This window comes from Methylocaldum sp. 14B, assembly GCF_002005105.1.
In the GTDB taxonomy this organism is placed as follows: domain Bacteria; phylum Pseudomonadota; class Gammaproteobacteria; order Methylococcales; family Methylococcaceae; genus Methylocaldum.
The window spans coordinates 1-45801 of record NZ_MSCV01000045.1; the positions used below are offsets into that span (position 1 = coordinate 1).

Genomic DNA, 45801 nt, shown 5'->3' on the forward strand with positions numbered 1-45801 from the left:
TTAAGTTAAGCCGTCATTCCCTGCCGGGGTGATCTTAGTCATCTTCACTAACCGGCATCGCGTGGTATCGGCCGCCTGCGCCGAACCCAGTCGAGGTCACGGCTCAAGTGGGACGAGTACGTTTCTCCGCCGATCCGATATCGCGTCGCCCGGATTGCCGGGCAACGCCGCTTTTCATCCTTCGCCGATAAAAGACCTATGGCACGACCATAGAGGGTCCGGCATGCAACGACTCTTACCGCACTTGGTCAAATCAATGAAAAAACTCGGACCAACTGTCGCCGAGCAAGCCGAAAACGGCTGGGATTTCGCCCAAGGATATCGGCAAACCGATTGTTATTGGCGATTTAGTGTAATATTCCCTTCGATTTCTGCTGAGAAATTAAATATTTCGGTTCCGATCCGGCACTTTTAGATCTTTTTAGGTCTAAGGCGCTTTGCTTTATGCGAGAAAAGACTTTGGCCATTGCACCGCAACAGCTAAATCCGCCGGCAACCTACGCGGAATCCATTGAGGAACACCCGTACGAGCGTTTTGCCGATGAACTCGTCAGGCGCGGGAAGGTGCGCGAGGCGGAGATCCACCGCGCAAAACGCTTGGCGGCGCAAGCCGACGAGCAGAAGCTGCCCGCGCTTCTGGCCAGGCTCGGCATCGTGTCCGAGCGCGATACCGCGGAAATATTGGCCGAGGTCGGGTCATTGCCCCTGGTGTCGCCCGCGGACTATCCCGATACCTCGCCGCTTCCCGATACCGTAGCCATCCGTTTTCTCAAGGAAAATCACGTAGTCGGCATAGCCGCCCAAGATAATGAATTCATCGTTGCGGTGGCGGATCCGTTCGATCGCGATCTATTGGCCGCCCTCGCCCTGGCCTGCGAAAAACCCGTGCGGCCGTATGTGGGACTGCCGTCCGAAATCGACCGAGCGCTCGAACAGCAACTCGGTTCCGGAAAGACCCTGATGGGCCAGATTGTCGAGGACCTCGGCAGCGACGAGGAAATCGACGAGGCCGATGTGGAGCACCTCAAGGACCTGGCCTCCGAAGCGCCGGTAATCCGCATGGTCAATCTGATCATGCAGCGGGCGGTGGAGTCGCGCGCCTCCGATATTCACGTCGAACCGTTCGAACAGCGGCTCAAGGTCCGCTTCCGGGTCGACGGCGTGCTGCGCGAGGTGGAAGCTCCGCCGGTCAGATCCACCGCGGCCGTAATTTCGCGCATCAAGATCATGGCCAAACTCAACATCGCCGAGCGCCGCCTGCCCCAGGACGGACGCATCAAGCTCCAGGTGCAGGGCAAGGAGCTGGATTTGCGCGTCTCCACCGTACCGACCATGTACGGTGAAAGCGTCGTCATTCGTCTCCTGCACAAGGAAAGCATCGTCTTCGATTTTTCGTCCCTCGGCTTCGAGGGAGCCATGCTCGAGCGATTCCTGAACGTGCTGGCGCTTCCCCACGGCATCATCCTGATAACGGGCCCCACCGGCAGCGGCAAAAGCACCACGCTGTACACGGCGCTGCACAAGCTCAATACGCCCGAGCGCAAGATCATCACGGTCGAAGATCCGGTGGAGTATCAGCTGGAGGGCGTCAACCAAATCCAGACCAAGCCCCAGATCGGACTGACTTTCGCCAACGCCCTGCGCTCGATCGTCCGGCAAGACCCGGATGTCATCATGATCGGCGAAATGCGCGATTTGGAAACGGCTCGCATCGCCGTGCAATCGGCGCTTACCGGCCATTTGGTGTTGTCGACGCTGCATACCAACGACGCCGCGGGCGGCGTAACCCGCCTCATGGACATGGGCTTGGAGGACTATCTCATCACCTCCACCGTGAACGGCATCCTGGGTCAACGCCTGGTGCGCCGCCTCTGCCCGAATTGTCGCGAGCCCTATCCCGCCATGGCCGAGATGGTGGAAGAAATGAGGCTGGCGAGGTTCGCCGATGGTCCGGTGGTCCTCCATCACCCCAAAGGCTGCGAGCAGTGCGACGGAACCGGCTATCGCGGACGCCTTGCAATCCAGGAATTCTTGGTCATGAGCGACGGTATCCGCCGTCTGGTGATGAGCCATGCCCAGTCGCGGCAGATCGAGGAACTTGCCCTGCAGGAGGGTATGTACACCATGTACGAAGACGGCTTGCGCAAGGCCGTCATGGGCCTGACCACGATCGAGGAAGTTTTGCGCGTCACTTCGGATAGCTGAGGATTATGGCTCTTTACGTCTACAAGGCCGTGGATCGGGATGGAGAAACGGTGGAAGCGGAGCGCGAAGCCGCCGACGAAGCCACCTTGATCCTGGCCCTGCAAAACGAAGGATTCTTGCCGATTCGGGTAGCGCCGGCGAAATCGCGGCCGTTCGCCTGGTTGAGCCTCAAGCGCAGCAAGAACCGGATTTCCCAGAAACAGATCGCCTTGTTCACGCGCGAACTGCTGACCCTGCTGCACGCCGGGCTGCCGCTCGATCGTGCGCTGACCGTGCTGCTCGAACTGACCGCGAACGAACCGGCCTTGAACGGTCTGATCGCCAAAGTGCTGGATTCGGTCAAGGGCGGCGCGCAGCTGTCCGACGCTCTGGAAGCACAGGGCGGCGTTTTCTCGCGGTTCTATATCAATTTGATCCGTGCCGGCGAAGCGGGCGGCGCGCTGGAACTGGTGTTGGAGCGCTTGTCGGATTATCTGGAACGATCCAAGGAGCTCCGCGATACGGTCACCACCGCGCTGATTTATCCCGCCATCCTGGTCACCATGGCGGTTTTGTCGTTGTTGCTCCTGTTGACCTTCGTGGTTCCGCAGTTCACCGAAATGTTCGAATCCGCCGGCAAGGAACTTCCGGTGCCGACTCAAATCGTAATCGGCGTGGCAGAGGGACTGCAATCCTACTGGTGGGTGCTTCTGATGCTGATCGCGGGCATCGCCAGCTATTTTCGGTATCAGTTCGCGGACCAGGAGCGTCGCCAGGTGTGGGATGCCCGGTTGTTGAACCTGCCTTTGGTAGGAGACCTGATCCGCAAACTGGAAGTCGCCAGTTTCAGCCGCACTTTGGCGACCTTGCTCGCCAACGGTGTCTCCATGCTGGCGGCCCTGACCATCGTCAGGGAGACGCTCGGAAATCGAGTGATCGTCGACGGAGTCGGAGTAGCCGTGGAAAGCCTCAAAAGAGGCGGAAGCCTGTCGGCGCCCCTGATCGAGAGCGGTCTGTTTCCGACCTTGGCCATGCAGATGATCAAGCTGGGCGAGGAATCCGGCCATTTGGCCGAGATGCTGGAACGGGTCGCGGTCACTTACGACAAGGAGATCAAGATTTCCGTACAGCGTATGCTGGCTCTGCTGGAACCCGTGTTAATCGTTGGCCTAGGTCTCATGATCGCCGGAATCATCATCTCGATTTTGATGGCGATCCTGAGCGTCAATGACCTCGCTTTTTAACACGGTTTTTATACCATCCACCCGTTTACCTGATTCCGTTTTACTTATGATTCGTACTCTTATGCAAAAACATCGACATCATCATGGCCGCGCTCAGCGCGGTTTTACCCTGATCGAACTCTTGGTCGTACTGGCCATCATCGGCATGCTGGCCGGCTTGGTCGGGCCTCAGGTCGTCAAGCACCTGGGAGAATCCAAGACCAAAACCGCCAAGCTGCAAATCGAGGAACTCTCTTCCGCGCTCGACATGTACCGGTTGGATGTGGGCCGCTACCCGGCCACCGACGAGGGACTCGCAGCGCTCATCGAGCAACCGAGCAACGCCAAAATCTGGAACGGCCCTTACCTCCGCAAGAAAAGGGTCCCGGTCGATCCCTGGAACAATCCTTATCATTACGCTTCGCCCGGCCAGCACGGAAAATTCGATCTTTTCACCCTGGGGGCCGACAACGCCGAGGGCGGCGAAGGCGAGGACCAGGATATCGTAAGCTGGGAATAGAAAGGCGTGTTCTTCGAATGCCTCGGGCTTGAAAAAAAGACGCTGCAGCAGGCGAGAAATCCATTTGCGCACCGAAAACTCGATAGCCTGAGGTACCCCGTTCGCGCGGTCAAACACAAGGTTCGGCGTCCGCACGCAAGGTTCCGAGCCGAAGCCCGCGGCCCCTCACGGTCGGGCGGATTCACGTTGCTGGAGATGCTGTTGGCGCTGGCTATAGCCGCCGCACTGACGGCGGTGGCGGTACCGAACGTCACGCCGCTTCTGAACCGTGCCCAGCTGACGGCTGCCACGCGGGATATCGCGTCCGGCCTGCGCTATGCACGCGGACAGGCGCTCAGCGGAGCGCGCGAGGCAACATTCGAGCTCGACGTGAACCGCAAAGCCTACCGGGTCAGCGGTCGCCGAAAACATTTTTCACTGCCCGACAGCGTCCGCCTCAGCCTTTACACCGCCGAGAGGGAAGCCGGAGACGAAGGAATCGGCAATATCCGTTTCTTCCCGGACGGCTCCTCGACCGGCGGGCGGGTGACCTTGGAGGCGGCCGGGAAAAAGCGCCTGGTGGACGTGAATTGGCTCACCGGGGAGGTCGTAATCCGTGAAGACTAAACAACGCGGATTCTCCTTGCTCGAAATCCTGGTCGCTTTCGCCATCCTGGCTCTGGCTTTGGGCGTGCTGCTCCGTATTTTCGGCGGCGCCGGACGAATCTCGGGACTCGCCGACAAGTACGCTCGCGCGGTCGTGATCTCCGAATCGCTGCTTGCGGCTGCCGACTTGGAGACCCCTTTGCAGCCGGGCGAAACGAGCGGCGAAATCGACGCGATTTTTCGTTGGACTATGCGCGTAACCCCCTATCAAGGGGAGGAACAGATCCCGTTTGCCGAGAACTTGCCTGTCGCGCCCTATCAGGTGGATCTCAGCATAGAATGGGAGGAAGGCGATGAACCCCGCTTCTTCGAGCTTACGACACTCAGGCTGCTGCCTAACAAAGCAGCAGGAATCAGCAGTTTTTGATGATGACCGCGCATAAGCACCGGACCAGCGCCGGCTTCACTCTGATCGAGGTACTCATCGCCACGACTCTGCTCGGCGTCATGATGCTTTTGTTATTCGGCAGTTTGCGTATCGGGGTAACCAGTTGGGACAGCGGCGAGGACAAAATGGCGCGGGCAAGCCGGCTTTTCCTCGTGGAGAATTTTTTGCGCAACCACATCGGAAGCGCTTTGCCTCTGGTCGAGATGGAAGAGTCCGAAGGCGTCGCCATTTCCTTGAGAGGCGGAGAGGATTGGCTCGAATATGTTTCGACAATGCCGCCGCAGGTCAAGGCCGGCGGTCTATATCGATTCAGATTGTATGTCGCTAGGGACGGGCAACATAACGATCTGAAGGTCGCCATGCGGCCGTACGTCTCGAACCCGAATTCGCGCGAAGCCACCGTAGCGGCCGAGCCGATCGAAGATGTATTGCTGCTGGAAAATCTGGATCAAATCAAATTGTCCTACCTGCCGGAAAATCTCCAGACCGCTCAAACAAGCAATTCGACTTGGCTGCCGGAATGGCAGCAGTCTCAGTTGCCGATGCTGATTCAAGTGCAAATCGAACCGGAGCATGAAGAACCCTGGCCTCCTTTAGTGATCGCGCTGCGAACTCACCGATAATGCCTATGGCGTTTCACGCACGAACGGGACAGCAAGGCGTAGCCCTGATTTTGGTGCTCTGGATACTGGCTTTGATGACCATCATGGCGGGCAGTTTCGCGCTGTCGACCCAGCGGGAAACCTCATTGGTGACCAATTCCCGGGAACGCGCCAAGGCGGTTGCCTTATCCGACGGCGGCATACATTACGCCATGTTCATGCTGAGTTTGCCGAATGCGGCGCAGCGATGGCGCGCGGACGGCACTCCTTATCGACTGGCATTGGGCGGCGTTCCCATCGAAGTACGCATTTACGACGAGGCAGGAAAAATCGATCTCAACGCCGCCCGAGAATCGACACTACGGACTATATTGACCAAAGTGACCCAAGACGAAGATCAGGCGGTAAAATTGGCCGATGCCATTTTCGACTGGCGCGACAGCGATGACCTAAAGCGTCTCAGTGGGGCCGAGTCCGCCGAATACCGCGCCGCCGGGCTGGATCAGATGCCGCAAAACCGTAATTTTCTCGTACTGGAAGAACTCCGCGGCGTTTTGGGAATTACACCGTCGCTATACCAAAAATTGGAGCCCTTTTTCACAGTCTACAATAACGTCGATGGCGTCAACCCGGCAAAGGCCTCGATAACTGTTTTACTGGCCCTGACCGACGGAAACAGCCAGGCGGTGGACAGCTTTCTCGCCGCCCGTGAGAGCGGAACCGGGAATACACCACCTCCTCCGCTTCCCGCCATTCCCGGAATTCGGTTCCACTCGACCGGGGATTCGGTTTACACGATTCTCGCCCGCCCGATATCGCGAAACCATTCCGATCCGCCGGCTATGGCCGTCATCCGACGGGAAGCGAGACGCCCTGGGGGAAGCCCTTTCGTTTTCCTGAGATGGAAACCGCAGACAGTCGGCGTAGCGCTCGACCAATAGCACACATGCAGTACACATGCTGAAACTCGATACGCCGATCAATCTCGATGCCGCAAGATTCTTCCGCTGGTGGAGCGGCGAATTGTCCTTTCTCGTGCCGGCGAAATTGAGAAAACTTCTCGGTGCATCCAGTGAATATCTGATATTGACCAAGGATGACGATGGCGTGAATGCGGTCTACCACAACGATGAAGAAGACCGCCCGCTCGGCTATTTCAGCTTGGACGAGAGCGGCAGCCAAAAACGGGAACGCCTCATAGAAAGCATGCCGACGCTGGCCGAGGCAAAAACAATCCTGCGCTTGACGCCAGGCCAGTGCTTGCGGAAATCGTTAAAGCTTCCGTTGGCGGCCGAAGAAAACCTGAATCAGGTGGCGGCATTTGAAATGGATCGCCTGACGCCATTCAAGAGCGATCAAGTTTATTACTCGGCGCGCCTGCTGGAGCGGTCGCCGACGAATCGGCAGATCAAGGCGGAACTGGTATTGGCGCCCCGCAACAAATTGGATGCCTTGCTGGAAGAATTGGCGGTTTGGGGATGGCGACCGGACGTCGTCGATGCGGCGGGCGACTCCCCGATCGGGGCGTACGATTTATTGCCCGAGCAGTACCGGCCGCCACGCAATCCTTGGCCATACAGAATCAATTTGGCACTTGCCGCTTTGATCGCATCGCTCTTGATCACGCTGGGAGTTCTGCCGATCTGGACCAATCGATCGATCGCACTGGACCTGGAACAGGAAGTGAAAAAGGCCAGCAAGACCGCCAAGGAAGTCGAATCCTTGCGCCAACAAGTAGAGGATTTGGTGCACCAGACGAGATTTCTTCAGCAGAAGAAGCGTACCGAGCCGGCCATGGTGGACATGCTCAAGGAGCTGACCGACGTCATGCCCGATCAAACCTGGCTCAACGGCTTGCAGTACCGGGATCACCGGCTGGTCGTACAAGGACAGTCACCATCCGCTTCGGCCTTGATCGGGCTGATAGAAGCATCGCCGTTCTTTCAAAATACCAGTTTTGTGTCGCCGGTGACAAAAGACATGGCCAGTGGATTGGAACGTTTTCAAATCGCCAGCGAAGTCGTCAACGGGAGGTTTTCTGAAAAACCGGCTGCAACTGAGTAAACCGCAGCTCCTGGCCCTAGGAATCCTAGTCGGTGCCATCGCCCTGCTTTATGTGGTGGCGATTGCCCCGCTGGTCGATCTTGCCCGGGAGTACGGCGAAACCGTCGACGATTTACGGTTTCGTCTGCAACGCTATCAAAAAGTCGCCGCGGAAAAGGACGAGCTGCTCGCCAAGCTGGAACAGATCAAAGCCGCGGGACAGCAGGACGAGCGCTTTATTGCGCGCGATACTGCGGCCTTGGCTTCCGCCGATTTGCAGTCGATGGTCAAAGAGATCGTAAGCCAAGCCGGCGGCGAGCTGACCAGCACCCAGGTGATCCCCGAGCGGAAGGAAGAAAATTTCACGCGAATCGCCGTCAAGATACGTGTCAACGGCAGCACTGACGTATTGCGGGATGTTCTGCACAGCATCGAGACCTCGAAGCCCATGCTGTTCGTGGAGAACATCAATATCCGGCCGATTCGGATGCCGCGCAATCCGGCGACCAAGCAGTCCCAGCCGGTCGATAAGCTGAGCGTGGACTTTGACGTTATCGGTTACATGCAGGGCAATTAAGCCATGACCAAGTGGGCCCGCGACAATTTACTCAGTTTGATTTTGGCCGGCATTGCAAGTGTGCTGCTCATCGGCGTCGCCGTCGAATCGGCGGTGTTGAAAAACAAGCGATCGATCGCGGCGACACCTTCGGAAAAAGCCGCGAGTCAGGAAGCAACCGAGCCGGTCGACGCCGAAGATTTCGAACTGCCCGACATTCAGGAATACGAAACGATCGTCGAGCGCCCGTTATTCATGGAAGGCCGCCGCCCCGGAGCGGAAGGAGGGGAAACAACGGCTACGGCGACACCGGATATGCCTCTGACCGTGAAGCTGATGGGGATCGCTTTCACTCCGACCGACAAGACTGCCCTCCTGGTAGACGCCAAAGGCAAGTACAAACGCTTGAAGAAAAACGGTTCGATCGAAGGTTGGACATTGGTCGAGTTCGCCCCGGATAAAGTAACGCTGCAACGTGACGACGAACAACGAGAGCTGATGCTGCTCAAACCCAAACCCAAGACTGCACCCGCTCAGGCGACACCAGGACAGCCTCAGCAAGTCCCGCAGCAGCCATCACCTCCGAGGCCGGCGACACGTCCGCCTGCGCCTCCGCCTCCTCCGGCGGTTGAAGAAACAGAGGAAGAACCCGAAGTCATAGAGGAAGAGGAAACGGCTGAGGAAGAAGCCGAAGGCGTAGAGTAGTAACAATATCTTCAGCGATTAGGAATACCGAGTCTCATGAGGGCGTGAAAAATCCACTCATGAGGCTTTTTTGATGCAAAGAGGAAAGCTTCCCGTTCCGGTGTCACCAATGGCTGTAGCCATGATCAGATGGCGGTTCTTTCCTGGAGCGCATCCGGTATGCTCTGCTTCAGCTGCCTTCATGGAGGGCGGAGTCGTTGCAAGTGGTCGACGTGCTGCGTCTTATCCGGGGAGAGAAAGAAACCTTTGCTTTCACTTTTCTGCTCGAAAGATGCCGGAATGGCGATTTTTCGAGATTTTACCGAGTAGTCATTCGTGTTGAATCATGGTGATAAATCGTAGAATGCGGTTCGGGTATTCACCGCATCCTGCAAAACAATGCTTTAGATAGACTGACGACCAGACATCAAAAACGAAAAGAGTCCATGCGCAAAACAACAAATCGATTCATAGTTGCACCGCTGGTGGTTGCCTTGGGGTTCTCCGGATGCGAATACATGGGACCTGCTGCGACAAAGCCTGAATTGCCGGCAAATCTCGCCATCGATACCGAAAAGACCGAAGCGGAGATTACGCCTATCCAAACCGAACCCCTGGAGGCGCAGCCCGTCAGGCCTCCCGAGTACTACCCTGCCACCGGCGGTTTGATCGGCCCCGGAGCGCCTGCCGAAAGGCGGCCCGCTAAAGAGGGAAAATACACGCTTAATTTCGACGATGCCGACTTGGGCGAGGTGGCCAAGGTCATACTGGGCGATATGCTGAGAGTCAATTACGTGCTTAGCCCCAAGGTAGCAGGCAAAGTAAGCCTCCAGACAGCGCGTCCCCTTACCGATGCGGAGCTGATCCCCACGCTGGAAATGCTGCTCAAAATGAACGGCGCAGTACTGATTCGCGACCAAAACCTGTACCGCATCGAACCGGACGCCACGGCGACGATCAACGCTCCCGGTGCCCGGCTCGGCGTACCCAGCCAGGCGCTCCCCTCCGGCTATCAGTTGCGGGTCGTACCATTGCGCTACGTGGGCGTGCAGGAAATGCAAAAGGTCATCGAACCGATGATGCCGCCCAAGTCCATCATCCGCGCCGATGAGACCCGAAATATCCTGGTACTCGCCGGCACCGGAGAGGAATTGGAAGGCGTGCTCGATACGATCCGCCTCTTCGACGTGGATTTCATGCGCGGCATGTCGGTCGGCTTTTATCCGCTTCGAAACGTCGAACCTTCGACGATAGCGCAAGAGCTGGACAAAGTGTTGGGCGACACGGCCAAAGGACCTCTGGCCGGTGTAGTCCGCTTATTGCCCATCGAACGGCTCAACGCCATCTTGGCGGTGACTCCCCAACCGCATTATTTGGACGAAGTGGAAACCTGGGTGGAAAGACTCGACCGCTATAGCACCACGCGAGTGGGTGGAATTCACGTTTATCGGGTGCAGAACGTGGATGCCGTGGAATTGGCCGAAACCCTCAGCGGTATTTTCGGCGAGGGAGTTGCGCAGCGGAGAGCGCCCAGACCTTCTATAAGCCCGGGAATGACAGGTACGGAAATCGGTGCGTTCGGCGCCGGTGCGGCGGGCGGCATTGGCGATCAGGACGGATCTTCGTTCGGTACTACCGGGACATCGCAACCTACCCGTGGCTTCGGCTCCACGACCGGAAGCGATACGATCGGCGGCACAACGACGGGCGGTACTCGCCGAACCGGCGGATTGGGAACAGGCACCGGTATCGGCACGGGCACGGGAATAAGCGGGGTCACCGGCAGGCGAGGCGCCAACGGCACCCGACAAGCACGCCGCTCCGCCGTCGCCGAGTTCGGCGAAATGCGCATCGTTGCCGATCCCTCGAACAATGCCCTGATCATCATCGCCAAAGCCCAGGAATACCAGGAGATCGAGGCAGTCATCAAAGCTTTGGACGTGACTCCTTTGCAGGTTCTGATCGATGCGTCTATCGTCGAGGTGACTCTGGATGACGAGTTACGGTACGGACTCAGATGGTTCATCCAGCACGGCTCGGGAGCGGCCGTACTCCGCAATCCACTCGCCGAAGTGCTGCAGGAGGCGGCATTGGCAGGGGGATTTACTTATTCCTTGGTAGCCGCCTCCAGAGATATCCGGGTCATGCTCGATCTCTTGGCGAGAGATCGCAAACTGAACGTCCTGTCCTCGCCTTCGTTGATGGTTCTCAACAATCAAGAAGCAACCATCAAGGTGGGCACCCAGGTACCGATCCTGACCGCCTCATCCGTCCCGACTACTGCCGGCGCCGCGACCAACCCCATCGTCACGAGCCAAATTCAGTATCGCGACACGGGCGTCAACTTGAACATCAGGCCTCGGGTCAACGCGGGCGGACTGGTCACTCTGGACGTCGAGCAGAGTGTGGATGACGTAGGTGAAGCCTCATTCGGAGACACCCGATCGCCCTCGTTCTTCCAAAGGCAGATCAAGAGCAGCATCGCAGTCAGGAGCGAAGACACCATCGCGTTGGGAGGATTGATCAGCGAAAATGCGGAGCAGAATAGAACCGGCATCCCGATACTGTACAAGCTTCCCTGGATTGGCCCCTTATTCGGGTCGACCAGCAAAACGAAGCGGCGCACCGAACTCGTGATACTGCTCACCCCGCGCGTCGTCGAAAACCGGGACAAGATCAGGAACATCACCAACGAGTTTCGCCGCAAACTGACCGGCTTGTACGAGGCCAAGCCTGCACCGGCAGAACCTCCTCGTCCCGCGCGCTGATCGGAGTAATCGGCGGCGGTAAACGCTCCGGCGCGGTTACGCCGCCTTACTCTGCAAAAAGAGCATCCACAAATTTCCGCGCATCGAAATCCTGCAAATCATTGATGCCCTCGCCGATCCCGATGAACCGGATGGGCAGCCCGAACTGCTTGGCCAAGGCGAAAATAACGCCGCCTTTGGCGGTACCGTCGAGCTTGGTGAGCGCGATGCCCGTCAGCCCGACCGCTTCGTTGAACAGCTTGGCTTGGGAAATCGCATTCTGGCCGGTGCTCGCATCGAGCACCAAGAGCACCTCATGCGGCGCGGTCTCGTCCAGCCTGCCCATGATGCGCTTGATCTTGCTGAGTTCCTCCATGAGATTCGATTTCGTGTGGAGACGTCCCGCGGTATCGGCGATGAGCACGTCGACGCCCCGCGCCTGGGCCGCCTGCACCGCGTCGTAGATGACCGAAGCCGAATCGGCCCCGGTATGTTGGGCGATCACCTGGACGTTGTTCCGCTCGCCCCAGGTCTGCAACTGCTCTACCGCCGCAGCACGGAAAGTATCGCCGGCCGCCAGCATGACGCTGTGGCCTTGGTTTTGAAGACGTTTGGCGAGTTTGCCGATGGTCGTGGTCTTGCCCACGCCGTTCACGCCCACGACCAGGATCACGAACGGCCGAGTCTCGGCCGGAATGTTGAGCGGAACGCTGACGGGCCGCAGGACATCGTATAAATATTCGCGGAGGCTGGCCGCCAAGGTGCCGACATCGGCTAGCTGATCCCGCTCCAGACTTTCCGTCAGATGGCGAATAATGTCCTGAGTCGCCGTCACGCCGACGTCGGCCATGAGCAATTGGGACTCGATGTCTTCCAAGACGTCGCGATCGATGGCCTTCTTGCCGAGCGCCAGCGTACCCAGAAATCCGGTCAGACCGCTGCGGGTTTTCCCGAGCTGGCTTTTGAGCCGAACGAACATGCCCTCCGGCGTGGGCCGCGCAGGCACCTTTTCGACGGGAACCGGCGGGACGACCGGCGGCAAGACCTCGGCAGGCGGCGCGACACCGATGCGCTCGACGGCTTCCTCGCGCGCGGGCTCTTCGGCTTCGACTCGGCGCGGCAGGCGGAGATAAAGATAGGCATGGAGCACATTCAGCCAAAGCAGCGCGGCCACGGCATGGTGCGCGACCGCCACGGCGACCGGCAGGCGCAGCAGCACCGCTGCGATCCCCAAGCTGATCTCCGCCAGCAGCAAAAAGCTGAGGAGCACACCGGCCTTGCTCAGGTGGGGCACCTTACGATTCGAGGTAATGCCCATGGCCAACAGGCTGAGGACCAGAAATACTGCGACGGCTCCGATACGGTGCGCCCAATGGATGGCGATGCGGGCGTCCAGCGGCAATCCGCCTCTCTGATACTCGGGACCGGTACCCCGCCAAAGCGTAAAGCCGTCGACGTAATCGGCATCCGGCCACAGCGAACCCATGCACGTGGGGAAATCGGGGCAGGACAGCGCAGCGTAATTGGACGATGTCCATCCGCCCAGAAAAATCTGCGCGAACAACAACAGCAAAGAAAAACCGCTCAAGCGGCGCAGCCAACGGGTGTCCCCGACCGGCAGAATCTGCGGACTCACCGTGCGGTATAACCAATACAACAGGGCAAGCGTCACGAACCCCGCCATCAGATGGGCCGTGACGATCGCTGGCATGACCAGGAATTTCACCGTCCACATGCCGAGTAGCGCTTGTCCGACCACCAGGGCAAGGCTTGCGTAAGTCAATGCGATCGCCTTGCCCCGGTTTTCCCGCACCCGGAATACGAGTCCCGCCAGTATCAAAACCGAAACGCCCAAGGCTCCGGCAAGATAGCGATGAATCATTTCTTTCCAGGCTTTGGCCGCGTCGAACGGCGTCTGCCGCAACGCCTCGGCGATTTGCGGCTCTTCGACGATCATCTTTCCGTAGCAGCCGGGCCAATCCGGACACCCTAGCCCGGCATCCGAAATGCGGACATAGGCTCCCATCGCCATGACAAAGAAGGCGAGAACCAGGGAAAAAAGCGTTAGATTTCTGAACATAGTCCCACTTTGTTATTGTCGTTTCGAGGTTCCAGCACGACGATCCGGAACGATTAAAGGTTCTGCTTTAGAGCATTTTTCACCACCGTAGGTCGGCAATCCCTTGCCGACGAAAACGGTTTGTCAACCCGCGGCGTCGGAAAAGGATTCCCGACCTACCAGGGCGCTAAACCGCATCGGAGAATGTTTCGAAGGCTTGGGCATCCGATTCAGCCGATCTGGGATGCGCGAAGCAAATGCTTTAAATCCTTGAGCATGCCGTAAGGATCGAACCCGGAGTCGTACCATAGCGCGGCATTCCCGAACGGATCGATCAGAATCACCATGTCCTCGGTCAAAGGCTTTCCGACGACGGCGGCCAATTTCTGCGATAACGCCCCGCTCGTCACCGCCACCAGCAAGGTTTCATCGTCATTGAGCACGGGAGCGAGATCGGCGGCGGCGGAATCGTTTCCGAGCAGCAGCAAACGGCGCACCCTCGGAATTTCCTTGTTCAGCATGAGCCGGATCTGCTTGGTCTTATGAATCGTTTCCGCGCAAGGGTCGCCGCACCTATCCGGAATCACGTGGAGCATCACCCAGCGACCTTTGATCTCCGACAATAGCTCGCTTCCACGGACGGGGTGCGCGAGCAATTCGCCGTAATCGATAGGGCTCGGCGGCTGGATCAGGCTGCCGTAGTTGCTGCGCTTGGTGATCAGCTGCGGATTCTTGGCGTAGTACCAAGCCAGCCCGAAAGGAATAATGGATATTAGGGCGATAAAAATGATCAGGGCGCGATTTCGCCACAGAGAGTTCTTTGCGGTAGACATGGGAAGAATGGGTGAAAAATTAGGGAAATTATTGCCTTCGAGGCTGTAATTTGACGCCGTGGCGAACATATAACACCAGGCCGATTAACGCGAACAGAAACCATTGAAGCGCGTATCCCAGGTTCTTTCCGGGATCGAGGTGGGTTTCCTTCCAAGCCCGGATGTAAGCTTCGTCCACCGTTTCATCCGCCAGAACCTGATAGGGAAGGACCGTGTAGCCCAACCGCTCGCCGATGCGTTCAGGATCGACGACCTGGACCACGGCCGGCCAGCCAGCCGCGGGTATTTCAGCGCCTTCGAGCCTTAAACCAACGCCCGGAAAGCGGTCCACCGAGCCGGCGATTTGTACGCTAGCCTGACGAATATCCACATCGGGCAGTTCGGCTCGGCTTGCACCCATGGGTATCCAGCCGCGGTTCACCAAGACCGCCGAGTCCGTTCCGGCAATGCGCAGAGGAGTCAATACGTGATATCCGGGGCTCTGCTGGTGGACCTGGTTATCCAATAGGAATTGATGTTCCACGTCGTACTCCCCGGAAACGATGACTCGCCGGTATCGAACATCCTCCAAGTTCGGTTCTTCGGCACCCAAGGTCAGCGGTTCATCTTGCATCCGCTGCTGATGCAATGCGATCAAGCTTTTTTTTTCGTCGGCTCGATGCAACTGCCAAACGCCTAAGGAAATGAACAGGGGAAGGACCATGATCGCTATCAGCGAAGCAGTCAGCCCCGGTTTGAAGCTATAATCGCGCAATCGCCACCTCCGGGTGAAAACATCCGGTGCCCGCACCACCTCAAACTAAAAGACAATCTAGTTGTGAAAGTTCTCATCATTCTGCTCCTCCTGGTCATCGTCGGAAGCCTAGGCACGGCCCTGGTTTATCTCGTCAAGGACCGCACCCGTTCTCCCCGAACGGTCAAAGCCTTGACGGTGCGCATCGGCTTATCCATCGGCCTGTTCATCTTATTGCTATTGGCTTACCGCTTCGGCCTTCTGCATCCCCACGGCCTTCCTAAAGTCCAGCAGGGAAACCAAGGGCAAACCGAAGGTTTGCGGCAGCCTTAATCGCCGGAGCGGATGCGCAACGCGTGTTCGCCGCGCGCATTCTCGCATCGTCTCAACAACACTATGATACCCGGCGCAGGCATGAATTAGGGATTTCGCAGTCTATGGATTTTGGCTGGCCGTAGACTGTAGGGTGGATTAGCGGAGCGTAACCCACCGATTCGAGGTCGCTCGGTGGGTTACGGCCTCGCGGCCTAACCCACCCTACGCCAGAAACATGAATCGGAACCTTGTTTCTGCCACGTCCCAGAGGGAGAGATGAATGCCTACCGATAGATTACAGGTGATAAGACACCACCCGCTCGACTTCCGCTTTTGATCCCAAAATCACGGGGACGCGCTGATGGATGCCGGCAGGCTCGATGTCCATGATCCGCTGGCGCCCGGTCGAACTGGCCCCTCCCGCCTGCTCGACGATGAAGCTCATCGGATTGGCCTCGTACATCAAGCGCAGCCTGCCCGGCTTGCTGGCGTCGCGGGTGTCGTAGGGATACATGAAGATGCCGCCCCGGGTCAAAATGCGGTAAACCTCCGCGACCATAGACGCCACCCAGCGCATGTTGAAATTCTTCTCCCGGCCACCGTCCTTGCCTTTGAGACATTCCTCGATATAACGCCTGACCGGTTCTTCCCAATAGCGCTGATTGGACATGTTGATGGCAAACTCGGAGGTTTCCTCGGGAATCCGCATCTTGGGATGCGTCAAAACGAATTCCCCCACATCCCGGTCCAAGGTAAAGCCGTTCACGCCGTTGCCGGTCGTCAGCACCATCAGGGTGGTCGGGCCGTAGGTACAGAAACCTGCGGCGACTTGCTTGGTCCCCGGCTGGAGGAAATCCGCCTCGGTTGGGTTGTCCCGGCCTTCGGGCGCCCGAAGGATGGAAAAGATCGTACCGACCGTCAGGTTGATATCGATATTGGATGACCCATCCAGAGGATCGAAGCAAATCAGATATTTGCCCCTCGAATAACTCGGCGGAATCGGGATGATTTCGTCGTTTTCCTCCGACGCCATCGCCGCGAGATGGCCGGTCCACTCCAGCGATCGGATAAAAAGCTCGTTGGAGATCACGTCCAGTTTCTTCTGCGCTTCGCCCTGGATGTTTTCCGAACCCGCGATACCGAGATTGCCGGCCAGACCACCGCGATTCACCTCGTGCGCAATCGCTTTGCAGGCGGTCGCGATATCGCTGAGCAGCATGGTGAACTCGCCCGTGGCGTTCGGATTTTTGCGCTGCTCGTGGATGAGAAATCGCGTCAAATAGTCGCCGTTCATGTTTTCTCCCTCATGACGAAAAAAGCAGGAGTCGACAGCCCCGAACGGCGGCCCGCACGCTATACGGCGCCGACTCGGGCAATCTTCAAGGCGTTGGTACCGCCGCGCACGCCGGTAAGATCACCTTTGGTCAGGATGACCAGGTCTCCCGGCTTGACCAGATCGCGGCTCAGGAATTCGTTGATGATCTCCCGGTTCAGCACCGCATGGTCGGATGTCGTGCTGTAAAAGCTGATGGGATAAACGCCGCGATAGAGAGTCACTTTGCGGCAGGTCTTTTCGTGCTGGGTCAATGCGTAAATCGGGATGCCGGAACTGATGCGCGACATCCACAGCGGCGTCGATCCCGATTCCGTCTGCGCGCCGATCGCCTTAACCGGCAAGTGATTGGCGATATACATGGACGCCATCGCGATGGCTTCGTCGATGTAGTCGAACGTCTCGTCGATACGATGGGTGGACTGCCGAACCCGCGGGTGCAGTTCGGCCTCCTTGCATATCCGGACCATCGCCGCGATCGCCTTGTCCGGATATTTGCCGCTGGCCGTTTCGGCGGAAAGCATGACCGCATCGGTGCCATCGATCACCGCATTGGCCACATCGAACACCTCCGCACGAGTCGGCATCGGGCTGTGGATCATGGATTCCATCATTTGCGTGGCCGTAATGACCGCACGGTCCCGGCTTCGCGCCAGCTTGATCAGATCTTTCTGGACCCACGGCAACTGGGCATCGCCGATTTCCACCCCGAGATCGCCGCGCGCCACCATGATGGCGTCGGATGCATCGACGATGGACTCGATCACGCCCGGCTCCAGGGCCTCGGCGCGCTCGATCTTGGCCACGATCCCCGCCTCTCCCCCGGCGGCGCGCAGCAAGTCCCGCGCTTCACGGATATCCGAGGCGGATCGCGGAAAGGATACGGCGAGGTAATCGGCATCGATTTCGGCGGCCGTGTTGATGTCTTCCCTGTCCTTGTCGGTCAGCGCGGCGGCGGACAAGCCGCCGCCCTGTTTGTTGATGCCCTTGTGGTTGGACAACTCGCCCCCGACGACCACCCGGCAGACGATCCGCGAGCCTTCTATCCTGTCGATGCCCAATTCGATGCGGCCGTCGTCCAGCAACAGAACGTCGCCAGGCTTCACGTCCTTGGGAAGATCGGAATACAGGCACCCGACCTGACGTTCGTCGCCTTGGTCCGGGGGGAGAGCCGTGTCGAGATCGAAGCGCGCGCCTTCCCGAAGATGAACCTTGCCGTCCCCTTGGAAACGCGCGATCCGGATTTTGGGTCCCTGCAAATCGACCAAAATGCCGACATGCCGATTCAGCTTGCGGCTGATCGCCTTCACCGCTTCGGCGCGCTTCTTGTGAGTTTCGGCGTCGCCATGGGAAAAATTGAGCCGGACGACATCAATGCCCGCTCTTATGGCCCGTTCCAAAATGGCCGGATCGTCGGTCGCCGGTCCCAAAGTCGCTACGATCTTGGTTCGTCTCATTTAATTAATCGTTCGTGTCTAGCTAGCTTCCATCAAAGCCACCGTGGCATCCAACATACGGTTGGAGAAGCCCCACTCGTTGTCGTACCAGGCCAGTACTTTGACCATGTTGCCCTGCATGACCTTGGTGAGGGTCGCCTCGTAAATCGAGGAGCGGGCATCGTGATTGAAATCCATGGATACCAAGGGCAGGTCGTTGTAACCGAGAATCCCCTTCAACGAGCCTTCCGAGGCCTTGCGCATGATCTCGTGGACCTCGTCCTTGCTGGTCTTGCGCGACGCGACGAAAGTGAGATCGACCAGCGAAACGTTGATGGTCGGGACTCGAATCGCGAAACCGTCCAGCCGGCCGGCCAATTCGGGCAGTACCAATCCGACCGCCGCCGCGGCGCCGGTCTTGGTGGGAATCATCGATTGCGTGGCGGCCCGGGCGCGACGCAGATCCTTGTGGTAAACGTCAGTCAGCACCTGATCGTTGGTGTAGGAATGGATCGTAGTCATTAGACCGTGCTGAACACCGATCGCCTCGTGCAAAGGCTTGACCAGCGGCGCCAGGCAGTTGGTCGTGCAGGAGGCGTTTGAAATCACCGTATCGGTTGCCTTCAGAGTCTGATGGTTGACGCCGTAAACGACGGTAGCGTCCACGTCTTCTCCCCCCGGTGCCGAGATGATCACTTTCTTCGCCCCCGCTTCGAGATGGACCGATGCCTTGGCCTTGGAGGTGAATATGCCGGTGCACTCGTGGACGACATCGATGCCCAGATCGCGCCAGGGCAACTTGGCCGGATCCCGCTCGGCAAACACGCGTATCCGGTCGCCGTTGACGATCATGTAGTCGCCATCTACCGAAACTTCTCCCGGAAAGCGTCCGTGTACCGTATCGTATTTGGTCAAGTGCGCGTTGGTATTGGCGTCGCCCAGATCGTTAATCGCTACGATTTGAATTTCCCCGGTCCGTCGCGACTCGTACAACGCCCGCAGGATATTTCGCCCAATACGGCCATATCCGTTGATAGCAACTTTTATCGTCATAGTTTTTCTCCAAACTCAAAGGGTAACGGTGCTGATGAGATGGTCTTTTATGATTCTTGAATTGGACTGACCTCGTCCGGACGCGTTCACGCTGGCACTTGGAACGGAGAGTGAGAACTGACTCGACATGCCGGGGCTTTCCACTAAATCCATACCAGAAGTGGGACGCCAGCAGTGCTTACATCCCGGCTTTCTTGACAAGTCTGGCCTTCGAATATAGCAAACTCACACTTTGTATTCCAGATGATTGAAACTGGCCGGGCTAAGCGTTAGCGTAAGCTGGAACCTATTGCGAGGGCGGCGAGATGTACACGAAAGAAATCTTTTATCGTACCCGAGAGCTCAAGCGGGAAAGGCGCAATCTGGCCGCCGTCGTTTACAACCGGTCGAGAACCCTGCTTTATCGAAGCGGCGAAAAGGCTTTGTTCGTCCCTATCCGCAGCATGCAGTATCTGGCCGTGATCGATCCGGAGGAAACCGTCTTTCTGGATGGCGCCGTTTCCCGCAGCAATATCGTGCTCGCCTGGCAGAATTTTCGATCTTCGGAGCGCAGCGCCCTGGACCAGCCGGTCCCTTACGACGCGGTTTATTACACCGAAGACTCACTGAAGATCATGCCGCGCATCCAAAGCGAATTTCCGCGCGCACTACAGCAGATGGACCGGAAAATGCGGAGTGCTTCCACATCGGAAGCCAAGATCGTTCCGTTGAAATAGCTTTCCGACCGCCAAAAAATACCGCTGCCAGCATATCCCCGATGACGAACTCTTACGGAATGTCCGGGCTTCCTCCCGCAGCTCTCAAAGCTCGCATTCGACCGGAGGAACTGCCCTTCGCCACAACCGAGGACCTGGAATCCTTTCGCGGCATGCTGGGACAGAGCCGGGCGCAGACCGCCATCGCCTTCGGCGTCGCCATGCAAAGACCGGGCTACGACATCTACGTGATGGGCGAAGCCGGAACCGGACGGCTTTCGCTGGTGACCCATTACCTCAAAGCGCGAGCCAAGGAGCGGCCGTCTTCGAGCGACTGGGCCTATATCAACAATTTCGACGACCCGCGCAAGCCTTTCGCCCTGCAACTTCCGCCGGGCCAGGGAAAATCCTTGCTCGCCGATATCGAAATGCTGGTCGACAATCTGCTCGCAACCTTTCCGGCTGCCTTCGAGAATCCGGCTTATCAAAGGCGCAAAACGGCCATAGATCGGGAGGTCAAGCAACGTTACAACCAAGCGGTCGACAAAGTCGAACGGCGCGCGAAAGACCTTAAGATCGCCCTTTTCCGCGACGGCGACACCGTAGTGTTCAGTCCCTTGGTTAACGGCAAGCCCGCCGACGAAGACGACTTCGCCGCCTTGCCGGATACCGAAAAGTCCAGCTTTCACAGCCACGTCCGGGATTTGGAGGACTATCTCAACGAACTCCTCTCGGAAATGCCGCAATGGAAGCGCGAAAGCATCAACCGGCAGCGACAGCTCGATGCCTCCACCATCGACGAAGCCATAGAGCCCCTATTGGCCGGCCTGCATCAAAAGTATGCCGACCTGCCGGCGATACTCCAGTATCTGGCCGACATACGCCGCAACCTGCCTCGCGTGGTCGCGGAACACTTGGCCGAAGACCGAGGCCATGAGGCGCATGAAGAATCAACACGACGAGCCGTTCTGATCACCCAATACGCCCCGCGGCTGCTGGTCAGCCACGGCCCCGATATCGGGGCGCCCGTGATCTACGAGGCAAATCCCAATCACCCCAACCTGTTCGGACGCCTCGAATACATCAGCGAGCAAGGCACCCTGACCACGCATTACCGCCTGATTTATCCGGGCGCGATGCACCAGGCCAACGGAGGCTATTTGATCATCGAGGCCGAAAAGTTGCTCGCCGAGCCCCACGTCTGGCCGACCTTGAAGCGAACGCTCAAGACCCGGCAAATCAAGATCGAGCTTCCCGCCGAAGAGCAACCCTCCGTCGCTCCGACACTCGATCCGGACGTGATCCCGCTGTCCGTCAAGCTCGTTCTGGTCGGCTCTCGCGAACTTTACTACCTGCTCCAGTCCATGGACCCGGAGTTCAACGAACTGTTCCGGGTTCTCGCGGAGTTCGACGACGATATCCCGCTGACGTCCGCATCGGTTCTGGATTTTGCGCGGCTCATCAAAACCCATGCCGAAGCCGACGGGTTCAAGCCCATAACGGCCGATGCCGTCGCCCGGCTGATCGAGTTCAGCGCACGGGAGGCGGAACACCAGGAGCGCTTTTCCGCGCGCGTGCACGATGTGTTCGAACTGGTCGCCGAGGCGGAGCAATTCCGTGGGCAGGAAGGCGCAGAGACAATCGCCGAACGGCATATCCAAAAAGCCTTGGCCGCCAAGGAAGAACGGCTCGGACGCATCAGCCGGATTCTGCTGGAAGACATGATGAACGACACCATTCTGATCAACACCGACGGCGACTCGGTCGGCAGGATCAACGGCCTGACCATACTGGAAATCGGGGACGTGCGGTTCGGCATGCCGGCGCGCATCACCGCCACCATTTATCCCGGCAGCCGCGGCGTAGTGGACATCGAACGCGAAGCCGAACTGGGGCAGGCCATACATTCCAAAGGCATCATGATTCTTTCCGGGTATCTGGGCCACAAATATGCCACGGAATTCCCCCTGGCCATCTCCGCCAACATCGCCCTGGAACAATCCTATGGCTATGTCGACGGCGACAGCGCGGCCCTCGCCGAAGTTTGCGCCTTGATTTCCGCTCTCACCGGGATACCGCTCGCACAGGCCTTCGCCGTCACCGGCTCCATCAACCAATACGGCGAGGTACAAACGGTAGGCGGCATCAACGAAAAAATCGAGGGCTTCTTTCGCCTGTGTGAAGCGCGGGGGCTTACCGGCAGACAAGGCGTCGTCATCCCGAAAGTCAACATCCGCAACTTGATGCTGAAGGATGACGTCGTCGACGCCGTCCGCCGCCGCGAGTTCGCGGTTCATGCGGTGAACTCGGTGGATCAGGCCCTGGAACTGCTGACCGGGCAAAAGGCCGAGGACATCAATCGACTCGCCGTGGCCAAGCTGCGGCAGATGGCCAGGCACGCGGAGCGGAAATTCTAAAGAGTTTCAAGTCGAGAGCCGACGACGGCTGCCGCCCCTTCGACACGACTCAGTGTAGCGGGCACATTCGTCGGCAAAGGATTGCCGACCTACGCTAAGTCTGATGTGGACCGGGATAAGCCGCTAGTGCATTTTTCACCGCGGTTTAGTGATGCGGATCGGGAGAGTCGTAGGTCGGCAATCCTTTGCCGACAAAGACATCGAAAGGGGTTCCAGACCAACTCAATTTTGGAACAACGGTCGGCCTTATCCGGACCTGCATCGCTTCGTGTAGCGCCTTACCCCTTGGTCAAAGCCAAATATTTTTCGTATAGGGAATCGCGGTCTTCCGAGTAATCCGGATCCTTTTGAATGCAGTCCACGGGGCACACTTCCATGCATTGCGGCTTATCGAAATGCCCGACGCACTCGGTACAGAGCGCCGGATTGATTTCATAAATTTCTTCGCCCTGCGAAATGGCGCCGTTCGGGCACTCCGGCTCGCACACATCGCAGTTGATACATTCGTCGGTAATAATCAGAGCCATAACAATCTCACTAAAAACGTGTTCCAAAAGCGTCGCGAGCGGTCCGAAGGCAGGCCCCGTTCGGGGCGGCTCCCACTGATGGGAGCCGCAACACAAGGCCCGGAGTGTGCATTGAGTACATGACGAGTGCTCGCCGCTTCCTGCCGGCTCGGGCTACGCCTTGTGCTCCGCACGTCCCAATCCGCTCCCGGCGGATTTGGTCCCACACCTTCGCAACGCCGCTCTCGAACCGCGTAGTAGCTTTTAAGGCGCGTCTGGGAAACTAGCGTACTTTGCGACTAACGCTTCCCGCACCAGTTCCGGCACGAAACTCGACACGTCCCCGCCTAGCTTCGCGATTTCGCGAATCACCGAAGACGAAATGAACGCGTACTTTTCGCTGGGCGTCAAAAACATCGTCTCCAATTCCGCGCAAAGATGGCGGTTCATGCCGGCCAATTGAAATTCGAACTCGAAGTCCGACACTGCACGTAATCCGCGCAGAATCACGGTGGCGCCACACTTTTTCGCGCAGTTCACCAGCAGGGTATCGAAGCCCAGAACTTCGACGTTTCCCACCGCCTGCAACGAAGCTCGCGCCAATTCCACTCGCTCGTCCAGGTTGAACAACGGCGTCTTGTTCTTATTCTCCGCCACGGCGACGACCACTCGATCGAAGATGCGGGCGGCGCGCGTCACCAGGTCGACATGGCCATTGGTGATGGGATCGAATGTTCCGGGATAGATCGCGGTAATGATCATGGGAAGTGACCGGAAGAGATGCGTTCGCACAAATGGTAGCCGACTTCTCCCGCCCTGCCGTCGCGCAAAGTCCGCCAGTTTTCCGGAAGACTCTCGAGCCGAAAACTGCTCTCGGTTTCCACATAGATTTTAGCGTGGGATGAGAGCCAACCGTTCCCTTCCAGCGCCCGGCAGCACGGAATGACCAAGCCCTGGTGGAAAGGCGGGTCGAGAAAAACCACATCGAACGGCTGCCCCGCACCCTCTAAGAAACGCCCGACTTCCGCTTGGACGATTTCCACCGCCTCGGCGTTCAATAGCGCACGATTCCGTTCGAGAGCTCCGCACACTAACGCATCCCGTTCCACTTGCACGACCTTGGCGGCGCCGCGCGAAGCGGCTTCGAATCCCAGCGCGCCGCTACCCGCGTATAGATCGAGACAGCGAGCGCCTTCGATGTCGTTCCGCAACCAATTGAACAGCGTTTCCCGGACCCGGTCCGGCGTCGGCCGGAGTCCGGGAGCATCGGGAAACTTGAGCTTGCGGCTGCGGAAACGGCCGGCGATGATGCGGAGCTCATTCTTCACTTCGCCCCGCCGCCGACCAGCACGGTCCGCATCTTGCCCGGATCGATCCGGGACCGGAAAGCGCGCTTGATATCCTCACGGGTCACCGCCTCCACCTTCTCGGTAAACGTGGCGAGGTAATCAAGAGGACGGTTGTAAAACGCGACGTTGGCCACCTGCAGGGTGAGTTTCTGATTGCTGTCCAGGCGCAAAACGAAACCGCCGATGATATTTTTCTTGGCGGCTTCCAGTTCCTTATCGGTCGGTCCGTTCGCGGCGAAATCCTTGATGGTGTCGAGAGCGACGCGCAAGGCTTCCTCGGCCTTATCGTTGCGGGTCTGGAGCCCCATCTGGAAAGGCCCGAGTTCCCGAAGCGGCATGAAATAGCTGTAGGCGCTGTAGGAAAGCCCTCGTTTTTCGCGGACTTCCGTGCTAACGCGGGAAACCAGGCCGCTGCCGCCCAGAATGTGGTTACCCACGTAAAGCGGAAAATAGTCGGGATCGGTCGCTGTCATCCCTAGAACTCCGGCACGCACATGAGTCTGCTCCGACGGGAACTGCTGTTTGATGATTTCGGCCGACTGCAGCGGCGCGGGCGCAGGCAACGCTGGCGGAGCCGAGCCTTTTTCGAGGCCCGACAGCAGTTTTTCGGCGACAGCTTCAGCCTCGGCCCGTTTCACATCGCCCACGATCACGACGATGGCATTGCTCGCCACATAGTGGCGTTTATGGAAATCGACCAGATCCTCGCGGGTCAATGGCGCCACTGTTTCGGCAAAACCCTCCTGCGGATGGGCATAAGGATGGTTACCGTACAGTACTTGGAAAAACGCGATCTCGACGAGTTCGTCCGGTTCCTCGCCGCGCTGCTTGATCGCGAGCAGCGTCCGGTTTTTCTCCCGGTCGAAGTCTTTCTGCTCGAAACGGGGGTGAGCCAAGACTTCCCGGGCCGTATCCAAGGCGACACCGAGCTTCTCGGGATGGGTCAGGCTGCGCAGCGACAAATAGGCCGAATCGCGCGAAACACCGGTTCCCATTGATGCTCCGACGCTCTCGAGCCGCTGGGCGATGGCATCGGCATCCCATTCTCCCGCGCCGGTGTCGAGCATGCCGGACGTGAGAGCGGCAAGGCCGAATTTTTCACCGTCGCGGGCACTGCCCGCGTCGAACACGACCTGAACGTCGAGCAGCGGCAAACCTTCGGTCGGCACGAAATAGATCCGGCCGCCCTGCGGCGAGACCCAATGCTGGATTTCCGGCACGGCGTAAACCGGCGCGCTGATCAACAAGAACAGAAACACGATCCATCGGGACATGCGCTTAACGAACATGATCACCTCCCATCGGTGCGGCTTCTTCCGGCGCCTTCGCGCCTTCGGGCATGGGCAACGGCTCCAGATAGGCCACGCTCAGCCGATCGTCGATCAGGTATTTCCGGGCAACCTTTTGAACCTGCTCGGCCGTCACGGCGTTGACCTTGTCCACATACTCCTGGACGGTTTTCCAACCGAGCCCGACGGTTTCGGTCATGCCAAGCTGCATCGCCTGATAAAACATGGAATCCCTCTGATAAATATGATGGGCCAGAACCTGCGCCTTGACCCGCGCCAGTTCCGCGGCGGAAACCGGTTCGTCCTGAAGGCGACGGATTTCCTCGCCCAATGCTTTCTCCAGTGCCTGCAAGGTCTTGCCTTGGGCGGGCGTCCCCTCCAGGGTAAACAGATTGGACAAGCGCGAATAAAGGTTATAGCCGGCTCCGGCGGATGCCGCCACCTGCTGCCCGCGCACCAAGCGGCTGGACAGCCGCGCGCTGTTGCCGCCATCCAGAATCCCGGCGGCGACTTCGAGCGCGTAAGCCTCCCAATCCTCTTCGCCTATCGTTCGCAAGGCGGGGGTCTTGTAGCCCATCACGAGATACGGCAGCTTGGCCGGCAGACGAACCGTCATACGCCGCGCCCCGAGTTGCTCGACTTCGCCTCGCGGCTTGATTTCCGGCAGTTTGCTGGGTTTCAACGGACCGAAGTATTTCTTGGCGAGTGCGTAAACCTCCTGCGGATTCACGTCGCCGACGATGACGAGGATGGCGTTGTTCGGCGCGTACCAAAGTCCGTACCAATGATTGAGATCGCCCACCGTCAATCTGCTGACGTCGTCCGGCCAGCCGATGACCGGATTCTTGTAAGGGCTGTTGGTGTAGGCAACCGCCTGAAAATGCTCCTCCATTTTGGCGCGCGGCTGATCGTCGGTGCGCAGCCGCCGCTCCTCCAGGACGACTTGTTGTTCCTTCTTGAATTCCTTGTCGGACAGGAGCAGATTCCGCATGCGGTCCGCTTCCAGTTCGAAGCTCACGGGCAGCCTGGTTTTTTCCAGGGTCTGAAAATAGGCCGTGTAATCTTGCCCGGTGAAGGCGTTTTCTCGACCTCCGTTTGCTGCGATAATACGGGAGAATTCGCCCGGCGGGTGTTTCTCGGTACCCTTGAACATCATATGCTCGAGCATGTGCGAGATGCCGGTGATACCGCCGTATTCATAGCTTGCGCCCACTTTGTACCAAACCTGCGTAACGACTGCCGGCGCACGGTGGTCTTCCTGGACCAAAAGCTTCAACCCGTTATCCAGCCGGAACTCGTGAACCGCAGGCTCAGCAGCGTGAAGCGACAACGGTAATACCAGCAAGGCCAGACGGAGTCCGCGAAACTGCATTTGACGCTCTCCTGAATGTGTTGAGGATTGAACGGCAGGTTGCCGAACCAGCCGGTATTGTAAACGAAGACCGTAGCGAAACGATGAACTCGACGACTGATATCGAATCCACGAATGCCGTTTCCTGGCGAACCTATCTCGCCCTGTGCAAACTCAAGGTAGTCGGCCACATCGTGTTCACCGCCGTGATCGGCATGTTTTTGGCCGTTCCGGAACTCCCTCCTCTGGCGGTTTCGTTGTGGGCAAGCCTCGGCATCGGTCTCGCCGCCGCGTCCGCAGCCGCTCTCAACCACTTCCTGGACCGCCGTGCGGACGCCGAAATGGCGCGCACCCAGAACCGCCCCCTGCCCTCGGGGCACGTTCAGCCGAACCAGGTGGTGATCTTCGCCGCCACTCTGGGCACGCTCTCGATGGCGATTCTGATCCTGTTCGTAAACGCGCTAACCGCGTTTTTGACCTTTCTTTCGCTGATCGGCTACGCCTTCATCTACACCGTCTATCTGAAGCGCGCGACTCCGCAGAACATCGTGATCGGCGGCGCGGCCGGCGCGGCTCCGCCGGTGCTCGGCTGGTGCGCCGTGACCGGCGGGGTGCACCCTTACGCCCTGCTGCTGTTCCTGCTGATCTTCACCTGGACCCCGCCCCATTTTTGGGCCTATGCCATCGCGAAGCGCGACGATTACGCCAAGGTGAACATCCCCATGCTGCCCGTGACCCACGGCGTGGAGGTAACGCAGCTGCACATCCTGCTCTACACCATATTGCTGGTGATCGTAAGCCTGTTCCCGTATCTCACCGGCATGAGCGGCTTTCTTTATCTGGGAGCGGCCGTGGGGCTCGGAATCGGATTTTTATACTACGCGATTCGCCTCAAGAAAGAGGCAGACAACAAGCTGGCCATGAAAACTTTCGGCTATTCGCTGGTCTATCTGGTCGGGATATTTTCGGCCTTGTTGATCGATCATTACGTTCCGCTCATTGCGGGCTTGACTCGGTAGTATTGTGTAGGTCGGCAATCCTTTGCCGACGGCGTGTCGGAAAGGGATTTCCGACCTACGACAGCTCTCCACAGACCCATTTGCCGCCCAATGCCTTACTACCCGGTTAAAAAGAAAATCGTCCCCCGCGGATCGGATCAACTTCCCGCTCGAGCCTTTTCCCATCTCCCGCCGCTGCTGCAACGCATTTACACCGCGCGCCGGCTGATCGTCGCCGAGGAACTGGACCGCTCGCTGGCAAAACTCCCCTCGCCCTGGCTGTTGAGCGGCATGGAAGCCATGGCCGATCAACTGGCGGAGGCAATCCGGAAGAATCAGCGCATTCTCGTCATCGCCGATTACGACACCGACGGCGCCACCGGCTGCGCGGTGGCCGTCCGGGGACTGAGGTTGCTCGGCGCGGAGCGAGTCTCTTATCTCGTACCCAACCGTTTCGAATACGGCTACGGTCTGACGCCGGAGATCGTCGCGATGACCGCCCAAAGTACTCCGGACGTTCTCCTGACCGTCGACAACGGCATCTCCAGCCTGGAAGGCACGGCGGCGGCGAAAGCCCGCGGCATGCGGGTCTTCATCACCGATCATCACCTGCCGGGGTCGGAGCTTCCCGGCGCGGACGCCATCGTCAACCCGAATCTGGCCGGCGATCCTTTCCCGAGCAAATATCTGGCCGGCGTCGGCGTGATGTTTTATGTTCTTTCCGCGGTGCGAATCCGACTTCGAGCCGCCGGCCATTTCGCTCGAACCGGTGCCGAAGAGCCGAATCTCGCGCAACTGCTGGACTTGGTGGCTCTGGGCACGGTCGCCGACGTGGTGACGCTGGATCACGTCAACCGCATCCTGGTTCATCAGGGACTTCAGCGCATCCGCTCGGGACAAGCCCACGCAGGATTGCTGGCGCTGCTGGAGGTTTCCGGGCGCAATTCACGCATCATCACGGCAGCCGACCTCGGCTTCGCCGTCGCGCCCCGGCTCAACGCCGCCGGCCGGCTCGAAGACATGACTCTCGGCATCGAGTGCCTGCTGACCGACGATGCCGATGCCGCCCGCGCCATGGCCGTCCGGCTCGACCAGCTGAACCGGGATCGGCGCGAGATCGAGGAACAGATGAAGCTCGACGCGCTCGCTCATCTCGAAGACCTCGATACCTCCTTGGCGACTAAGCCGGGACTTTGCTTGTTCGACGATTCCTGGCATCAGGGCGTGGTCGGCATACTGGCATCCCGGATCAAGGACCGCGTGAATCGGCCGGTGATTGCTTTCGCCCGTACCGACGGCGACGAGATCAAAGGCTCCGCGCGCTCGATTCCGGGCGTGCACATCCGCGACGTCCTGAGCGATATCGCGACGCGCTGCCCGAACCTGCTGCGGAAATTCGGCGGACACGCGATGGCCGCGGGCCTGAGTCTCCACCGGGACGACCTGGCGCACTTCACCGAGTTGTTCGAGGAAGAAGTGGCTCGCCATTTGGCCGACCTGGACCTCGACCACGCGATACACAGCGACGGGCCGCTCGAAGCCCACGAAATGGCGCTGGAAGTTGCCGAACTGCTGCGCCAAGCGGGCCCCTGGGGCCAAGGCTTTCCCGAACCCTTGTTCGACGGCGAATTCGACGTGGCGCAAAGCCGCATCGTCGGAGACCGCCATCTCAAATTTCTCCTCAAGATCCCGAACTCGGACAAGCTGATCGACGGTATTGCCTTTTTCGTCGACGAACCAGCCGATTGGCTGGCCTGCCGACGCCTTCGAGCCGTCTATCGGCTCGATATCAATGAATTTCGCGACGGCCGAAACGTCCAATTACGTATGGAGTACATGGAAGGTCGCGACTAAAGCGACGTTTGCGATTGGGAAGCGGCGAAACCTGAGTACGGCACAGCCTCTCCCACGGGTTCACCGAAACGGGAGTCTTTCAAGGGAGTTCATGAGTCGGATACGGATATCCGCGGCCGAATTCTCGGCTTCGCGTCGGCTTTCGCCATGTACGGCTTCAAGCCCGCTTTTGCGAGATTATTGTCATGTCGCACGGTCCGACAACCTGGATGTGGGCGCAAGCCTGCGAACTGCTGGAACAGGCGGAGCGGCTCCATCGGCGCTTCTTTCAAGTCCATAGACTTATCGCCTCCCGGCCGACGTGGGAACCGCCCGTCGACATCATCGAAACCCGCGATGCGATCACCATCACGGTCGTATTGCCGGGTGTGCCTCCGGAAGCCATCGATGTCGCCGTAACCGAGGACCTAGTCGTCATATCCGGCGAAAGGTCCTTGAAGATCGCCCCGGATAGCGCCGTCATCCATCGCCTGGAAATACCTTACGGCCGCTTCGAGCGGCGCATCCAATTGCCGCCTTGGCGATTGCGTCCCGGTGACCCGATTTACGCAAACGGCTGTCTGACCATTCCTCTTTTTAAGACGGATTGATTGCCGCCATGAAAACCGAACAACGATCAGACAAACACTCCGAGTCCGCTGTAATCCTACCTCCGGATACCATCGCGATCATTCCGGTGCGGAATATCGTGCTTTTCCCGGGCGTCATCGTTCCCATCAGCGTCGGGCGGGAACCCTCCATTGCCGCGGCCCAGTATGCGCTTCGCCGGGACACCTCGGTCGGAATCCTGCTGCAGCGGGACCCCAAAGTAGACGTACCCGAGCCGGACGAACTTTATACGGTCGGCACCCAGGCCGCCATCCTGCGCTACGTGACCGGGCCGGAAGGCTCGCACAACATCGTCTGCCAGGGAGAGCAACGCTTTCGTATCCTCGAATTCCTGGACGGGTATCCGTTTCTCGCAGCCCGCATCGAGCCGATCAAGGAACAAGAGATCGAAACGCCCGCCATCGAGGCCCGTCTGCTGCAATTGAAGAACCAAGTGGCCGAAGTACTGGCGCTGCTCCCTCAGGCCCCGCCGGAATTGTTGAACGCCGTTCAACAGGTATCCTCGGCACACACGCTGGCCGACCTGGTGGCTTCGTTCATGGATTTGGCGATCGCCGAAAAGCAGGAAATCCTTGAGACGATGGACGCTCAGACACGGCTCGACAAAATCTCGAACCTTCTTCGCCATCGCATTCAGGTCCTCCGCATCTCCAAGGAAATCAGCGACCAGACCAAACAAACCATGGATGAGCGCCAGCGCGAATTCCTGCTTCGCGAACAGCTCAAGACGATTCAAAAGCAACTGGGCGAAACCGACGAACGCACCGAGGAAATCGGCGAACTGTACGAAGCCATTGCCAAGGCGAAAATGCCCGAAGAGGCCGAAAATCAGGCGATGAAGGAGCTGAAGCGGCTGGAACGGATGCCCGAGGCGAGCGCCGAGCACTCCATGGTGCGCAGCTATCTGGAATGGCTGGTCGAACTGCCCTGGTCGGTGGAGACCGAGGACCGCCTGGATGTCGCCGAGGCGCGGCAGGTCCTGGATGAAGATCACTACGGCCTCGAAAAGATCAAAAAGCGGATTCTCGAATATCTCGCGGTACGCAAACTGAATCCTGCGGGAAAAAGCCCGATCCTCTGTTTCGTCGGGCCGCCGGGCGTCGGCAAGACCTCACTGGGGCAAAGCATCGCCCGGGCCACCGGCCGCAAATTCGTACGGGTCAGCCTGGGCGGGGTTCACGACGAGGCCGAAATCCGGGGACACAGGCGAACCTATATCGGCGCCTTGCCCGGCAACATCATCCAGGCCATCCGTAAGGCCGGCGCGCGCAATTGCATCATGATGCTGGACGAAATCGACAAGCTCGGCGCCAGCTTCCACGGAGATCCCTCCGCGGCCCTGCTGGAAGTGCTCGATCCCGAGCAGAACAGCACCTTCCGCGACAACTATCTCGCGGTTCCGTTCGACCTCAGCCACGTCATGTTCATCAGCACGGCGAACATGCTCGACACGATTCCCGGTCCCTTGCGCGACCGCATGGAAGTGATCCACCTGCCCGGCTACACGACCGAAGAAAAGCTTCAGATCGCCCGGCGTTATCTCGTTTCCAAGCAGGCCGAAGCTTGCGGCCTGGACCCCGATCAATGCGAGATCACCGACGAGGCGCTCACCGCCATCATCCGCGACTATACCCGCGAAGCCGGCGTAAGAAACCTGGAACGGGAAATCGGCGCCGTGTTCCGCCATGCCGCCGTCCGCATCGCCGAAGGCGAAATCGAGCGCCTGACGGTGACCCCCGAGCTTCTGCCGACCATTCTGGGCCCGCGGCGCTTCGAAAGCGAAGTCGCGATGCGCACCAGCGTGCCCGGCGTCGCCACCGGCCTCGCCTGGACCCCGGTGGGCGGCGACATTCTCTTCATCGAAGCCAGCCGCGCTCCCGGCACCGGCAAACTGACGCTGACCGGACAACTGGGCGATGTCATGAAGGAAAGCGCCCAGGCCGCCCTGAGTCTTGCCAAGGCCCGCTGCGCCGATCTCGGCATCCAGCCCGAAGTATTCGAAAAAAGCGACATCCACATCCACGTCCCCGCGGGAGCCACGCCCAAAGACGGCCCCAGCGCCGGGGTCGCCATCTTCGTCGCCCTGGTCTCCCTGCTCACCCAAAAGGCGGTCCGCAACGACACCGCCATGACCGGCGAAATCAGCCTGCGCGGCCTGGTCCTGCCGGTCGGCGGCATCAAAGAAAAGGTGCTCGCCGCCCTCGCCGCCGGCATCACCCGTGTCCTCCTGCCGGCCCGCAATCAAAAGGAACTGGAGGAAATCCCCGCCGAAGCAAAGGAGAAACTGCAATTCATCTGGCTGGAACAGGTGGAGGACGCGCTGAAGGAAACACTGGGCGGGTTTAATGGCTGAGCATACCGATCCATGCGATCGCCCAAGTAAAGGAAGCTATGAACAAGTGGATTCCGTTCATGGTTCGACAAGCTCACCACGAACGGAATCAATACGTTACCGTTCGTCCTGAGCCTGTCGAAGGACTTAATCAGAGCTTCCTAAAGTTACTGAGCGTAGACAACGTTGGCAGCTCGTAGGATGTGCTGAACGCAGTGACAAATCGGCAGGATTGATGAAAAACATCCTTGTTTTTCACCCTCGCGGGTGCTCCGCGTCCCAATCCTCTCCCGGAGGATTGGTGCCGATTTGCACGGTAGTCCGCCCGAGGGGTGCCGAACAGGGATTGTCCGGCATGAGCCGCATCATTCGCGATGCCGAGACGACGATTTGTGTAGAAACCCTCTTCCCTCCGGGAGAGGGTGCCGGCAGACCAGGCGAGGACAACTCGCCCGATAACTCAATCGAATGAGCGGACCGACATCCCATCGATATTTCAAACGCCCACCTCCCACCCCCCCCCCGCTCCAGCGTCTCGTTCCGATACATAACGTAAGCATCCACTTACAACAATTTCAGCCTTTTCTGACATAAAGCGACTCTTACAGCATCATCTGCTGAGCCACTACCCGTGCTATAACGTTCGCGTTACACATGGGAGATGAGCGATGTCTGCTGATCGCGTTTATTGGAAATATTGGGGAAAAGCGCGCAAAGAAGGCGAAACCGGAACACCTTATCACCTGTTGCCGTATCACTGTTTGGATGTTGCAGCAGTGGCCTGCGCCTGGTGGGATGCGGACACGGCGATACGGCGCACCTTCACCGCATCCTTTAGTTATCCCGGATCAAATCAAAGCCAACTTCGCGCCTGGGTAATGTTTTTCGTTGCGCTGCATGACCTCGGCAAGTTCGACCTGCGATTTCAACTAAAAGCGCCCGAAGCACTTGCCGCCGCATGGCGGCCTCTTGGCACAGAAGACCATGGATTGGCAGCAAGAGATATTGTCGGATTCGATCACGGATGGGCTGGACTGGCATGGGCGAATCGGGAATACCGCGGCTGGCTTAACTGCGAAGATGCCGACCGGGAAACCTGGCGTCAGTGGCAGCCTTGGCTCGCTGCCGTGACCGGACATCATGGTGACTTCTTCGTGCCCGAGATGCCCGGTTTGGTGCTCGATACGGATGAAGCGCTCGTCGAGCACGACCAGAACGCGCGCAGGACCTTTGTGTCCTTATTGGCCCACCTATTTCTGGAGCCGGCGGGTTTGAGCCTGCAACAGCTTCCGCCGAATTGCTCGCCCGCTACGCAAGCATGGCTGGCCGGTTTCTGTTCGGTGTGCGACTGGATCGGTTCCAATGAGGTTTTCGAATACCGATCCGATCCCCATGCGGACTTAGCCGAGTACCTAGCGGCACGCATCCACAAAATTCAGGACGAAAACCTGTTACATCGCTTCGGCTTACTGGGAAAAAGCGCTGATTACCGCGGGCTGGGCGCCTTGCTCCAGATGGGCGAATCCCCGCGCGGGGTACAGGTCGAGGTGGACAAGCTGCCGACCACCCCCGGATTGACCTTGATCGAAGCGCCGACTGGCAGCGGCAAAACCGAAGCCGCTCTCGCTTACGCTTGGCGGCTGTTGGATCAAGGCGTAGTGGATTCCATCGTCTTCGCACTTCCGACCCAAGCCACTGCGAACGCCATGCTGGCAAGGGCCGAAGCCTTCGCGGACCGGATATTCGGTACGGCAAACCTGGTCCTGGCTCACGGCAAGCGCGAGTTCAACAAAACCTTCCGGCGACTCGCGGAGAGCGGTCGGCGTACGTCGGCGCAAGGCAAAACCGAGGCCGCCGTGCAATGCGCCGCGTGGCTGGCCAGCAGCCGTAAGCGCGTGTTTCTCGGACAACTCGGCGTTTGCACGGTGGATCAGGTGCTGCTGTCCGTGCTTCCTGTGCGGCACAAATTCGTGCGCGGCTTCGGGTTGAACAAATCCGTGCTTATCGTGGACGAGGTCCATGCCTACGACGCCTACATGCATGGACTGCTGGGGGAGGCGCTGCGCCGCCAGAAAGCCACCGGCGGCAGTGCTGTCTTGTTGTCCGCCACGTTACCTGCCGGCGTTCGCGCCAAGTTGTTGGAAGCTTGGGATTCCGATTGTGCAGAAGCCGCGCCGTATCCGGCCCTGTGGCATGTCGCCGAGGACGCCCCCATTTGTCTGACCGTACCGGACGATCAGCGTCCCGCTGAACGTGAAGTCGCCTTCGAATGCTTGAAGCTGCCCGGCGCCTTTCCAAACGAGGCACTGCTCGACCGTATCGTGGCTGCGGCTGAAGCAGGGGCACGAGTGGTGATAGTCATGAATCTGGTGGACGACGCCCAAAGGCTTGCCCGCCAGCTACGCGACAAGACCGAGTTGGAGGTGGATGTCTTCCATGCCCGCTACCGTTTCACCGACCGGCAACAAAAGGAGCAAGCCGTACTCCGGCACTATGGCCGCAACGCAGCGTGCGGAAAAGGACGCATCCTCGTCGCCACGCAGGTGGTGGAACAAAGCCTCGATCTGGATTTCGACTGGATGCTGACACAGATTTGCCCGGTGGATTTGCTGTTCCAGCGCTTGGGCCGTCTGCACCGCCACCAGCGCGATGATCGCCCTGCGGGATTCGAATCGCCGCGCTGCACGGTGATTTCGGTTGAAGGCGAGGACTACGGATTACACAAGCTGATTTATGGAAATGCGCGGGTTCTGTGGCGAACCGAGCAGCTATTGTCGGGAACCGACCGAATCGTCTTTCCCGAAGCTTATCGGCGTTGGATAAGAGAGGTCTATTCGGCCAACGTTTGGGACGATGAACCCGATCTTGTCTATGCTGATTATTTGGGCTGGAAGGACGACCAAGCCAGACGCGAAGCAGAGGCCAAGCGATTGACTACCATGACCGTCAGCGCCTTCCGAGATGAAGACAACATCGTCACCGGGCTTACCCGCGACGGCGAAACGAGCCTGACCGTGCTGCCTCTCCAATCGGATGGCCGCCTGCTGGATGGTCAAGCATTGAACACTCTGAACGAATGGGACCTCGCCGAAACGCTCAACCTCAACGCCGTTCCCGTACCCGCCAGTTGGGAGAAACGGCTAAAGGACTGCCGGATGGAGCAGGACGGGGACTTGGCGGGCTATCGGCAACTGGAGATGACCGCCGACAGGCAAGGCGGCTGGACGGCGATGGGTGGGAAATTCCGTTATACGGAGGATTTTGGATTGGAAAGGTGCACCGATGAATCTGCTTGAAGACCCTTGGATTCCCGTGCGTGCCGATGGCGGTACGGGCGCTTTCCAACTGCTGACCTATCGGCAGCTACTTTGCGAACCCGGCAACTGGCAGGTGAGCTTGCCGCGTGACGATCTGGAGCTGGCCTGTGTGCAATTGCTGGTGTGCATGACTCAGGTGATGTTCTTGCCGGAAAACGACGCTGTTTGGCGGAAGCGGTTGACTGAAGCTTTGACGCGTGAAGAGTTCACCGCCGGCACAGAACCGTGCCTGGATTGGTTCGATCTCGACCACCCGACCCAGCCTTTCATGCAATCACGAGGAGTGAGGGCCGCCGAGGACACGCCCATTCAGAAGCTGCTGATTGGCCTGCCGGAAGGAAACAACCACGCTTTCTTCAACGAGGCGGGCGAAGTGCGCCACCTATCGGTAACAGTGGCAGCAATTGCCCTGTTCAATCAGGCTACTAATTGCCCCAGTTTCGGCGGCGGCTTCAAGGGCAGCCTACGTGGAGGCGCGCCAATCACCACACTGGTGAATGGCGAGAATTTGCGCGAAACCGTCTGGTGTAATGTACTCACACGCTCCCGTTTGGCTGCGCGCCAGATCGCCATGCCCGGATTGGATCGGGACCGTCCAACCTGGGTCGAGCCTATCCAGGAAAAAGCCACCATTCCCTGGAACACCATCGGTTTGGCGCGAGGCTTGTTTTGGCAGCCGGCGCGGGTGGAACTGGTGAGGTCCATGGCCGCTGCACCTTGCGATGTGATGGGCGGCGCGCCCACATTGGGATACGTGGGATTTCGCAAGGAGAAATTCAACTTTACCGTGGAGGGAGTGTGGCCCCACCCTCATGGCGCAATAACCATGACCTTGAAAAAAGGCGCGCTTGAACAAAAGTTCGCCAGCTTCACGACCACCGCGCCGGCATGGACCCAGCTCTCCGAATTCGTCGTGCCCAAAGGCGTCAATGATCCCGGAGCCAAAGAGGGCTCCATTCCCGCAGGACCGGTTACACAAGCCAGCGAGCTAGGCGAAAGCGGTTTACACCTGCTCGTTGGCGGCTATCGCACCAATCAAGCTTCCGTGTTGGAACGGCGCCACGAAATGATGAGCCTGGCCCGAGGCTGGCGGGATGACAAAAGCCGCCTGCCCAAATTGGTCGAAATGGGCAAAGAGGCAAAAAAAGCCTTGCGCGGCAAGCTCTATTTCGCCGTTCAGGGCAATAAAGACAAAGGGCTTAAAGGTATTGGCGCGGCCATCCACGAAACCGCCGAGAAACTGTTTTACGCCCGAACCGAAAGTCTGATCCACGAAACCTTTTCCAATGAACTCACGTTCAAGCAGTGGGCCACCGCCCGCAAGGCTTTTGTCCAGGAATTGGCCGGCCATTGCCGCGCAATTTTTGAGGAGCTGACTGCACCTTATGCGATGAAACCGGAGTTGATTCCGGTTATCGCCTGGGCGCGGCGCAGCCTGAATTTCGATCTTACCAAGCTGATGGAGGATGCATGACTGCCGAATTGCCGGATTTTGTCGCGCTGAAAATGCACTACGACGACGAGAGCTTTCCGACCGGCGCACGTGCCGAGCTGCGCCGTGCTGCCGAACCGGATGATGTGGCGTTGACCCCGGCGCTCTACCGCTTATTCCCCGGCGAGCGGCCGAGCGACCGCCACTTACGTGTCGCCTATCTCCTGCCCTATGCCAAACACGCGGCTAAAGCCAAGTCGTTGGGTGCGCAACTGGCGGAAGCCAAGGTGGCGGAAGCACGGGTTCTGCAAGTGGCCCGCGCTCATGAACCGCTCGATGTGGTCCAGTTACGTCGCCTCTTGATGCAGGTTGAAGCCGCAGTGGACTGGTCGGCGTTCGGCCCGATGGTGTGGTTTTGGAACGAACGAGCCAAACGTCAGCTCATCGAGGATTTCTATATCGCCCGTTTTTCCCCCGTCACAGGAGCTAAATAATGACCAAGAAGAACTTCATCAACTTCCATGTACTCATTTCCCACAGCCCCTCCTGTCTCAACCGGGACGATATGAACATGCAGAAAACCGCCGTATTTGGTGGCGTCAACCGGGTGCGGATTTCCAGCCAATCTCTGAAGCGGGCGATACGCAAGAGCGATTACTACCAAGCCAATTTGGGCGCACCATCGGTGCGCACCCGCGATTTGAACAAACTCAAAGCGCGTTTCACCGAACTGCTCAAAGACCGCTTTGACGCCGAATTGATTAACCGCGCGCTGGAGTGGATTTCCGGCAAGGAAGGTATCGCCGAAGGCGTAACGGCCGACGCCGTTGCGCCCTGGTCGGTGGATGAAGTAACGCACTTCTGCGAAATCATTAGCGCCGACGACCAGCAAGATATCAAGAAACTGGAAAAGCAGATTGAAAAAGAGGCGCGTCCTTTCCGGGCGGCTATGAGCAACACCGTGGACATCGCCTTGTCCGGTCGTATGGCGACCAGTGGATTGATGAGCAACCTGCCCGTGGATGGCGCGCTCGCCGTCGCTCACGCCATTACCACCCATGCCGTCGAGCCGCAGGACGTGGACTGGTTCACCGCCGTCGACGATTTGACCCAGGACGCGGGCGATACGGGAGCGGGACATCTGGATACCCAGCAGTTTTCCTCCGGCGTGTTCTACCGTTACGCCAGTCTCAACCTGAGACAACTGCAAGTGAACCTGGGATTGATCGACCACATCAAGGCGGAGGAAACCGCCGAGTCCCGCCAACGTGCGCTGGACATCGCCCATCATGTATTCCATTTACTGGCGACGGTGGTGCCTTCGGCCAAGCAACAGTCTTTCGCCGCTCACAACTTGGCGGACTTCGCCATCGTCAGCTTCGCCGACCAGCCGATTTCGTTAGCCAATGCATTCGAAGAACCGGTCAGACGCGATTACAAACTGGCGGGATTCCTCAAACCATCCATTCAGTGTTTGGCCAATTACTGGGGACGCATGAATCGCGCCTACGGTCTGGACGAACAGGCGCGCGCTTTCGCGGTCGATGCGAGCTTCGAGATGGGCGGCAAGCCTCCCCTGGACTCCCTGAAAGCGGTGGAAGACTGGATCGCCGAGGATGGTCAGGAATAAAGGAGGGCTCCATGCCGCGTTATTTGATTCTCCTCCTGGACGGTCCCATGCAAGCGTGGGGCACGCACACGTTCGAAGATTTTCGCCCTTGCAATGCGTTTCCGACTCGCAGCGGTTTGCTCGGACTGCTAGGTGCCTGCCTGGGGTTGGACCGGCGCGATACCGAAGCATTGGAGCAATTGGCGATGAGCGTCGAGTTCGCCGTACGCGCCGACAGAGAGGTGTTGCGGCCGGAAGCGGAAGTACCCAAGGCAAAAGCCGCTGTAAAGCTTCCCGACTTCCACACGGTGGAGGATGCTCGCAAGGTAGACGGTTCCGCCAACAAGAACCCGGTGGTTTCTCGGCGCGAATACCTGTTCGATGCCGCTTTCACCGTGGCGATCGGCGCAAAGCCCGACGGGCCGGTTACGCTGGATGCAATTGCCGAAGCTTTGCGGCGCCCGTGTTTTACGCCTGTGCTGGGACGGCGTTCCTGTCCCATCGCCCGGCCTTTGCTCGATGGCGAGGCCGTGGAGGCGAGCGATGCGAAGGCGGCACTGGCAACCATCGCACCTGTAGGTGGCATGATCTATACCGAAGGCGAATTGATCTCCGCACAACCCTTGCGGGTCCGCGACGTACCCATACAGGGCCGGCACCGGCAATTCAGCACTCGACTGGTGTATCTCCATAAGGGGGAAACATGTTCCTGAGCCGTGTCGAGATTCCTTGGGATGCAGTCCGCAACCCTTACGAAATTCATCGCCAGCTTTGGCGGCTGTTTCCCGGAGAGGACAAAGAACCCCGGAAGAATGCCGAGGAAGGACGCCAAGGGTTCCTGTTCAGGGTGGAAAACAATCAGCCTGGCCGCCCGCTGCGTTTGTTGATTCAGTCTCGGCGAGCGCCAGAGCCTACGGCTGGATTGACGATTGTAGGTACGCGCGAATTCCAACCCCAGCCAGCTCACGGGCAGCGCTTGGCATTTCTACTCACCTCAAATCCGGTCAAAACCATTATCGATGCACAGCGAGAAACCAAGTCGGGCAAAAGCTCCGAAAAGTGCCGTGTGCCGTTGATTCACGAATCCGAACAGCGCGAATGGTTAAAGCGCAAACTCATCGGTGCGGGAGAATTTGAAGGTGTCAATGTGGTGCCTCACGCCCCGGTGTTCTTTCGGAAAGGCAATCGGGGCGGCAAGATAGTCATGGTGACTTTCGAAGGCGTATTGCGTGTAAACGAGCCAGGAACGTTGATCGCCTATTTGGAAAACGGCATCGGCCCCGCCAAAGCCTTCGGTTGCGGTTTGCTGTTAGTACGGCGCTTGGGATAAATTGTTCCCCTACTTGTGGGCATATTTGGAGAAGACATCATGCACACCTTTACGATCCGCGACTTGCGCGACCGGACCGGCGAACTGGTACGCGATGCCGAAGCGGGCAAGCTTTCCGTCGTCACCAAACATGGGCAGCCGATCTTCGTAGCCGTACCCTTCGATGACTTCCTGTTGCGCGAGGGTGTGAATGTGGCCTTGGCGGTGAAGCTGTTCGATGAGGAAGCACTGTCGCTCCGTGAGGCCGCCAAGCTGGCTGGCATGACGCTGGCCGAATTCATGGAAGAATGTTCGGCGCGTGAAATACCGGTGGTGCGTTATTCGCCGGAAGACCTGCGTCAGGAATTGGCGGACCTGGATGACGTGTCTCGTCGCTGATAGCGGTCCGCTCATCGCGCTCGCCAAACTCGGTCTTTTGGATTTGCCCGTTCGATTGTTCACGCGCGCGGTGTTGCCGTCCACGGTATTCGCTGAATGCCTTGCCCAAGCACGGCGGCCCGACGCACAGGCGATAAAAACATTCGTCGAGGGAGGGCAACTCGACGTGGTGGACGATGCGGCCTGGCCCGAAGGAATTGCGGTTCCGCGCCTGGATGCCGGTGAAACCGCCGCCTTGGCGCTTGCGCATCAGTTACAAGCCCACCTGCTTGTGGACGAATTGCGTGGACGCCGTGCCGCGCGGCGGTTGGGTGTGCCGATCGTGGGGGTCTGCGGTTTGCTGCTGCTGGCGAAGCGGCAAGGGTATATCGACACCGTTGCGGTACCGATGGACGTGCTGCGCGCCCAGAGCTACTTTATCGCCCCCGATCTGCGCGCGGCCGTACTCGCCGCTGCGGGCGAAGACTGAGGCTGATACGCCATGACAGACCTTCTCCCTCCCCTCAAACCCATCGCCATGAAAGAGCGCATTTCGCTCATTTTCATCGAATACGGCGAAATCGACGTGCTCGACGGCTCGTTCGTGGTGATCGACAAGACCGGCGTGCGCACCCACATTCCGGTGGGCTCCATCGCCTGCATCATGCTGGAACCCGGAACGCGGGTGTCGCACCGGGCGGCGGCGCTGGCGGCGCGGGTCGGAACCTTGCTGGTCTGGGTGGGCGAAGCCGGGGTTCGGCTCTACGCCTCGGGGCAGCCGGGCGGCGCGCGCTCCGACCGTCTTCTGTATCAGGCCAAGCTCGCCCTGGACGAGGACGCCCGGCTCAAGGTGGTGCGCAAGATGTACGAGATTCGCTTCAAGGAAAAGCCGCCGGAGCGGCGCAGCGTCCAGCAGCTCCGCGGCATCGAGGGGGCGCGGGTGCGAAAGTTGTACGAACTGCTTGCCAAGCGCTATGGCGTCACCTGGAAGCACCGCAACTACGACGCCGACGAATGGGGCTCCGGCGATCTGCCCAACCGTTGCGTCAGCTCCGCCACCGCCTGTCTGTACGGCATCACCGAAGCCGCAGTGCTGGCAGCGGGTTACGCGCCGGCGGTGGGTTTCATCCACACCGGAAAACCCTTGTCATTCGTCTACGACATCGCCGACCTTTTCAAATTCGACACCGTCGTGCCGGTCGCCTTCAAGATCGCCTCCCAGCAGCCGGGCGAACCGGAACGCGCCGTCCGTCTCGCCTGCCGGGACGTGTTCCGGCAAACCAAGCTCCTGCAGCAGATCATTCCCGCCATCGAAGACGTGCTCGCCGCGGGCGGCCTGGAACCGCCGGAAACCCCGGAAGACGCCGTCGGCCCCGCCATCCCCAACCCCAAGAGTCTCGGCGATGCTGGTCATCGTGGTTGAAAACGTTCCGCCCCGGCTGCGCGGCCGTTTGGGCGTGTGGCTGGTGGAAGTGCGCGCCGGCGTTTACGTCGGCGATTTGTCGAAGCGCGTGCGCGAAATGCTCTGGGCGCAAGTCGAAGCCGGCCTCGGAGACGGCAACGCCGTGATGGTATGGTCCACCAATACGGAATCGGGCTTCGACTTCGTAACCCTCGGCAAGAACCGGCGCATGCCGGTCGAATTGGACGGCCTGAAACTGGTGTCCTTCTATCCGCCCGAACCGGCCGACGGGGAGGGAAATAATGCTCTTTAACAACCCGGATTTTTCATTTTCAAAGCGGCGAATCGCCGGTAGAATTTCGACCGGTATTTTTTGCCAGTCCTAACAATAGGTTAGAAATGGTCTGTTCCCCACGTACGTGGGGATGAACCGACGGCGTAATGGTAATTGTTAGCCGACAAGTTCTGTTCCCCACGTACGTGGGGATGAACCGCCGCGCAATACGGCGGTTTCGCCGTGGCACTCCTGTTCCCCACGTACGTGGGGATGAACCGGCCGCGCCCGCAACCGGGCGACGCCCCCTACTCTGTTCCCCACGTACGTGGGGATGAACCGGCGGCAGATGCTCGGCCTCGCGCGGGGTAAAGCTGTTCCCCACGTACGTGGGGATGAACCGGCAGACAGGCGCATTCTCGAAAGCGAAACCCGCCTGTTCCCCACGTACGTGGGGATGAACCGTGATGGGCGCCGTCGCCCGCGAGTACGGATTCCTGTTCCCCACGTACGTGGGGATGAACCGCGCCGCCGATCGGCACGATAAATTGGATCATCCTGTTCCCCACGTACGTGGGGATGAACCGGCGCTCGCTCTCGGGCTCAGGAAAAGCGCCGAACTGTTCCCCACGTACGTGGGGATGAACCGGCAGAGCATTTCACCTGATGGAACCGGAGGATCTGTTCCCCACGTACGTGGGGATGAACCGACCTTCATGCAGATCGAGATCGCCCGGCTCGTCTGTTCCCCACGTACGTGGGGATGAACCGAACCCGGTCGAACTCGCCGCCATTCTCGGCTACTGTTCCCCACGTACGTGGGGATGAACCGTCCTCCAGCTGGTACATCACTTCGAGGATCGTCTGTTCCCCACGTACGTGGGGATGAACCGCGCGGCCGCGCCGCAGAACGGCTCGACATAGCCTGTTCCCCACGTACGTGGGGATGAACCGCGCCCGACCTTCAACCCGATCTCTTCGGTGCGCTGTTCCCCACGTACGTGGGGATGAACCGCCTATATCGACGCCCGACGCCCGGTCACGGCGCTGTTCCCCACGTACGTGGGGATGAACCGTCCAGGCCGCGCGCCTCCAGCTTGCGGCGGCCGCTGTTCCCCACGTACGTGGGGATGAACCGGTCTGATTGTTTTGGCATCAGACCTGAGCGGCCTGTTCCCCACGTACGTGGGGATGAACCGTGCGAAGTGGCCGGACAACTAGGCGAGAGACACTGTTCCCCACGTACGTGGGGATGAACCGCGCTCGGAATCCGGCACCGCGCCTGTTATCAACTGTTCCCCACGTACGTGGGGATGAACCGCCCTGCAATCCTGGGGCAACGAACTGCTCGAACTGTTCCCCACGTACGTGGGGATGAACCGGCTCTCCAGATCCTCGCCGCTCATCTCCCGCGCTGTTCCCCACGTACGTGGGGATGAACCGCTTACTCTTTTATCCATGATCGAAATTTCCACCTGTTCCCCACGTACGTGGGGATGAACCGTCGGTCAAAGGCTTCACGATCGTCCGCCCAGCCTGTTCCCCACGTACGTGGGGATGAACCGCCTATGCTGAGCTGGACCGCGAGATCGCCTTGCTGTTCCCCACGTACGTGGGGATGAACCGACCAACCGCTTAAAAACCGTAGGCATGAAGGACTGTTCCCCACGTACGTGGGGATGAACCGGACTCGGCGAAGTCGAGGCACTCGCGCCGCGCCTGTTCCCCACGTACGTGGGGATGAACCGTCCGGTTACCTCCAGATCCGCGGCGAAACCAACTGTTCCCCACGTACGTGGGGATGAACCCCGGCTCCAGGAGCAGGCGTCATGAGACAGGTCCTGTTCCCCACGTACGTGGGGATGAACCGATCGCCGAGCGCCTGAACGGCAGACGATTCCCCTGTTCCCCACGTACGTGGGGATGAACCGATCCGCGTAGAGAGCAAGGAAGAGATTTTCAACTGTTCCCCACGTACGTGGGGATGAACCGCGGAAGGAGGGTTCGAAACAGACCGGCAAAGACTGTTCCCCACGTACGTGGGGATGAACCGATCAGCGCGGTGACCGTGACCGATTCGACCGCCTGTTCCCCACGTACGTGGGGATGAACCGTGGAGCAACTGGCCATGGACAGAGGTTGCACCCTGTTCCCCACGTACGTGGGGATGAACCGGTATCAAGGTCTGCGCCGAATGGGAAAATTCACTGTTCCCCACGTACGTGGGGATGAACCGTACCTATCGGGCAGCAAGACACATAAGTTCCTCTGTTCCCCACGTACGTGGGGATGAACCGCGACATCCTTAACAATTGCCCCGAAGCCCGACCTGTTCCCCACGTACGTGGGGATGAACCGCGTCGCCGTGATCCAGGCCGATGCGGCCATACCTGTTCCCCACGTACGTGGGGATGAACCGCGCTCTACTGGAAGACACCAGCTCGTATGCGGCTGTTCCCCACGTACGTGGGGATGAACCGTCCGAAAGCAGCTCGCCATTGTCGACGACTGCCTGTTCCCCACGTACGTGGGGATGAACCCGATCATGCTACGGCCGACGGCGAGCTATGCGCCTGTTCCCCACGTACGTGGGGATGAACCGCAAATTGAAATGTTCATCGAGGAAAGCCTGTTCTGTTCCCCACGTACGTGGGGATGAACCGTCGTTTGATGTTTTGTGAAACAGTTGGGCCTGCTGTTCCCCACGTACGTGGGGATGAACCGGCCGGTCTGGCGTCTCGGATCGCAACACCCGACTGTTCCCCACGTACGTGGGGATGAACCGGTGCTCCGCGCACTGGCCGCCGCCCCGAATCCCTGTTCCCCACGTACGTGGGGATGAACCGCTGACCTTGCGGCGATGGCGGACGGCTACGATCTGTTCCCCACGTACGTGGGGATGAACCGGTTGATGGTCCCCGATTCGGTTGCGGGGCCGGCTGTTCCCCACGTACGTGGGGATGAACCGGCCGAATGCCTGGACCTGCCGCGCAAAACCTTCTGTTCCCCACGTACGTGGGGATGAACCGGGTTTTCGCGCCGGTTGACCCGCTGAGCCAGCCTGTTCCCCACGTACGTGGGGATGAACCGCCGCTGTACGACGAGATCCACAAGACCAGAAACTGTTCCCCACGTACGTGGGGATGAACCGACTTACCGACGCTTCTTGACTTACGGCTCCGACTGTTCCCCACGTACGTGGGGATGAACCGAGGTTGGGTCGTCGTCGGTCGGGTAGCCGAGGCTGTTCCCCACGTACGTGGGGATGAACCGGGAGTCGGAGTAGCGCCCGGCCCGCGCCACCTCTGTTCCCCACGTACGTGGGG

General features: G+C 59.1%; 39 protein-coding genes and 1 CRISPR repeat array. Of the genes, 28 read left to right on the forward strand and 11 right to left on the reverse strand.

The features are described from left to right. Positions 1 to 444: 444 nt before the first annotated feature. The 11 genes from gspE to gspD all read left to right on the forward strand — a co-directional run bounded on the left by gspE (position 445) and on the right by gspD (position 11613). The gene (gene gspE, locus B2A78_RS23560) at positions 445 to 2205 is read left to right on the forward strand and encodes a type II secretion system ATPase GspE (protein ID WP_077732496.1); all 1761 of its coding nucleotides are present in this window, start codon (positions 445 to 447) and stop codon (positions 2203 to 2205) included. 5 nt (positions 2206 to 2210) lie between these two features. Then, entirely contained in the window at positions 2211 to 3428 is a 1218-nt protein-coding gene (locus B2A78_RS23565; RefSeq protein WP_077732497.1) for a type II secretion system F family protein, read from the forward strand. Between the two features lie 61 nt (positions 3429 to 3489). After that, positions 3490 to 3927 (forward strand): type II secretion system major pseudopilin GspG, encoded by a 438-nt coding sequence (gene gspG, locus B2A78_RS23570; RefSeq protein WP_077732498.1) that lies wholly within the window; start codon positions 3490 to 3492, stop codon positions 3925 to 3927. 6 nt (positions 3928 to 3933) lie between these two features. Further along, positions 3934 to 4533 carry a GspH/FimT family protein gene (locus B2A78_RS23575; RefSeq protein WP_276205421.1) on the forward strand — a complete coding sequence of 200 codons (600 nt, stop codon included), beginning with the start codon at positions 3934 to 3936 and terminating at the stop codon, positions 4531 to 4533. Then, entirely contained in the window at positions 4523 to 4939 is a 417-nt protein-coding gene (locus tag B2A78_RS23580) for a type II secretion system protein (RefSeq protein WP_077732499.1), read from the forward strand. The genes B2A78_RS23575 and B2A78_RS23580 overlap by 11 nt, the downstream gene beginning before the upstream one ends. Continuing rightward, a complete protein-coding gene (locus tag B2A78_RS23585) occupies positions 4939 to 5583 on the forward strand; it encodes a prepilin-type N-terminal cleavage/methylation domain-containing protein (RefSeq protein WP_077732500.1) in 645 nt (214 codons plus the stop codon). The genes B2A78_RS23580 and B2A78_RS23585 overlap by 1 nt, the downstream gene beginning before the upstream one ends. Positions 5584 to 5588: 5 nt before the next feature. Further along, on the forward strand, positions 5589 to 6503 hold the full coding sequence (locus B2A78_RS23590) for a type II secretion system protein GspK (protein WP_166642577.1): 915 nt from the start codon (positions 5589 to 5591) through the stop codon (positions 6501 to 6503). Positions 6504 to 6519: 16 nt separating this feature from the next. After that, positions 6520 to 7626 (forward strand): PilN domain-containing protein, encoded by a 1107-nt coding sequence (locus tag B2A78_RS23595; protein ID WP_077732502.1) that lies wholly within the window; start codon positions 6520 to 6522, stop codon positions 7624 to 7626. Further along, on the forward strand, positions 7550 to 8182 hold the full coding sequence (gene gspM, locus B2A78_RS23600; RefSeq protein ID WP_077732532.1) for a type II secretion system protein GspM: 633 nt from the start codon (positions 7550 to 7552) through the stop codon (positions 8180 to 8182). The genes B2A78_RS23595 and gspM overlap by 77 nt, the downstream gene beginning before the upstream one ends. 3 nt (positions 8183 to 8185) lie before the next feature. Further along, the gene (locus tag B2A78_RS23605; protein WP_077732503.1) at positions 8186 to 8866 is read left to right on the forward strand and encodes a hypothetical protein; all 681 of its coding nucleotides are present in this window, start codon (positions 8186 to 8188) and stop codon (positions 8864 to 8866) included. Positions 8867 to 9291: 425 nt separating this feature from the next. Beyond that, entirely contained in the window at positions 9292 to 11613 is a 2322-nt protein-coding gene (gene gspD, locus B2A78_RS23610; protein WP_077732504.1) for a type II secretion system secretin GspD, read from the forward strand. A gap of 46 nt (positions 11614 to 11659) precedes the next feature. Here the strand turns inward: gspD and ftsY are convergent, their stop codons facing one another. From ftsY to B2A78_RS23625, 3 genes are all read right to left on the reverse strand, one after another. Beyond that, a complete protein-coding gene (gene ftsY, locus B2A78_RS23615; RefSeq protein ID WP_077732505.1) occupies positions 11660 to 13672 on the reverse strand; it encodes a signal recognition particle-docking protein FtsY in 2013 nt (670 codons plus the stop codon). A 209-nt stretch (positions 13673 to 13881) separates the two neighbouring features. Then, entirely contained in the window at positions 13882 to 14484 is a 603-nt protein-coding gene (locus B2A78_RS23620; protein WP_077732506.1) for a hypothetical protein, read from the reverse strand. 28 nt (positions 14485 to 14512) lie between these two features. Next, positions 14513 to 15238: an SURF1 family protein gene (locus B2A78_RS23625; RefSeq protein WP_240502651.1), complete on the reverse strand. Its 726-nt coding sequence runs from the start codon at positions 15236 to 15238 to the stop codon at positions 14513 to 14515. Positions 15239 to 15301: 63 nt separating this feature from the next. On the opposite strand from B2A78_RS23625, the gene B2A78_RS23630 reads away from it, so the two are divergent. Continuing rightward, positions 15302 to 15550, forward strand: coding sequence for a twin transmembrane helix small protein (locus B2A78_RS23630; protein WP_077732507.1), 249 nt, complete (start codon positions 15302 to 15304; stop codon positions 15548 to 15550). A gap of 277 nt (positions 15551 to 15827) precedes the next feature. On the opposite strand, the gene B2A78_RS23635 is transcribed toward B2A78_RS23630, so the two are convergent. Genes B2A78_RS23635 through gap form a run of 3 tightly spaced genes read right to left on the reverse strand, consistent with a single transcriptional unit; the run spans position 15828 to position 19354 of the window. After that, a complete protein-coding gene (locus tag B2A78_RS23635) occupies positions 15828 to 16826 on the reverse strand; it encodes a class 1 fructose-bisphosphatase (protein WP_077732508.1) in 999 nt (332 codons plus the stop codon). 59 nt (positions 16827 to 16885) lie between these two features. Next, positions 16886 to 18322 (reverse strand): pyruvate kinase, encoded by a 1437-nt coding sequence (gene pyk, locus B2A78_RS23640; RefSeq protein WP_077732509.1) that lies wholly within the window; start codon positions 18320 to 18322, stop codon positions 16886 to 16888. An 18-nt stretch (positions 18323 to 18340) separates the two neighbouring features. Continuing rightward, on the reverse strand, positions 18341 to 19354 hold the full coding sequence (gene gap / locus B2A78_RS23645) for a type I glyceraldehyde-3-phosphate dehydrogenase (protein WP_077732510.1): 1014 nt from the start codon (positions 19352 to 19354) through the stop codon (positions 18341 to 18343). A 305-nt stretch (positions 19355 to 19659) separates the two neighbouring features. On the opposite strand from gap, the gene B2A78_RS23650 reads away from it, so the two are divergent. Together B2A78_RS23650 and B2A78_RS23655 are read left to right on the forward strand one after the other, a co-directional pair. After that, complete coding sequence (locus B2A78_RS23650) at positions 19660 to 20070, forward strand: hypothetical protein (protein ID WP_077732511.1); 411 nt, start codon at positions 19660 to 19662, stop codon at positions 20068 to 20070. 41 nt (positions 20071 to 20111) lie between these two features. After that, positions 20112 to 22466, forward strand: a complete 2355-nt coding sequence (locus B2A78_RS23655) for an ATP-binding protein (RefSeq protein ID WP_240502652.1) — start codon at positions 20112 to 20114, stop codon at positions 22464 to 22466. 278 nt (positions 22467 to 22744) lie between these two features. Here B2A78_RS23655 and B2A78_RS23660 read toward each other — a convergent pair whose 3' ends face one another. From B2A78_RS23660 to B2A78_RS23680, 5 genes are all read right to left on the reverse strand, one after another. Then, a complete protein-coding gene (locus B2A78_RS23660) occupies positions 22745 to 22993 on the reverse strand; it encodes a YfhL family 4Fe-4S dicluster ferredoxin (RefSeq protein WP_077732513.1) in 249 nt (82 codons plus the stop codon). 243 nt (positions 22994 to 23236) lie between these two features. Continuing rightward, a complete protein-coding gene (gene coaD, locus B2A78_RS23665; RefSeq protein WP_077732514.1) occupies positions 23237 to 23734 on the reverse strand; it encodes a pantetheine-phosphate adenylyltransferase in 498 nt (165 codons plus the stop codon). Continuing rightward, positions 23731 to 24300, reverse strand: coding sequence for a 16S rRNA (guanine(966)-N(2))-methyltransferase RsmD (rsmD, locus tag B2A78_RS23670; RefSeq protein ID WP_077732515.1), 570 nt, complete (start codon positions 24298 to 24300; stop codon positions 23731 to 23733). The genes coaD and rsmD overlap by 4 nt, the downstream gene beginning before the upstream one ends. Then, entirely contained in the window at positions 24297 to 25610 is a 1314-nt protein-coding gene (locus tag B2A78_RS23675) for a pitrilysin family protein (RefSeq protein WP_077732516.1), read from the reverse strand. Before B2A78_RS23675 ends, rsmD begins: the two co-directional genes overlap by 4 nt. Continuing rightward, positions 25600 to 26982, reverse strand: coding sequence for a pitrilysin family protein (locus B2A78_RS23680; RefSeq protein WP_077732517.1), 1383 nt, complete (start codon positions 26980 to 26982; stop codon positions 25600 to 25602). Before B2A78_RS23680 ends, B2A78_RS23675 begins: the two co-directional genes overlap by 11 nt. 83 nt (positions 26983 to 27065) lie before the next feature. Between B2A78_RS23680 and cyoE the strand changes: the two genes are divergently transcribed. From cyoE to cas2e, 14 genes are all read left to right on the forward strand, one after another. Beyond that, positions 27066 to 27980, forward strand: coding sequence for a heme o synthase (cyoE, locus tag B2A78_RS23685; protein WP_077732518.1), 915 nt, complete (start codon positions 27066 to 27068; stop codon positions 27978 to 27980). Between the two features lie 90 nt (positions 27981 to 28070). After that, positions 28071 to 29813 (forward strand): single-stranded-DNA-specific exonuclease RecJ, encoded by a 1743-nt coding sequence (gene recJ / locus B2A78_RS23690; RefSeq protein ID WP_077732519.1) that lies wholly within the window; start codon positions 28071 to 28073, stop codon positions 29811 to 29813. A gap of 185 nt (positions 29814 to 29998) precedes the next feature. Beyond that, entirely contained in the window at positions 29999 to 30403 is a 405-nt protein-coding gene (locus B2A78_RS23695; protein ID WP_086135113.1) for an Hsp20/alpha crystallin family protein, read from the forward strand. A gap of 8 nt (positions 30404 to 30411) precedes the next feature. After that, positions 30412 to 32775, forward strand: a complete 2364-nt coding sequence (gene lon / locus B2A78_RS23700) for an endopeptidase La (protein WP_077732534.1) — start codon at positions 30412 to 30414, stop codon at positions 32773 to 32775. A gap of 647 nt (positions 32776 to 33422) precedes the next feature. Further along, positions 33423 to 36050, forward strand: a complete 2628-nt coding sequence (cas3, locus tag B2A78_RS23705; RefSeq protein WP_077732521.1) for a CRISPR-associated helicase/endonuclease Cas3 — start codon at positions 33423 to 33425, stop codon at positions 36048 to 36050. Beyond that, positions 36037 to 37545 (forward strand): type I-E CRISPR-associated protein Cse1/CasA, encoded by a 1509-nt coding sequence (casA, locus tag B2A78_RS23710; RefSeq protein ID WP_077732522.1) that lies wholly within the window; start codon positions 36037 to 36039, stop codon positions 37543 to 37545. The genes cas3 and casA overlap by 14 nt, the downstream gene beginning before the upstream one ends. Then, positions 37542 to 37997, forward strand: coding sequence for a type I-E CRISPR-associated protein Cse2/CasB (gene casB / locus B2A78_RS23715; RefSeq protein WP_077732523.1), 456 nt, complete (start codon positions 37542 to 37544; stop codon positions 37995 to 37997). Before casA ends, casB begins: the two co-directional genes overlap by 4 nt. Further along, positions 37997 to 39133 (forward strand): type I-E CRISPR-associated protein Cas7/Cse4/CasC, encoded by a 1137-nt coding sequence (gene cas7e / locus B2A78_RS23720; protein ID WP_077732524.1) that lies wholly within the window; start codon positions 37997 to 37999, stop codon positions 39131 to 39133. The genes casB and cas7e overlap by 1 nt, the downstream gene beginning before the upstream one ends. A gap of 11 nt (positions 39134 to 39144) precedes the next feature. Next, a complete protein-coding gene (cas5e, locus tag B2A78_RS23725; protein ID WP_077732525.1) occupies positions 39145 to 39825 on the forward strand; it encodes a type I-E CRISPR-associated protein Cas5/CasD in 681 nt (226 codons plus the stop codon). Next, positions 39816 to 40442, forward strand: a complete 627-nt coding sequence (gene cas6e / locus B2A78_RS23730) for a type I-E CRISPR-associated protein Cas6/Cse3/CasE (protein WP_077732526.1) — start codon at positions 39816 to 39818, stop codon at positions 40440 to 40442. Before cas5e ends, cas6e begins: the two co-directional genes overlap by 10 nt. Positions 40443 to 40481: 39 nt before the next feature. Further along, the gene (locus B2A78_RS23735; protein ID WP_077732527.1) at positions 40482 to 40820 is read left to right on the forward strand and encodes a type II toxin-antitoxin system prevent-host-death family antitoxin; all 339 of its coding nucleotides are present in this window, start codon (positions 40482 to 40484) and stop codon (positions 40818 to 40820) included. Then, positions 40801 to 41289, forward strand: coding sequence for a DUF3368 domain-containing protein (locus B2A78_RS23740; RefSeq protein ID WP_077732528.1), 489 nt, complete (start codon positions 40801 to 40803; stop codon positions 41287 to 41289). Before B2A78_RS23735 ends, B2A78_RS23740 begins: the two co-directional genes overlap by 20 nt. Before the next feature lie 12 nt (positions 41290 to 41301). After that, positions 41302 to 42222, forward strand: coding sequence for a type I-E CRISPR-associated endonuclease Cas1e (gene cas1e, locus B2A78_RS23745; protein ID WP_077732529.1), 921 nt, complete (start codon positions 41302 to 41304; stop codon positions 42220 to 42222). Next, entirely contained in the window at positions 42203 to 42514 is a 312-nt protein-coding gene (cas2e, locus tag B2A78_RS23750; protein WP_077732530.1) for a type I-E CRISPR-associated endoribonuclease Cas2e, read from the forward strand. The genes cas1e and cas2e overlap by 20 nt, the downstream gene beginning before the upstream one ends. 91 nt (positions 42515 to 42605) lie before the next feature. After that, positions 42606 to 45800: a CRISPR direct-repeat array (repeat unit 20 nt; unit sequence CTGTTCCCCACGTACGTGGG). Position 45801: the final 1 nt, after the last annotated feature.

Bases quoted from the DNA above. Each gene is read 5' to 3' on its own strand.
- gspE (WP_077732496.1), top strand. From the start codon at position 445: ATGCGAGAAAAGACTTTGGCCATTGCACCGCAACAGCTAAATCCGCCG.
- B2A78_RS23565 (WP_077732497.1), top strand. From the start codon at position 2,211: ATGGCTCTTTACGTCTACAAGGCCGTGGATCGGGATGGAGAAACGGTG.
- gspG (WP_077732498.1), top strand. From the start codon at position 3,490: ATGCAAAAACATCGACATCATCATGGCCGCGCTCAGCGCGGTTTTACC.
- B2A78_RS23585 (WP_077732500.1), top strand. From the start codon at position 4,939: ATGATGACCGCGCATAAGCACCGGACCAGCGCCGGCTTCACTCTGATC.
- B2A78_RS23590 (WP_166642577.1), top strand. From the start codon at position 5,589: ATGGCGTTTCACGCACGAACGGGACAGCAAGGCGTAGCCCTGATTTTG.
- B2A78_RS23595 (WP_077732502.1), top strand. From the start codon at position 6,520: ATGCTGAAACTCGATACGCCGATCAATCTCGATGCCGCAAGATTCTTC.
- B2A78_RS23605 (WP_077732503.1), top strand. From the start codon at position 8,186: ATGACCAAGTGGGCCCGCGACAATTTACTCAGTTTGATTTTGGCCGGC.
- gspD (WP_077732504.1), top strand. From the start codon at position 9,292: ATGCGCAAAACAACAAATCGATTCATAGTTGCACCGCTGGTGGTTGCC.
- ftsY (WP_077732505.1), bottom strand. From the start codon at position 13,672: ATGTTCAGAAATCTAACGCTTTTTTCCCTGGTTCTCGCCTTCTTTGTC.
- B2A78_RS23620 (WP_077732506.1), bottom strand. From the start codon at position 14,484: ATGTCTACCGCAAAGAACTCTCTGTGGCGAAATCGCGCCCTGATCATT.
- B2A78_RS23635 (WP_077732508.1), bottom strand. From the start codon at position 16,826: ATGAACGGCGACTATTTGACGCGATTTCTCATCCACGAGCAGCGCAAA.
- pyk (WP_077732509.1), bottom strand. From the start codon at position 18,322: ATGAGACGAACCAAGATCGTAGCGACTTTGGGACCGGCGACCGACGAT.
- gap (WP_077732510.1), bottom strand. From the start codon at position 19,354: ATGACGATAAAAGTTGCTATCAACGGATATGGCCGTATTGGGCGAAAT.
- B2A78_RS23650 (WP_077732511.1), top strand. From the start codon at position 19,660: ATGTACACGAAAGAAATCTTTTATCGTACCCGAGAGCTCAAGCGGGAA.
- B2A78_RS23655 (WP_240502652.1), top strand. From the start codon at position 20,112: ATGACGAACTCTTACGGAATGTCCGGGCTTCCTCCCGCAGCTCTCAAA.
- B2A78_RS23660 (WP_077732513.1), bottom strand. From the start codon at position 22,993: ATGGCTCTGATTATTACCGACGAATGTATCAACTGCGATGTGTGCGAG.
- coaD (WP_077732514.1), bottom strand. From the start codon at position 23,734: ATGATCATTACCGCGATCTATCCCGGAACATTCGATCCCATCACCAAT.
- B2A78_RS23675 (WP_077732516.1), bottom strand. From the start codon at position 25,610: ATGTTCGTTAAGCGCATGTCCCGATGGATCGTGTTTCTGTTCTTGTTG.
- B2A78_RS23680 (WP_077732517.1), bottom strand. From the start codon at position 26,982: ATGCAGTTTCGCGGACTCCGTCTGGCCTTGCTGGTATTACCGTTGTCG.
- cyoE (WP_077732518.1), top strand. From the start codon at position 27,066: ATGAACTCGACGACTGATATCGAATCCACGAATGCCGTTTCCTGGCGA.
- recJ (WP_077732519.1), top strand. From the start codon at position 28,071: ATGCCTTACTACCCGGTTAAAAAGAAAATCGTCCCCCGCGGATCGGAT.
- B2A78_RS23695 (WP_086135113.1), top strand. From the start codon at position 29,999: ATGTCGCACGGTCCGACAACCTGGATGTGGGCGCAAGCCTGCGAACTG.
- lon (WP_077732534.1), top strand. From the start codon at position 30,412: ATGAAAACCGAACAACGATCAGACAAACACTCCGAGTCCGCTGTAATC.
- cas3 (WP_077732521.1), top strand. From the start codon at position 33,423: ATGTCTGCTGATCGCGTTTATTGGAAATATTGGGGAAAAGCGCGCAAA.
- casA (WP_077732522.1), top strand. From the start codon at position 36,037: ATGAATCTGCTTGAAGACCCTTGGATTCCCGTGCGTGCCGATGGCGGT.
- casB (WP_077732523.1), top strand. From the start codon at position 37,542: ATGACTGCCGAATTGCCGGATTTTGTCGCGCTGAAAATGCACTACGAC.
- cas7e (WP_077732524.1), top strand. From the start codon at position 37,997: ATGACCAAGAAGAACTTCATCAACTTCCATGTACTCATTTCCCACAGC.
- cas5e (WP_077732525.1), top strand. From the start codon at position 39,145: ATGCCGCGTTATTTGATTCTCCTCCTGGACGGTCCCATGCAAGCGTGG.
- cas6e (WP_077732526.1), top strand. From the start codon at position 39,816: ATGTTCCTGAGCCGTGTCGAGATTCCTTGGGATGCAGTCCGCAACCCT.
- B2A78_RS23735 (WP_077732527.1), top strand. From the start codon at position 40,482: ATGCACACCTTTACGATCCGCGACTTGCGCGACCGGACCGGCGAACTG.
- B2A78_RS23740 (WP_077732528.1), top strand. From the start codon at position 40,801: ATGACGTGTCTCGTCGCTGATAGCGGTCCGCTCATCGCGCTCGCCAAA.
- cas1e (WP_077732529.1), top strand. From the start codon at position 41,302: ATGACAGACCTTCTCCCTCCCCTCAAACCCATCGCCATGAAAGAGCGC.
- cas2e (WP_077732530.1), top strand. From the start codon at position 42,203: ATGCTGGTCATCGTGGTTGAAAACGTTCCGCCCCGGCTGCGCGGCCGT.